This is a genomic window from Bradyrhizobium sp. S3.12.5 (assembly GCF_040548225.1).
Classification (GTDB): domain Bacteria; phylum Pseudomonadota; class Alphaproteobacteria; order Rhizobiales; family Xanthobacteraceae; genus Bradyrhizobium; species Bradyrhizobium cytisi.
Map to the genome: position 1 here is coordinate 1 of NZ_JBEPRF010000022.1, position 57,051 is coordinate 57,051.

Here is a 57,051-nt window from a genome sequence, read left to right on the forward strand (position 1 = left end):
ATCAGAGGCCTCTCAGCCAAATTAGGCCAAAAACCAGCGATCATCCGCTTCCGCTTCAGCATCGCAGCGTAACCGCGAGATTCTTGCCCAGCCTCGAAGCGTGCCCACCATCTTCATCGAGCCTCGAAACGTGGTGGGCACGGCGCTAGGGCGCCTTTGCCCACCCTACGACAGCTCGCGTTTAGCTAGCTTCTCCGCGCAAGAAGCCGCATGCCGCTCATCACATGATCGCCAACGTTGAATTCTCAACGTGCGAGACATCAGTGGTATGAGCGACAAGGCCGTCATCACCTGCGCGCTGAACGGCGTGCTCACCGACCCCAAGCAGCACAACGTGCCCGTGACGCCCGAGCAGATGGCGCGCGAGGCCAAGGCTGCGTTCGATGCCGGCGCGTCCATCATGCACATCCATTTGCGCCAGCAGGCGCCGGACAAGGGGCATCTGCCGTCCTGGGAAGTGAGCGTAAGCAAAGAGATCCAGCAGGCGATCCGAGAAGCCTGTCCCGGCGTCATCATCAACCACACCTCGGGCGTCTCGGGGCCGAACTACTCCGGCGCGCTGAATTGTATCCGCGAGACCAAGCCGGAAATCGCCGCCTGCAACGCCGGCTCGCTGAATTATCTGAAGGTGAAGGCCGACAATACCTGGGCCTGGCCGCCGATGATGTTCGACAACGCGGTCGAGAAGGTGAAGGACTATCTCGACGTCATGAACGCGGTCGGCACCATCCCCGAGTTCGAATGTTTTGACGTCGGCATCGTCCGTTGTGTCGGCATGTACCATCAGGTCGGCATGTACAAGGGCCCGCTCGAGTATAACTTTGTGATGGGCGTCGCCTCGGGGATGCCTTCGGATCCCGATCTGCTGCCGATCCTGATCAAGCTGAAGCGGCCCGAAGCGCATTTTCAGGTCACGGCGATCGGCCGCGAGGAGATCTGGCCGCTGCACCAACGCTGCGCCGAGCTCGGCGGACATCTGCGCACTGGCCTGGAGGACGCCTTCTATCTCGCCGACGGCAAGAAGGTGACGTCGAACGGACAGCTGATCGAGGCCATCGCCGCCTGCGCCCGCCGTGCTGGCCGCGAGCTCGCAAGCCCCGCCGAGGCGCGGAAGATCTTTGGAACGAATCGCTAGCTATCGCCTCACCCGTCACAGCGAGCGCAGCGAAGCAATCCAGAATCCTTCCGCGGTGACAGTCTGGATTGCTTCGCTTCGCTCGCAATGACGAGCAGGAAACTGTCATGTCCATTCTCGAAAACACCATTTCCCCCGGCAGCGCCGCCTACCACGTCAACCGTGACGGCATGCTCGCGCTGATCGACCGCATGCGCGCGCTGGAGGAGCGCACGCGCGCGGCATCCGCCGCGGCAAAGGACCGCTTCCACAAGCGCGGCCAGCTGCTGCCGCGCGAGCGCGTCGCGCTGGTGCTCGATCCCGGTGCGCCCTTCATCGAGCTGTCGACGCTCGCCGGCTACATGTTCGACGTGCCGGATGTGAACAAGAGCGTGCCCGGCGGGGGCGTCATCTCCGGCATCGGCTTCGTCTCGGGCATCCGCTGCATGGTCAGCGCCAACGACGCCGGCATCGACGCCGGCGCGCTGCAGCCCTACGGCCTCGACAAGACGCTCCGGGTGCAGGAGCTCGCGCTGGAGAACAAGCTGCCTTACGTGCAGCTCGTCGAGAGCGCCGGCGCCAACCTGCTGCGCTATCGCGTCGAGGACTTTGTCCGCGGCGGCAACATCTTTCGCAATCTCGCACGGCTGTCGGCGGCAGGCCTTCCAGTTGTCACCGTCACGCACGGTTCATCCACCGCCGGCGGCGCTTACCAGACCGGTTTGTCCGACTATATCGTCATGGTCCGTGGCCGCACCCGCGCGTTCCTTGCGGGGCCGCCGCTGCTGAAGGCCGCGACCGGCGAGATCGCGACCGAGGAAGAGCTCGGCGGCGCCGAGATGCACACGCAAATCTCCGGTCTCGGCGACTATCTCGCGGAGGACGATCGCGATGCGCTGCGCATCGCGCGCGAGATCATGGCGGCGCTGGAATGGGAGCGGCCGGGCATGGCGGCTCCGCAATTCAAGCCGCCGCGCTACGATCAGGACGAGCTGCTCGGCATCATGCCGATGGACCACAAGCGCCCCGTCGACATGAAGCAGGTGATCGCGCGCATCGTCGATGATTCCGATTTCACCGAGATGGCGCCGAACTACGGTCCTGCCACCGTCTGCGGCCATGCCCGCATCGAGGGTCAGGCGATCGGCATCATCACCAACAACGGTCCGCTCGATCCCGCCGGCGCCAACAAGGCGACACATTTCATCCAGGCCTGCTGCCAGACCCGCACGCCCATCCTCTACCTCAACAACACCACCGGCTACATGGTCGGCAAGGCCTATGAAGAAGCCGGCATGATCAAGCACGGCTCCAAGATGATCCAGGCAGTGACCTCGGCGACGGTGCCGCAGATCACCATCTATTGCGGCGCCTCGTTCGGCGCCGGCAATTACGGCATGTGCGGGCGCGGCTTCCATCCGCGCTTCTGCTTCTCCTGGCCCAATGCCAAGACCGCAGTGATGGGCGGCGAGCAGGCCGCCGAGACCATGGCCATCGTGACGGAAGCCGCCGCCGCGCGCCGCGGCAAGCCGGTCGAGAAGGACAGGCTCGATGCGATGAAGGCGCAGATCGTCGGCGTGTTCGACGGCCAGATGGACGTGTTCTCGACCAGCGCCCGCGTGCTCGACGACGGTGTGATCGATCCGCGCGACACCCGCGCAGTGCTGTCCGAAGTGCTCGCGATCTGCCGCGAGGGCGATTCGCGCACGCCCCACCGCATGCAATTCTCGGTGGCCCGCCCATGAGGAACGGATCAGTGCAGCACCGGCCGTTCTTCAAGATCCTAGTCGCCAATCGCGGCGAGATCGCGCTGCGCGTGATGCGCAGCGCGCGGCAGCTCGGCCTCAGTGTCGTCGCCGTCTATTCGGATGCGGATCGCGATGCGCTTCATGTGCGGCAGGCCGATCAGGCGGTGCGGATCGGCGAAGCCCTGCCGGCGCAATCCTATCTCAACATTCCCGCGATCATCGCGGCGGCCAGGGTGAGCGGCGCGGATGCTGTGCATCCCGGCTACGGCTTCCTGGCCGAGAACGAGGAGTTTGCGCAGGCCTGCAAGGATGCCGGCCTCGTCTTTATCGGCCCGTCGCCGCAGGCGATCGCGGCCATGGGCAACAAGGCCGGCGCCAAGGAGATCATGAAGAAGGCCGGCGTTCCTATCGTTCCCGGCTATCAGGGTGCCGACCAGGGCGACGAGGCCATGCTCGCGGAAGCCAAAAAGACTGGCTTCCCCGTGATGATCAAGGCAGTTGCCGGTGGCGGCGGCCGCGGCATGCGGCTCGTGACCGACGCTGGATCCTTCGCCGATGCCCTGAGCAGCGCGCGGTCGGAAGCGAAGGCGGCGTTCGGCGATCCCACCGTCATTATCGAGCGCGCGATCCGCAATCCCCGGCACATCGAGATCCAGGTGTTCGGCGACAGTCATGGCAATGCCATCCATCTCGGCGAGCGCGACTGCTCGGTGCAGCGACGGCACCAGAAGCTGATCGAGGAGGCGCCATCGCCGGCGGTGACGCCGGAGTTGCGTGCGAGAATGGGTGAGGTCGCGGTCGCGGCCTTGAAGGCGTTGCGTTACGAGGGCGCGGGCACACTGGAATTCCTGCTCGATGAGCGCGGCGAGTTTTACTTCATGGAGATGAACACGCGGCTTCAGGTCGAGCATCCCGTGACCGAAGCGATCACCGGGCTCGATCTGGTGGAGCTGCAATTGCGCGTCGCGCGCGGCGAGCAGCTCACCGTGAAGCAGCAGGACATCAAGTTCGTAGGTCACGCCATCGAGGTGCGGCTCTGCTCGGAAGATGCCGCGCAGGATTTCATGCCGCAGTCCGGCCGCATGGCGCGCTGGCAGGTGCCTGATGGCATCCGTGTTGAGCATGCGCTGCAATCAGGCTCGGAGATCCCGCCGTTCTACGATTCCATGATCGCCAAGGTGATCAGCCACGGCGCCACGCGCGAGGAAGCGAGAGGGCGGCTGATCGTCGGCCTGGAGCAGCTCACGGCGCTTGGTGTGACCACCAATCAGGCGTTCCTGATGTCGTGTTTGCGCCATCCTGGGTTTACCAGGGGGGAGGCGACGACGGCATTCATTGGCACGCATCGCGAAGAGCTGCTCGCGCCGCGCGCGGACGCCGCATTCGATACGGCGCTGGCGGGCCTGCTGCTCTACGTTACAAATCCGCGCGCGCCGTCGGGGCGCAGCGGCCGGAGCTTGTCGGCAACGTTCCCGCTCCCGGCGAAAATCGAGATCGCGGGTCACGTGCTTGAGCTCGACGTCACGCGTGAGCGCGATGGCAGCTACACCGTCGCCACCGGCGGTCGCCAGGACAAGTTCGAGATCGAGCAACTCGATCCTGACACGATCCGCTTCCGCCACGATGGCGTGATGGACAGCGCAAAATTCCTGCGCGACGGCGATCGGCTCTACCTCCAGCACCGCGGCATCCCGCTCGCGGTGACCGATCTAACCCTCGCCGCGCCGAAGGCCGCAGCAAGCAATGGCGGCGACGGCAAAGTCCGCGCCGCGATGAACGGGCGCGTCGTCGCTGTTTTGGTCAAGCCGGGCGACCGCGTCACCGCGGGCCAGCCGGTGATGACGCTGGAGGCGATGAAGATGGAGCACGTCCACAAGGCTGGCATCGACGGCGTGGTTTCGGCGATCGACGTCGCCGAGGGTGAGCAGGTCACGACGGGCAGGATCGTGGCGGAGATCGGGGTGTAACGTTCTCGTGTCCCGGACGCGCGAAGCGCGAGCCGGGACCCATACCTCAGCGCGTTCCCGTGTGGCCCTGGGTCCCCGCTTTCGCGGGGACACGAGACCTAGGCACTTCGCCCCGTTCCCTCATTCAACAAGCACGCCACCTGATGCCCGTCGCCTGCGTCCATCAGCACCGGCCGCTCCGTTCTGCACCGCTCCATCGCAAACCGGCAGCGCGTGTGAAACGCGCAGCCGGGCGGCGGATTGACCGGGCTCGGCACGTCGCCGTCGACCAGCGGCGCGAGCTTCTTCGCCAGCGGATTGGCGACCGGCACGGAGGCGAGCAGGGCCTGTGTGTAGGGATGGCGCGGGTTGCGGAACAGTTCGTCCTTGCCGGCGATCTCGACGATGCGGCCGAGATACATCACCGCGACGCGGTGGCTGATATGGGCGACCACGGCGAGGTCGTGCGCGATGAAGAGATAGGAGAAGCCGTGTTGCTTTTGCAGGTCGATCAGCAGATTGATCACCTGCGCCTGGATTGAGACATCGAGCGCGGAGACAGGTTCGTCGCAGACTATCAGGCGCGGGTCCAGCGCGAGCGCCCGCGCGATGCAGATGCGCTGGCGCTGGCCGCCGGAGAATTGATGCGGAAAATTGCGCATCTGGTCGGGCCGCAGTCCCACCTGTTCGAACAGCCTTGCGACGCGCGCCTCTAGGGCCTTGCCGGTTGCGAGACGATGGACCGCGATCGGCTCGCCGACGATATCGCCCGCGGTCATGCGCGGGTTGAGCGAGGCGAACGGGTCCTGGAACACGATCTGCATCGAACGGCGATGCCGGCGCAGCGCCGTCTTGGACAGATGCGTGATGTCTTCACCGTCGAGGCGGATCTGTCCCGAGGTCGGCTCCACCAGCCGCAGCACGCTACGCGCCACCGTTGACTTGCCGCAGCCGGATTCGCCGACGAGGCCCAGCGTTTCGCCGGCATGAAGCGAAAACGAGATGCCGTCCACCGAGTGTACGGTGCCGACCTGCCGGCGCAGCACGCCGGCGCGCACCGGATAGTGCTTCTTGAGGTCGGTGACTTCGAGCAGTGCGCCGGTCATGCCACCTCCGCTACGTCAGCCGCGCGCCAGCACGCGGCGAGATGGCCGCCGCCCCAATCGGTCAGCGGTGGAGATTCGGCCTCGCAGCGCTTCACTGCAAGCTTGCAGCGCGGTGCGAAAGCGCAGCCTTTCGGCAGCCGCACCAGCGACGGCACGGTGCCGGGAATTTCGTTCAGCCGCTCCTGCGCGGCAACACCAGAGGCCGGCACCGCGGGGATCGAGGCCATCAGTCCGCGCGTGTAGGGATGTTTTGGCGCCGCGAACAGCGCCTCGACACTGGCTTCCTCGACCTTGCGGCCCGCATACATCACGATCACGCGCTGCGCGGTCTGTGCGACGACGCCGAGGTCATGCGTGATCAGCACGAGGCCGGTGCCGAGCTCCTTCTGCAGATCGAGGATCAGCGCCAGAATCTGTGCCTGGATGGTGACGTCGAGCGCGGTGGTCGGCTCGTCCGCGATCAGTAGCGCCGGCCGGCACGCCAGCGCCATCGCGATCATCGCGCGCTGGCGCATGCCACCGGAGAGCTGATGCGGATATTCGCGCGCGCGCCGCGCTGGCTCAGGGATGCGCACCAGCCGCAGCATCTCGACCGCGATGGTCTGCGCCTCCTTCGAGGATACGTTCCGGTGCAGCCGCACCGCTTCCACGATCTGGTCGCCGATCCGCATCACCGGATTGAGCGAGGTCATCGGCTCCTGGAAGATCATGGAGATGCGATTGCCCCGGATCTTGCGCATCCCGGCTTCGTTCAGCGCCAGCAGATCGGAGCCTTCGAGCGTGACGCTGCCGCCGACAATGCGCCCGGGCGGATCGGGCACCAGCCGCATCAGGGAGAGCGCGGTGACGCTCTTGCCGCAACCGGATTCGCCTACAATTGCGAGCGTCTCGCCACGGCTCACGGTGAAGGATACGTCGTCGACCGCCTTGAACAGGCCGGAGTTGGTGAAGAACACCGTCTTCAGGTTCTTCACCTCGAGCACGAGATTGGAGGTGTCAGTCATCAGCCGCGCTGCCGGGGATCGAGGATGTCGCGCAGGGCGTCGCCGAACAGATTGGCGCCGAACACGGCGAGGCTGATCGCGATACCCGGGAAGATCACCAGCCACGGCGCGGTGCGGACATATTCGGCGGCGGATTCCGACAGCATGCGGCCCCATGACGGATAAGGCTCGGGAATGCCGAGACCGAGGAAGGAGAGCGAGGCTTCGGTCAAAATGGTTGAGCCGAGCTGGGCGGTCGCGAGCACGATCAGCGGCGCCAGCGTGTTCGGTAGCACGTGGCGAAGCGCGATCCGCGCCTCGCTCATGCCGATCGATTTCGCTGCCTCCACGAACGGTTGCTCGCGCAGCGCCAGCGTGTTGGCGCGGGTGACGCGTGAGACGGTCGGGATCAGCGGAATGGCAATGGCGAGGATGACATTCGGCAGGGATGGGCCGAGTGCCGCCGTCATGATCAGGGCCAGAACCAGCAGCGGCAGCGCCTGCAAGATGTCGGAGACGCGCTGGAACACGAGATCGACCCAGCCGGAGAGATAGCCGGAGGTCAGACCGACGATCACGCCGATCGTGCCGCCGAGCGCGGTCGAGCCGATCCCGACCGCGAGTGAAATCCGCGCGCCATGGATGATGCGGCTGAACACGTCACGGCCGAAGGAATCCGTGCCCATCCAGTGGACGAGACTCGGGCGCATCAGCGCGTGGGCGGAATCGACGGTCAGGGGATCGTAGCGCGCGATGAAATCCGCGAAGATCGCGGTGAACACGAACACGATCATGATAATAAGGCCAGCCGCACCCAGCACGTGCCGCTGCGCCAGAAAGAACACACGTCGCCAGCCGACGGTCGCATGCGCGCCGGCCCGCCTCAATTCAACGTCAAAATCGATCGCGGCCAAGCTGGTCTCCTAATCCGTGTATCTGATACGCGGATCGAATACGGCGTAGAGCATGTCGACGATGAAATTCGCGCTCACCACCACGACGGCAATCAGCATCACGAGGTTCTGCACGATCGGATAATCCCGCCAGCGGATCGCCTCGACCAGGAAGCGGGCCACGCCCGGTATGTTGAACACCGTCTCCGTGACGATCAGGCCGCCGATCAGGAACGCCGCTTCGATGCCGATCACGGTGATGACGGGCAGAATCGCGTTCTTCAGCGCATGTCGGTAGTTCACCGCGGCATCGGAGGCGCCCTTGGCGCGGGCGGTGCGGATATAGTCCTGTCGCAGCACCTCCAGCATCGAGGATCGCGTGATGCGCATGGTCAACGCGGCGCTGCGGAAGCCAACGGCGGCCGCAGGCACCGCATAGGTCGCGAAAGCTTCGAGCCACGTGGCCGGATTGGGGTTGAAGATCGGGATCTGGCCGAACATCGCCACCGAGGCGGTGAGGATCAGCAGGCCGAGCCAGAACGAGGGCAGCGACAGTCCGCTCAAGCTCACCACACGTAGCGTGTAGTCGAGCCGAGTGCCTTGCTTGACCGCGCTGATGACGCCGAGCGGAATGCCGATCGAGGCCGAGAACAGCAGCGCGAGGCCAGCGAGCCGCGCGGTGATCGGAATCCGCGGCAGGATCTCCTGAAGCGCCGGCTTCTCCGAGACGTAGGAGTAACCGAAGTCGCCGCGCAGAAAACCGCTGATCCAGTGCCAATACTGTACGATCAGCGGCTGGTCGATGCCGAGCTCCTTCTCGAGATTGGCCTTGTCGGCGGGATCGACATAGCCGGCCGCCGCGAACAGGATGTCGACGATATTGCCGGGCACGATGCGCAACAGGAAGAAGATGACGACCGAGATCCCGAACAGGGTCACGAGCATCAGGAACAGGCGCCGCACCAGATAGGCAAACATCACCCGCCTCCGTCGAGCCTGCTAGTCGCTTGCCTGGCTTGCGCTACTTGTCCAACCACACGTCCTCATAGCGAAAACCGTTGTAGGAGCTGTTCGACATGATCGTGACCCCCTTCACATAAGGCTGCCAGCAGGTGCCGGCCCGCGCATGAAAGATGATGGGGCGGGCGACGTCCTCCTGCAGCTTCTTGTCGATCTCCCAGACCAGTTGCTTGCGTTTGTTAACGTCGGTCTCCTGCGACTGCAGGTCGAACAGCTTTTCGATCTCCTTGTTGCAGTAATTGGTATAATTTCGCTCGGAGCCGCAGGAATAGTTCTCGTAGAATGACTGGTCCGGATCGTCGACGGCGTTGCCGGTCAGATTGAGCCCGAGCATGTAATCCTTCCGCGCGACTTTCGGGAACCAGTTCGCGGTCTCCACCACGTCGAGCTCGCCGTCGATATAGATGCTCTTGAGTTGGTCGATCAGGATCACCGCGGGATCGCGATATTCCGCGAGATTGCGCGTCGAAACCTTCACCGCGAGATGCTTGTCGGGGCCGTAGCCCGCCTTCTGCATCAGCTTCTTCGCTTCATCGCGGTTCGCATTCACGTCCGGGCCATAGCCCGGAATGGTTTCAAGCCTGTCCTTGGGCATGCCCCAGATGCCTTGCGGCGGAGGCAGCATAGTGCCACCGATATCGGCCTGGCCTTCGAACAGGATGTTGACGAAGGCCTTGCGATCGAGTGCCAGCGCCATCGCGCGGCGGATGTCAATGTTGTCGAATGGCGGCGCGGTCGAATTGACGATGATGTTGGTCGAAACGTTGGTCGGTTCGACGACGCAAACTGCGTTCGGCGCCTGCGATTTGATATCCTTGAGGAGCGGGATGGTGATATGTGTCGGGAAGGTCATGTCGAACTTTCCGGCGACGAAGGCAAGAATCGCGGTCGAGCGGTTGGTGATGATCGTGTACTCGATGCCGTCGAGATACGGCAGTCCCTTCTTCCAGTAGTCCGGATTTCGAACAAGCTTGATCGATTCATTGGCCTTGAACTCGACGAATTTGAATGGCCCGGTCCCGATCGGATGGGTGCGCATCTCTGCCGGCGAGACATGGCAGGGATAGACCGGCGTGTAGCCGGAGGCGAGCATCGCCAATAGCGAGGGTTGCGGCCGCTTCAGGTCGAAGGACACCTCGAAATCGCCATTGGGCGTGACGTCGTTGACCTCGCTGTACCAGGTCTTCCGTGGATTTTGTCGAAGCTTCTGCTGCGATTTTCCCATGAGCAGATCGAAGGAGCATTTGACGTCAGCCGATGTGAATGGCTTGCCGTCATGCCACTTGACGCTCTGGCGCAGCTTGAACGTCAGCTTCTTGTAGTCGCCGCTCCACGTCCAACTCTCGGCCAGCTCCGGCCTGATGCTGTCAGGACTGTTCTGCGCCATGTGCTGGTCGTAGATGACAAGATTGTTGAACACTCCCATGAACGGCACATTGACCGAATAGGTCGCACCCTCAAGGATGGAGGCGTTCGCCGGGCTGTCGCGGTGGTACATCCGCAAAATGCCGCCCTGCTTGGGCTCGCCGGCGAAGCTCGCGGTCGAAAACGCCAGCAAACATAGCGCCGCCGTCGCGGCGAGCGCCCACACGCTCCGCATCCTCGGTCTCCCTGGACATCGGCCTTTTGTGGCCGTTTGTCAGGACGATAGCGACGCGCGCCGAGCGAGGCAACCGGCAAGGCCGCTTGCTCTCTTGGCAATTCGGATGACGAAAGGCCGCAGGGGTGTTTCTCTCACAAGGTGAGAAAGGTTCCTCCGCTCACATGATCCGTGACGTCTTGTTGCCCCAATACCGGTCCCGCAGCAGCCGCTTGTAGAGTTTCCCCGTCGGCAGGCGCGGCAACTCCTTCTCGAAATCGACTGACCGCGGCACCTTCTGCCGCGACAGCGACGCCGCGCAGAAGGCGATCAGCTCCTCGGCGAGCGCGTCATCCGGCATCACGCCCGGCATCGGCTGCACCACCGCCTTCACCTCCTCGCCGAGATCGGCATTGGGCACGCCGAAAACCGCGGCATCCGCGACCTTGGGGTGCGTGATCAGCAGATTCTCGCATTCTTGCGGATAGATGTTCACGCCGCCGGAGATGATCATGAAGGTGGCGCGGTCGGTGAGATAGAGGAAGCGATCCTCGTCGACATAGCCGACATCCCCGACCGTGCTCATGCTGCCGTCGGCCGAGCGCGCCTCCCTGGTCTTCTCCGGGTCGTTGAAATACTCAAACGGCGATCCCGTCTTGAACCAGACCTGGCCGGGCGTGCCGGTCGGGCACGGCTGCATGTTCTCGTCGAGAATGTGGAGGTCGCCGAGCAGCACCTTGCCGACGGTGCCGCGGTGGCTAAGCCACTCCTGGCTGTTGCAGGCGGTAAAGCCGAGGCCTTCGGTCGCGCCGTAATATTCGTGGATGATCGGCCCCCACCATTTGATGATGTCGTCCTTCACCAGCGCCGGGCAGGGCGCGGCGGCGTGGATCGCAATCTCGAGCGATGAGAGGTCGTAGCGGCCGCGTACGTCCTCCGGCAGCTTTAGCATCCGCGAGAACATCGTCGGCACCAGCTGGCTGTGGGTGATGCCCCATTGTTGCACGAGCTGGAGGTAACGCTCGGGGTCGAAATTCTCCATGATGACCACGGTGCCGCCCATGCGGATCGTCAGATTGACGGCAGCCTGCGGCGCCGAGTGATAGAGCGGCGCCGGCGACAGATAGACCATGCCCTCGCGGTAGTGCCAAAGTTTGGTGAGGAAGTCGAACAGCGTCAGATTGTGCTTTGGCGGCTCCTCGGGAAGCGGGCGAATAATGCCCTTGGGGCGACCCGTCGTGCCCGACGAATAGAGCATGGAGGTGCCGAGCCACTCATCCGCAATCGGCGTCTTCGGCAGATCGGCGGTGACATCCGCGAGCCCAACGATGCGGTCACTCTCGCCGGGGCCATCGGCGACGATGCAGAGCTTGATGTCGGGGCAGGCCTGGATTGCCTCCCGCGCGATGTCGAGCTTTGCAACGGACGTGATCAGGATCTTGGACTGGCTGTTGACGAGGAGATAGGCGAGCTCGCCAGGCGTCAGGAAGGAGTTGATGCAGGTGTAGTAAAGCCCGGACCGCTCGCCGGCGCCGCAGGCTTCGAGATAGCGGGAATTGTTCTCCATGAAGATCGAGTAGTGATCGAGCCGCCTCAAGCCATGCTTGCGAAGCAGATGCGCGAGGCGATTGCTACGTGCCTCCAGCTCGCGATAGGTGACGGCCTCGCCCGTCGCCGCCATGATGAAGGCGGGTTGCAGCGGGCGTAGACGGGCATGCTGACCTGGATACATCAGTCCTCCGGCTTGAAAATCATGCAGCGAGAAGCAGGATTTCGCGCACCTGCGCAGGGCTCTCGATCTTGCGCGGATTGCGCGGAATCCAGTTCGTGCGCATCGCCTGTTCGGCGATGGCATCGAAATGCTCGGGCGAGACGCGGACGTCGGCGAGGCTGCGCGGCATGCCGAGCGAGCGGATGAAGGCATCGAGCACGTCGGCGGCGTTGTGGCCGGGGAAGCCCATGGCGGCGGCGACGATCATCTGGCGTTCGGCATTGTCGCGCGCATTCCAGCGTATCACCGCCGGCAGCATAATGCAGGAGGTGTAGCCGTGCGGTACGTCGAAGGCGGCACCCAGGACATAACCGATGCCGTGGCTCGCCCCCATCGGCACGCCGGCGGCGAGTGCGCCCATCGACAGCCAGGTGCCGATCTGCGCATCCATGCGCGCGTCGAGATCGCTCGCGTCGGCCTTCACCCGCGGCAGCGCATCGGCGAGCATGGCGAGGCCCTTCACCGATTGCGCGTCGGCATAAGGGTGGGTCTCGCGCGAGCAGATTGCCTCGACGCAGTGATCGATGGCGCGGATGCCGGTCGAGAGAAACAACCATTCCGGCGTGTGCACGGTGATGGCGGGATCGAGGATTGTCGCGCGCGGCACGGCGAGCGGATGCCGCAGCATCTGCTTCACATGCGTGCTGCGGTCGGTGACGCCCGCGATCGACGAGAACTCGCCGCCGGCAATCGTGGTCGGCACGCTGATCTGGCGCACGGTCGGCGGCGTCATCTCCGGTGCGACGCCCTTGTGCACGCGGATACGCTCGATGCCGTCGATATCGTCGATGCCATTGGCGAGGCAAAGCTGCACCGCCTTGGCGCCATCGGTGATCGAGCCGCCGCCCACGGTGACGATCAGGTCCGCGCCGGCCTGGCGCGCCGCATTGGTGGCCGCGATCACCGCCTCGCGCGGCGTGTGTGCCGGCATCGCGTCGAACAGCCCGGCGCAGCGGGCGCCTAGCGCCTGGACGATTTTTGCGATCTCGTCGGTCTGCCGGTTCAGCGTGCCCGAGACCATCAGGAAGGCCCGACGCGTCCCCAGCCGGTCCATCTGCGCGACAACTGCCTCAGCCGCCGGATGGCCGAACACGACCTCCTCGATCGCGCCGTAAACGACACGTCCCTGATGCACGCCTGTCCTCCCCGGACAATTCCGTCTTGTTTTGTAAGGGTAATCTAGCCGAGCCCGCCGCGCCCGTCATGTGCGAAGACGCTGGCGCTTTTTCGTCTCCCTCTCCCCGTTCTTACGGGTTCAGGGCGGGGTGAGGGGCACTATCGGCCGGGCGGGAGACAGTCGGACGCGCGGAGGGTCCCCCTCACCCGGATCGCATCTTGCGATGCGCTCCGGCCTCTCCCCGCAAGCGGGAGAGGCGAAGAAAGATCGCCGCGCGCATCCATCGCGGTCCCTGTCAACCCGTCATCCGGCCAGGGCACCGTGCCGAGCATTGCCCGCGCTTTGGTCTTGAAGAGTTCATGATCGCCACCCATCTTGTGGCGCCCGCGGGTCAGCGAGTACCCTGCAATTTCCGCGGCTTTGATGCGAGGACCTGGGATGACTGGACCGGACGGAAGCGAGCAATCTGTCAAAACGCACGATTTCGTTCAGCCCCGGCCTTATGCCATAGCCGGCCTTCTCGCAACCGCGTTCGCGCTCAGCGGTTGCGGACAACCGGCCTCGCAAGCGGCCGCGCCGCCACCTCCGCCGGTGACGGTTTCCCAGCCGGTCAAGCGCACCGTTACCGATTGGGACGAGTACACCGGCCGGTTCGAGGCGGTCGAGGAGGTGCAGGTGCGCCCCCGCGTCGGCGGCTTCGTCAACTCCGTCGAGTTCCAGGACGGCGCGATCGTGCATCAGGGCGACCTGCTCTATGTGATCGACCCGCGCCCGTTCGAGGCGGTGGCCGAGCAGGCGGACGGCCAGCTCTCCGACGCCCGCGCCAAGGTGGAGCTCGCCAAGCGCGAGCTCGATCGCGGCCTGAACCTGGTCCAGACCAGCGCGGTGTCCGAGCAGGTCGTCGACCAGCGCCGCCAGGCCCTGCAGGCCGCGCACGCCGCCGAGACTCAGGCCGAGGGCGCGTTGAAGGCGGCCCGGCTTAACATCGAGTTCACCCATGTGACCGCGCCGCTCACCGGCCGCGTCAGCCGCCATCTCGTCAGCCCCGGCAATCTCGTGCAGGGCAGCGACACCGGCACGTCGACGCTCCTGACCTCGATCGTCTCGCTCGACCCGATCTACATCTATTTCGACATGGATGAGACGACCTTCATCAAATACAGCAGGCTCTGGTTCGAAGGCCGCCGTCCGAGCTCGCGCGACACCGCGAACCCGGTGCAGGTGACGCTGGCCGGTGAGACAAAACCGTCGCATGACGGCGCCATCAACTTCCTCGACAACCGCCTCGATGTCTCCACGGGCACGCTGCGCAGCCGCGCCGTGGTCAAGAACACCGATCTGTCGATCCTGCCCGGCCAGTTCGGCCGCGTCCGCCTGATCGGCAGCGCGCCCTATGAGGCGCTGCTGGTTCCCGACGTCGCGGTCGCGACCGACCAGTCGCGTAAGATCGTGTTCGTGGTGAAGCCCGACGACACCGTCGAGGCGCGGCCCGTGGTGCTGGGGCCGCTCGATGACGGCCTGCGCGTGATCCGCGAAGGGTTAAAGGCGGAGGACCGCGTCATCGTCAACGGCATCCAGCGCGCCCGCGTTGGCGCCAAGGTGGCCCCGTCTGCCGCTCAGGCGCCGGCCGGTGCCAAGGCTGGTGACAAGTCATGAATCTTGGCCGTCTCTCCATCAACCAGCCCATCCTGGCGATGGTGCTGTCGATCGTGCTCCTGATCGTCGGCGCGCTCGCCTACTCCACGCTGCCGGTCTCCGAATATCCGCAAGTGGTGCCGCCGACGGTCGTCGTCACCACGCAATATCCGGGCGCCTCGGCGCAAACCGTGTCCGACACGGTTGCCGCGCCGATCGAGCAGCAGATCAACGGCGTCGAGGACATGCTGTATCTCTACAGCCAGGCGACCTCGAACGGCCAGCTTACCATCACCGTGACCTTCAAGCTTGGCACCGATCTCGACAAGGCGCAGGTGCTGGTGCAGAACCGCGTCGCGATCGCGCAGCCGCAGCTGCCGGACGAGGTGCAGCGCAACGGCGTCGTCACCCGCAAGAACTCGCCCGACATTTTGATGGTCGTGTTCATGCTGTCGCCCGACGACACGTTCGACCAGCTCTACATCTCCAACTACGCGCTGCTCCAGGTCCGCGACCAGCTGCTGCGCATCGACGGTGTCGGCGACATCCAGATCTTTGGCGCACGCGACTATTCGATGCGGCTGTGGCTCGATCCTGATCGCATTGCCAATCTCGGCCTGACTTCGACCGAGGTGCTGGCCGCAATCCGTGCGCAGAACGTGCAGATCGCGGGCGGCCAGATCGCCGAGCCGCCGATCGCCGACCGCGCCTTTCAGCCCAACCTCGTTTTCACGGGACGGTTGAAGGACCAGAGGCAGTTCGAGGACATCTTGATCAAGGCCGGCTCCGACGGCCGCACGGTTCGGCTGCGCGACGTCGCCCGCATCGAGCTCGGCGCGCTGGCCTATTCCACCAACAGCTTCCTGCTGCGCAAATCCGCGGTCGCCATGCTGGTGACGCAGCGGCCGGGATCGAACGCGCTCGCGACGGCAAAAAACATCTCCGACACCATGACGAAGCTCAAGGAGAGCTTTCCGAAGGGGCTCGACTACAATATCGGCTACAATCCGACCGAGTTCATCGCGCAGTCCGTCCATGAGCTGATCAAGACCATCTACGAGGCCATGCTGCTCGTGGTGGTCGTCGTGCTGGTTTTCCTGCAAGGATGGCGGCCTGCGATCATCCCGATCATCGCCATACCGGTCTCGCTGGTCGGCACTTTTGCGGTGATGGCGGCGCTCGGCTTCTCCATCAACAATCTCACTCTGTTCGGGCTCGTGCTCGCTGTCGGCATTGTCGTCGACGACGCCATCGTCGTGGTCGAGAATGTCGAACGCCATCTTGAGCACGGTCTGAGCCGGCGCGATGCCGCGCTGAAGACGATGGAGGAGGTCGGCGGCGCGCTGGTCTCGATCGCACTGGTGCTCTGCGCGGTGTTCGTGCCGACGGCGTTCCTGGGCGGCATATCCGGGCAGTTCTTCCAGCAATTCGCTGTGACCATCGCGGTTGCGACCGCGATCTCCTGCTTCTGCTCGCTGACGCTGTCGCCGGCGCTGGCCTCGCAGATTTTGACGCCCCATGAGGAGAAGCGGCCCCCCGCCGCCTGGAATCTGATCGCGCGCGGCTGGAACGCCTTTACGGGAGCCTTCAACCGCGTGTTCGACCGGTTGGCACACGGCTACGCTGGCGTCGCCAATTTCGTGATCCGGCATTCGGTGGTGATGATCCTGATCTATGTCGTTCTGATCGGCAGCGCAGGATGGCTGATCGGGACCACGTCGCAGGGCTTCATCCCCGCGCAGGACCGCGGCTACGTCATCGTCTCCGTGCAATTGCCGGGCGCGGCGTCGCTGGCGCGGACCACCGAGATCGTGCGCGAGATCGAGCGGATCTCGCTGGATACGCCGGGCATCATCCGCGTTGCCGCCTTCGCCGGCTTCTCCGGCGCGACGCGCACGCAGGCCGGCAATGCGGCAGCGCTGTTTCCGGTGTTCGATGAGCCAGAGGCGCGCATCAAGAAAGGGCTGACGGCGAACGCCATCACGGCGGAGTTGCGCAAGCGTCTCGCCGCGATCCAGGGCGCGTTCATCATCGTCATTCCACCGCCGGCCGTGCCCGGCATCGGTACCGGCGGCGGCTTCACCATCCGCATCCAGGATCGCCAGGGTCGCGGGCCCGAGTTGCTGGCGTCAGCAACCGACGAACTCGTCGCCGCCGCGCGCAAATCGCCCTTGCTCCTAGGCCCCACGGTGTTCTCGCCGTTCTCGGCCAATACGCCGCAGCTGTTCGTCGACATCGACCGCACCAAGGCGCAGAAGCTCGGCGTGCCCATCGCCAACATCAACGACACGATCCAGACCTATTTCGGATCGACCTATGTCAACGACTTCAACCTGTTCGGCCGCACCTATCACGTCACCGCGCAGGCTGATTTCCCGTTCCGCAAAGAGCCTGCCGATCTCTCGCGCCTGCGCACGCGAAATGCCTCCGGCGACATGGTGATGCTCGGCAGCGTGGTCGACTTTAAAGACGTTTCGGGCCCCGACCGCGTCGCGCGCTACAATCTCTACGCGGCGTCCGAGCTGCAGGGCGAGCCGGCGCCGGGCACGAGCTCGACCACCGCGCTCAACGCCATCAAGAAGCTCGCCGACGATACCTTGCCGAGCGGCTTCAGCTTCGAATGGACGGATTTGTCCTATCAGCAGGTCACCGGCGGCAATGCCGGCCTCTACATCTTCCCGATCTGCGTGCTGTTCGTCTATCTCGTGCTCGCCGCGCAATATGGCAGCTGGACCTTGCCGTTTGCGGTGATCCTGATCGTGCCGATGTGCCTGCTCGCTGCCACCATCGGCGTGCGCATCATGGGCCAGGACGTCAACATCCTCACCCAGATCGGCTTCGTCGTGCTGGTGGGATTGGCGGCGAAAAATGCGATCCTGATCGTCGAGTTCGCACGCGATATCGAGCTCGAAGGCAAGCCGCGGCTGGAGGCGGTGATCGAAGCCTGCCGCCTGCGCCTGCGACCGATCCTGATGACGTCGTTCGCGTTCATCCTCGGCGTGCTGCCGCTGGTGATCTCGTCCGGTTCAGGCTCGGAGATGCGTCAGGCCGTCGGCGTCGCCGTCTTCTTCGGCATGATCGGCGTCACGCTGTTCGGGCTGCTGTTCACGCCGATCTTCTATGTGGTGGTGCGGAACCTGGCGGAAGGGCGGAACGACGGGAAGCCGAAGGTGGAGGCTGCGGGCTGACAAGTGCCGCTCGTTGCCAATGGCGTATCCACATTCTCGCCGTCGTCCCGGCGAAGGCCGGGACCCATAACCACAGGAATAGATTTGGCGAAGACTCGGAGTTATCAGCTTCGTGCCAAACTTCTCCCTGTGGCTATGGGTCCCGGATCTGCGCTCCGCTTCGCTGCGCTTGTCCGGGACGACAGTGCAGAATGTGGCACCCACCTCCATACTAACGACCTACGCAAAATCGATGGGCAGCGGCAGTCTTCTTCATTACACTCCGCGCGATTTCAAAATAGAACACTGCTGGGAGCTAACAGATGAAATCAGCACTTTTGGCTGCTGTCGCAGCGTCGGCTCTATTGCTGGCCGCGCCGGCCTCCGCGCAAGGCGTCAAGATCGGAATCCTTAACGACCAGTCTGGCGTCTACGCCGATTACGGCGGCAAGTACTCGGTCGAAGCAGCCAAGATGGCGATCGAGGATTTTGGTGGCGAGGTGCTCGGCCAGAAGATCGAGATGGTCACCGCCGATCACCAGAACAAGCCCGACCTCGCCACCTCCATCGCGCGGCGCTGGTACGACGTCGAGAACGTCGACATGATTACGGAGCTGACGACCTCCTCGGTCGCGCTCGCGATCCACGAGCTCTCGAAGGATAAGAAGAAGATCGACATCGTTGTGGGCGCCGCGACCTCGCGTCTCACCGGGGATGCCTGCCAGCCCTACGGCTTCCACTGGGCCTACGACACCCGCGCGCTCGCTGTCGGCACCGGCGGCGCGCTGACGAAAGCCGGCGGCGACACCTGGTTCTTCCTCACCGCGGACTACGCCTTCGGCTATGCGCTGGAGAAGGACACCAGCGAGATCGTCACTGCCAATGGCGGCAAGGTGGTCGGCTCGGTCCGCGTGCCGCTCAACTCCTCGGACTTCTCCTCCTTCCTGCTCCAGGCGCAGAGCTCGAAGGCGAAGATCGTTGGCCTTGCCAATGCCGGCCTCGACACCACCAATTCGATCAAGCAGGCGGCCGAGTTCGGCATCGTCTCCGGCGGCCAGAAGCTCGCCGGCCTCTTGATGACGATCAGCGAAGTCAACGGGCTCGGCTTGCAGGCGGCCCAGGGCCTCGTTCTCACCGAAGGCTTCTATTGGGATCATGACGACCAGACCCGCGCCTTCTCCGAACGCTTCTTCAAGCGCACCGGGAGGATGCCGAGCATGATCCACGCCGGCACCTATTCGGCGACGCTGAGCTATCTCAAGGCGGTGAAGGCCGCCGGCACCAAGGACACCGAAGCGGTCGCCAAGAAGCTGAAGGAGCTGCCGGTCGATGACGCCTTCGCCAAGGGCAAGGTGCTCGAGAACGGCCGCATGGTCCACGACATGTATCTGTTCGAGGTCAAGAAGCCGTCGGAATCGAAGAAGCCGTGGGACTACTACAAGGAGCTCGCCACCGTCCCCGGCGACAAGGCGTTCTTCACCGCCAAGGAGAGCGGCTGCCCGCTGACGAAGTGAGGGGGCTTGTGTCCCGGACGCGCTGCAACGCGTAGCGTTGCTGCGCAGAGCCGGGACCCATGCTTCTCCAGGTTTTGCAGCCGGATTGGGTCCCGGTTCAGCGGCGCAGCGTTACACGCTGCACCGCGCCCGGGACACGAGCGCGTGTGATGCCGCGCTTTCACGAGACCAACCTTAGCACCACCGCGCCCAGCGCCCCCGCCCACAGCGCGATGGCGGCGGTGCCCTGGATCGCAAAGCCCGGGCCGCGCTTGGCGGCGGCCTGCGAATAGCCGACGAAATAGACGATGCGGCCGATGATCCAGACCGCGCCGATGCCTGCCGCAATCGCGTCGCTGATATAGATCGCGAACAACCAGAGCGACGGCAGGAAAATCGGCATCCATTCCAGCGTGTTCATCTGGATACGGAAAGCGCGCTCGAAATCGGGATGGCCCGACATCGCCGGCACCTTGATGCCCGTCTTGGTGCGCGACCGCGAGACGTTCATGCAAGTGAAGAAGAAAAACAGGATCGCCAGCAGCGTGACGAGGGCGGTGAGGTGATACATCGCAAATCCTTTTGAACAAGTCGCGGTTCAATAGCCGGTCAGCTCGAGATAGCCAACACCGGCATGCGTGCCGGTAAAGCTGATCGGTCCCTCCCAATAGGAGAAGCCGGTCCCCATCCATGCTCGGGGATTGAGCGGCTTACAGGCAATCGAGAAGGATCGTGACGGGATCGCGATCTGCCACTCGACCGGCAGCTTGCGCCCCGCGACATCGACGGTCGCTTTCGGAGTCATCTGGATGTCGCCACCCGCAATCATCTGCGTGCGGCCGTCGGCACCGATCCAGTTGCCGAACGGATAATCCTTGCCGTCCTTCTGGCGCAGCCGGTACAGCATCAGCTTGTCGCCGGAGGAAAGATGCAGCGATAGCCAGTCCCAGCCGGTCTGGTCGGTGTCGAGCGGCTGGCTGCTCCATTCCCGGTCCATCCAGGCCTCGCCGGAGACATCGACCGGCTTGTCGTCGACGGTGAGGGTGCCGCGCGCACGGTAGAACGGCTGGCTGTAATAGTAGGATGCCTGTCCGCGTTCGGACTTGCGGCTATAGCCGCCGTCGCCCTGCAAGACGACCGGGCGATCCGCTTCAAGCGTGAGCGCGTAGCTGAAATCGGTGCCAGACGCCATCAGGCTCACTGGCGACAGGGTGCGATCGTCGGTGCGCTCGGATCCCTTCATCTCCCAATCGTCGATCCATGCTGTAAACGGCTTTGCCTCGACGCCGGCTTGACCGATGCCGCCGCGCGAAAACAGCTCGTTGAAGCGGTGCGTGTCGGCGTGCGTCACCGCGGCGTGCGCCATCCAGATCTGCTGATTGGCCCAGCCTTCGCCTTGCGGCCCCGGCTTTGCGGCCTGGCGAAACAGCGTCCATTGCAGCCCGCAAGCAGCGCCATTGCTGTCGACCAGATTCGCCGTCAGATACCACCACTCGATGCGAAACGCCGGATGTGGCCCGTGATCGGCGGGGAACGTGAAGATTTTTCCGGGCGTGACTTTCGCAAAGCCGTCGGCGCTCTCGCCGAGCCCGGCATAGCCTTGCGCGCCGGCGCGTCGCGCGAGGGCGAGCGTGGCGATGCCGCCGGCAAAGGCGCGCCGCGAGAGTTTGTCAGCGCTCATTGGCGAACACCTTGACGAGGCTTGCCGGCTGCATCCGCGCCAGCCGCAACACCGGCAGCAGTGCGGCCAGCAGCGAGGCGATCAGTGCGACCGTGACCAGCTCGACCAGTTGCAGCGGAAACACATGGAACGGCAGCCGCCAGCCGAATGCCTTCACATTCACGATCGCGATCAGGCACCACGCCACCAGGAGCCCGAGCGGCACGGCCAGCAGCGACGTGAACAGCGCAACCGACAGCGTCTTGGTCAGCTCGATCGCGGCGAGGCGCGGCCGGGTGATGCCGATCGCCCAGAGCGGCGCGAGCTGCGGCAGACGGGAGTTCGCCAGCGTCAGCAGGCTGGTCAGCAGCGCGATGCCGGCGACGCCGAGCGTGAAGGCATTCAGCGCCGACGTCACCGCAAAGGTGCGCTTGAAGATGCGGATCGATTCGGCCTTCACCGTCGCCTGGTCGGCCACGGCGCGGTCGTCGAGCGCGAACTGTTTCTGCAGTGCTGCGATCAAGCCGGGAATCCTGTCCCGCGGCACAATAAGCCCGATCCGCGTCTGCGGCGTTTGCGGAAACTGCCGGATCAGCGCCGCGACATTCACCGCGAGCTGTCCCTTGGGATTGCCGTAATCGGCATAGATGCCGACGATGTCGAGCTCCCAGGTCCCGCCCGGCGCCGGCACCTCGATGACATCGCCGACGCGGACGTTCAAGCGGCGGCTCAGCTGCTCGCTGATGAAGGCGGCATTGCCCGGCACCAGTTGCGTCCAGGCGCGCGGCGCGTTCTCCAGCAGCGGCCAGCGCTCGCGATAGAGCGCGTGATCGGGCAGGCCGAGCAGCTCCACCGGCTGTCCCTGAACCTGCGTCTCCGCGCGCCCGCCCGGCAGGATCGCCTGAACCTCGCTGCGGTCCTTCAGCCAGTTGCGGATCGCCGTGCCTTGCGCATTGTCGGCGGCGCTGATGTAGACGTCGGCGGCGAGCCGTCCATCGAGCCAGCCGACAAAGGTGCGGCTGAACGTCTCCACCATGGTGGATACCCCGACGTTGACGGCGAGCGCAAGCAGCAGCGCCATCAGCGCCAGCGACAATCCGGACAGCTGCTGCCGGCTGTCCGCCCAGAACCACAGCGCCAACGGCCCGCGCGCAGAATGCTGGCCGGCGAGCAGGAGTACCTCGAGGAAGGCCGGCAGGATCAGCGCCGCGCCGAACATCAAGGCTGCCAGCACGCCAAAGCCCGCGATCAGCGATTGCCCGTAATGAAGCAGCAACAGCGCGACCGCGAGCACGGCGCAGGCCGCAACGCTTTGCAGGATCAGCCAGCGCCGCTGCCGCTGCTGCCAGGCGTACGGCTGCGCGGTCGCCAGCACCGGCATCCTGACAGCCTTGATCAGGCTGGTCGCGGCCGCCACAAGCGCGCCCGCGACGCTGATGCCGATCCCGGCGAGCCACCATTCAGGCTTTAACGTGAGCTGCCCCGGAATTTGCGCGCCATAGAGCCCGCGCAGTGACGCCGCCACGTCGGGCAGCAGCGCGGCCGCGATGAAGTAGCCGCAGACGAGCCCGATCAGGCCGGCGACCAGCGCCAGCGCCACCAGCTCGACCACCAGCACCGTATTAACCAGCCGCGCCGAGGCGCCGCAGGCCCGCAAGGTCCGCAGCATCGGCAGCCGCTGCTCGAAGGCGAGGCCCACGGCCGAGTTGACGATGAAGAGGCCGACGAAGAACGACAGCAAGCCGAAGGCGGTGAGGTTGAGATGGAAGCTGTCGGTCAGCCGTTCCAGCTCGGTCTCCGCGGTCGGCTCGACCCGCTGCAATTGATCGCCGACGACGCTTGCGAGCTGCGCCGGCTTGCCCTTCGCCTCGCCGATCAGCAGGCGCGACAGCTGATCGGGTTTGTTCAGGAGCCGCTGCGCAACGCCGATGTCGACCACCAGCACGTCGGGCACGAGCTGCGGCTGCACGTGTAGTGGCGGCAGCTTTGCGCCGCTGCTGATCGAGGGCGTCGCGCCGTCTTGCTCGTGCAGATCGTTCAGCGTCTCCTGCGCGACCAGCGTCTGGCCGGGCGCGGCAACGAAACTGCTGAGATCCGCCGCCCCGAGGCGCGGCGCGTTGCCGACGTCAGCCGGCAGCGTCACCGGCTCGATGCCGAGCAGCCGCATCGCGCGTCCATTGATTTGAACCCGGCCTTCCAGCACCGGCGAAACCGGCCAGCCCGCGCGCCGGAGTTTTATGAACAGGTCTTGCGGGAAGGTCGCCGCGTTGGACGCGACCAGCGTGGCCGTGCGCACGCCGCCAAACGTCGCGGCCGCGCGGTCATAGGCGCTGCGGGCCTGCTGGTTGATCGCCTGCACGCCGCTCCACAACGCAGTCGCCGCGATCAGCCCGATCAGAAGCGTCGCAAACTGCATCCTGTGCCGACGCCAATGGCTGAGCAGCACCGCGAGCACCCACAGCGCGCGTCTCATGCGATCCGCCCCGCATGGAGGACGACGTGACGGTCGAGCGTGCCGGCCAGATGCAGGCTGTGCGTCACCATCAGGAAACCGCAGCCGGTGCGCGTGACGAGATCGCGCGTCAGCGCCAGCACGTCGTCGGCGGTGTCTTCATCCAGGTTGCCGGTCGGCTCATCCGCGAGCAGCAGCAGTGGTTTTGTCGCCAGGGCCCGGCCGATCGCAACCCGCTGCTGCTGGCCGCCCGACAATTGCTCGGGATAGCGCTTGAGCAGGCCGCCGAGGCCGAGCCGCTCGACCAGCTCCCTGGTCCAGGCGGCATCATGCCGGCCGGCGATGCGCGCCTGGAAGGCGAGATTGTCTGCGACCGAGAGACTCGGGATCAGATTGTACTGCTGAAAAACCAGGCCGACCTTGTCGCGCCGCAAGCCGGCGCGGCCGGCGTCCGACAACTTGGTGACCTCGGTGTCCTCCAGCCGGATCGAGCCGCCATCGGCGGCATCCAGCCCGGCGATCAGGTGCAGCAGCGTGCTCTTGCCGCTGCCGGATTCGCCGGTCAGCGCGACGCGCTCGCCGGCTTTCAGGTCGAGATCGACGCCACGCAGCACATGGACCGGCTCAGCGGCCGAGGCGAAGGTTTTGGAGAGGTTTCGGATGCTCAGCAAGATCAATGCGCCGGACGGAATTAGCTTAATGCTGCGTAGCACACTTGCCGTGGAAATGCCGGGGTTGCGTTGCCGTTCAAGCCGTTGTTAGCTCCAGCAACGGCCAAATCATAAAAGTGCCAAAAGAACATACGGGGAGAACGATGAGCGCTCAGGGAACGCCCATAGCGGCAAGCAAGACCACGGGGACGGCTGCGGAAACGCCAAAGGGCGCCTGGACGGTCACATTCCTCCTGTTTCTGTTCATGCTGGTGAACTTCGCCGACAAGATCGTCGTCGGCCTCGCCGGCGTTCCGATCATGACCGATTTGAAGCTCGAGCCGGAGCAGTTCGGCTTTCTCGGCTCGTCGTTCTTCTTCCTGTTCTCGATCTCGGCCATCGTGGTCGGCTTCATCGTCAACAAGGTGGCGACGCGCTGGGTGCTGCTGACGCTCGCCGTGATCTGGGCGCTGGCGCAGTTTCCGATGGTCGGCACCGTTTCCTTCACCACGCTCTTGATCTGCCGCATCGTGCTCGGCGCCGGCGAAGGTCCGGCGGCTTCGGTGGCGATGCACGCCATCTACAAATGGTTCCCCGACGAGAAGCGCACGCTGCCGACCGCGATCCTGACGCAGGGCTCGGCCTTCGGTGTCATCCTCGCCGTGCCGATGCTGAACTGGATCATTGTCAACCATTCCTGGCACTATGCCTTCGGCGCGCTCGGCGTCGTCGGCCTGATCTGGGTTTGCGCCTGGCTCACCTTCGGCAAGGAAGGTCCGCTCGAGAACACACAGGTCCTCGCGGCCACAGAGACGAAAATTCCCTACGTCCAGCTGCTCACCTCGCGCACTTTCATCGGCTGCGTGGCCGCGACCTTCGGCGCCTATTGGGCGCTGTCGCTGGGCCTCACCTGGTTCACGTCCTTCATCGTCAAGGGGCTTGGCTTCTCGCAATCGGACGCCGGCTGGATATCGATCCTGCCCTGGGTGTTCGGCGCCACCGTCGTCATCCTGACCGGCTGGATCTCGCAGGCGATGATGGCGCGCGGCTACACGACTCGTGTCTCCCGCGGCGTGCTCGGCTCGGTGCCGCTGATCATCGGCGGCCTGATCCTGGCGGTGATGCCGTACGCCCCGGGTGTGGGGCTGAAGATCGCGATGCTTGTGGTCGGCCCTGGGCTCTGCGGCGCGATCTACGTCGTCTGCCCGCCGATGCTCGGTGAATTCACCCCGGCCTCGCAGCGCGGCGCGATCCTCGCGATCTACGGCGCGCTCTACACGCTCTCGGGCATCATCGCGCCGAACGTGATGGGCACCGTGATCCAGCGCGCCGGCAGCATGGTCGACGGCTACATGACCGGCTTCACCATCAACGCCGTGATCATGGTCGGCTCCGGCCTGCTCGGCTTGCTCTTGCTCTGGCCGAACACGGAGCGCGCGAGGCTGACGCGCGGTGCGACTCCGCAGGCCGCTGAACCGAAGGGCGTGGTGTCGCTGACGTAAGGGGGCAGTTAGAAGCCCGCCAGAACAAGACCGTCGCCGGGACGACGACTGAATTCGTGGCGATAGCGCCCCTCAATTCGACGCAGCTTTCGCCTTCCGCTCCGTGAACGGCGACAGCACCACCGTTGCGACCATGAAGATCACCGACGCACCGAACACCCAGTGCGGCGCGCTCTGGTCCATGATCCAGCCGAACAGCAGCGGGCTGACGATCCCGCCGAGATTGAAGCCGGTGGAGACGATGCCGAAGGCGCGACCGGCAGCGCCGGGAGGCGCGGCGTTGCGCACCAGCATGTCCCGCGACGGCGCGATCACGCCGGAGAGGAAACCCGCGGACGCCATCGTGGCGGTCAAGGCCCATCCGGGCAGCGTGACCAGCGCGATCAGCAGCACGATGGCGGCATTTGCGGCAAAGCAGGCGGCGGCGACATAGCCGTGGCGCTCGGTGTGGTCGGCGAGGAAGCCGCCCGCGAGCACGCCCGCGGCGCTGGAGCCGAGGAACGCGGTCAGCGCGACATTGGCGATGGAATAAGTAGCGCCGTAGCCGCTCATCAGCGCCACCACGCCGAAATTGTTGATGCCGGCAACCGACAGGCTGAGCAGCATGAACAGCGCGGTCAGCGTGATCAGCGCCGGCGTGATGACGGCCTGCTTCGGCATGTTCGCGTTGCCCGGCCTGGTCTTGTGCGCGCCGGCATCGGGAATGTTCATGGCGACCAGCAGCAGCGCCACCAGCACGCCGATCGCACCCGAGGCGATGATGGCGCCTGTGCCGCCGGAGACGGTGACGAGCGCCGCGACGATCGCCGGCGCAACGGCGCCACCAAGATAGCCGGCAAAGGTGTGGATCGAGAAGGCGCGACCCATCCGCGCCTCGTCCATGTGCTCGGCCAGGATCGCGTAATCGGCGGGATGATAGACGCTGTTGGCGAGGCCAAGCAGCACGGCGCAGGCGATCAGCGAGGTGTAGCTCAGGTGCAGGCCGAGCAGGATCAGCGCGAGCCCGCCGAGCATCAGTCCGCCCAGCAGGATCTTGCGTGCGCCAAAATGGTCGACGAGATAGCCGGTCGGCGCCTGCGTCAGCCCGGAGACGACGGCCGATATGGTCAGCGCGAACCCGAGCTCGACATAGCCCACGCCGAGCTGGCTCTTGAGGAACGGGAACAGCATCGGCAGGACCAGCAGATGGAAATGGCTGATCCAATGCGCGATCGAGATCCCGGTCAGCGTGCGTAGCGCGCTGTCCGCCTTGCCTTGTTGCGGTGCGGCGAGAACGTCGACCATTGCAGTTCCGCTTCAGTCCCAGGAGGCGCGCAAACTATCGGGGACGGCGGTTATTTGTCCATGAACGCGGGCGCATGGCAGGTAGCGCGGGTGGGACGGCGGAAAGCGTGGTTAGGGCTCGCGCTCAATAATGGCTCCGAGCGACCTCACAACGGCTCGTCATCGTTGCCATAACGATCACGCTTCGGCGTGGCGATGTCGCCGTCTTCGTAATCGTCGTCGGTGTCACGTGGCGGCCGGGGCTTCTTCGCCTTGTCGTCGTCTGCAGTCTTCGTCTTCGGCGGTTCGCTCGGCTTGCCGGTCTTGGCCATGACTGATCCCGGATGGTGATGCGTCCTCCATCCTACCCGCAAACGCCTTGCGGTTCCTGAGTTATCTCAAGCCCGCGGCGATGAATGTCAGGCGTGCACCACCGGCCCGCCCGCCTTCTTCCAGGCATCGATGCCGCCGGCGATGTGGGCGGTGTTGGACAATCCGGCCTCCTTGGCGGCGGCAACTGCCATCGCCGAGCGCTCGCCGAAGGCGCAGAAGAACACGACGCGGCGACCCATGGCGGCCGCGACCTCGCGCAGCATGCCGCCGGGTTTGAGGCTTTCCTCGACGCTCGGATAGGGCGTGTGCAGCGCGCCTTCGATCATGCCGTGCTTCATCCGCTCATTGCTCTCGCGCAGATCCACCAGCAGAATATCGGGTCGGCGGAGCGAACGGATCGCCTCGGCGGCGCTGAGTGCACGGCCCTCTTTCTCCAGCTCTTCCTGATGCAGGCCGACCCGCATGTTGGCCGGCACCGCCACATCCATCATCTTCGGATTGGGCAGCTTCAGGTTCGCCATCAGCTCGATATATTCGTCGACCGAGCGCACCTGGAGCCGCGGATTGTAGCGCTTCTCCTCGCCGATGGTGGAGACGGTGTCGCCCTTGTAATCGTGTGCCGGGAACACCATCGTCTCGTCCGGCAGCTTCAAGAGGCGGTTGAAGATCGATTCGTACTGTGCGCGCGACGAGCCGTTCTGGAAATCAGTGCGGCCGGTGCCGCGGATCAACAGCGTATCGCCGGTGAAGACGCGGTCGCCCATCAGGTAGGAGTAGGAATCGTCGGTGTGGCCGGGCGTGTACATCACGTCGAGCGACAGGCCCTCGATCGTCACCTTGTCGCCGTCGGCGACCCGCATCGCCACCACGTCGGCCTTGGTCTGGTCGCCCATCACGGTCATGCAATGCGTGCGGTCGCGCAGCTCGCCGAGGCCGGTGACGTGATCGGCATGCAGATGGGTGTCGACCGCCTTGACCAGCTTGAGGTCGAGCTCGCGCAGCAGCTGGCAATAGCGGTCGACCTTCTCCAGCACGGGATCAAGGATCAGCGCCTCGCCGCCGGGGCGGCTGGCAAGGACGTAGCTGTAGGTGCCCGAAATGCTGTCGAAGAGCTGGCGAAAGATCATGGCAGGACCCGGCGTGGACTGGTTTCGAGGATTCTACTACATCCGGGAGCATAAAGAGAAGTAAGTCACTGCCGGAGCAAGAAAATTTAGAAAATTTTTATTGCGGGGTCAGCGGCCGGCGTTCCGGGCTCACCTGCTCGAGACGCCCCGCTGTCATCGCCCGCGAAGGCGGGCGATCCAGTATTCCAGAGACAGCGAAGCGGATGCAGAGAGGCTGCGGCGTACTGGATTCCCCGCCTCCGCGGGGAATGACAGTGAGTATGTCGCTGCCCCGTGCCACGGCCGAAGCCTCAGGGCCTCACCAACGTGTACCCATTCTCCGCCAGAAGCAGGATCTGCCCGACGCCCACCTGCACCGGCGTCGCCGCCGGAATGAACTCCGGCCGCTTGCCCGTCTCCCGCTCGATCGTGTCGACCGTGTTGAGGCAGATGTCGAACCGCACGCCCTGCGCGATCAGGCTCTCGACCTGCTTGCGGCGCTCGCTGCCGGACAGCAGCAAGTCGATGCCGGGACCGAAGGCGACGATCTCCACGGCGATCTTGTCGGGGTCGTAAGCCTTCAGCAGATTGTTGGCGACACTCAGCACCATGGCCTGCTTCTTCGCATCGCTATCTGAGAGCTGCAGCACGATCTTGTGCTCGGCGAACGGCTTGTCCTGGAGCGGCACCTGTTGCGCAGAAGCCAGCGTCGGCGCGACCAAGGAGAGCAGCGTCAGCAGCATTGCGCGAAAAATTTGCGACCGCATCATCCTCTATCCTGCAATGCCTGGATTGCCGTCGACGCCCTTCAGCGTGACGCCGGTGCCGAGCCGCTCCTGAAACATCCGGCCCGAGCGCAGATATTTGCCGACGACGTCCCACACCGGTGCGCCCTGCTGGCCATTGACCGAGGCCCAGCCTGCGACCTTGTAGTGCCTGACGGCGCTGAGCGCCTTGCCATTGGCGAGCTTGAGCTCGGCGATGCGGCTGCCGATCGCGTTGGTGGGGCTGCATGTGTAGCTGAGCCCACCGGCGCGCACCATGTCGCCGCCCTGCTGATAATAGGGATCGGCGTTGAAGAGATTGTCGCAGATATCTTCCAGCACGTCCTTGATCTGGGCGCCGGTCATCTCCTGCACATAGGTTTCGGGATAGGTGATCGCGGTCTCCGCGAGCACATCCTCCATGGTCAGCGGCTGGCCCGAGAGCGCGGTGACGCCCCAGCGGAAGCCCGGCGACAGCGCGATCTCGGCATCGAGCTCGGCGCGCAGCGCGGTGCAGATCAGCTCGTCGACGGAGCCGGCGAAATTGTCGCGGCGATAGAGCAGCCGGTCCGGCGTTGCGATCTTCTCCAACCAGTCGGCCACGAACGGCGCACGCAGCCGGCCGATCAGCTCGGCCATCGCCGGATCGGGCTTGAGCAGCTCGGAATAGACCGGCAGCAGATGATACTTGACGTCGCCGACCTTGCCCTTGTCGAGCGCGAGATCGAGCACGCCCAAAAACTTCCCGTTGGAGCCGGCATTGGTAACGAGCGTCGTACCGCCAGCGTTCTTCACGGCGATCGGTTGCGGCACGGCATCATGGGTGTGGCCGCCGAGGATGACGTCGATGCCGGTGACGCGGCTTGCGAGCTTGAGGTCGACGTCCATGCCGTTGTGCGACAGCAGGATCACCGCATCGACCTTGTCGCTGCCGCGCAAGCTGTCGACATGCTTCTGGAGCTCTTCCTCGCGAATGCCAAACGTCCAGTCCGGCGTGAAGCGCTTGGGATGCGCGATCGGCACGTAAGGAAAGGCCTGGCCGATGATCGCGACGCGATGACCGCCGATCTCCCTGATGATCGATGGCTTGAACACGCGCCCCGTCGCCTTGTCGAAGGCGGGGGCGTCGTTGAACGCGGCTTCCTCGGTCAGGAAGACGTTCTGCGCCAGGAACTCGCCCTTGAAGTGCTCGAGATTGTCACGCAGCACCTGCTCGCCATAGGTGAACTCCCAATGCCCGGTCATCGCCTCGATGCCCAGCAGATTGGCGACCTCGACCATGTCGCGGCCCTGCATGATGTTGGCGAGCCCGGTGCCCTGCCAGAGATCACCGCCGTCGACCAGCATGGTGCGCTTCTCGCCGGCATCGCCGCGCAGGCGGTCGATCAGCGTCTTCAGATGGGCGAAGCCGCCGAGCTTGCCGAAGCGGCCGGCGGACTTTTCGAATTCGACGCTAGTGAAGGCATAGGCGTCGGCGCTGTCGGGCCGGATGCCGAAGCGCTCCAGGAAAGCGTGACCGACCAGATGCGGCGGCCGTCCCGCCATCTCGCCGATGCCGATATTGACGCTGGGCTCGCGGAAATAGACCGGGTTGAGCTGCGCATGCGTGTCGGTGAGGTGCAGGATCCGCGCATTGCCGAACCGCTCGATGTCGTAAATGCTCGCGGTCTCGGCGCCGCGCGCCAGTCGCGGCAGGCCGAGCGAGGCAGCAATGCCAGCTGTGCCCTTCAGGAGATCGCGGCGGCGGATGGGCATCTAAATTTCTTCGCGCCTCTCAACGACAGTTCCACAGACGTTAGCCTAGCGGATTTCCATCGCCTTCCAGGCCTCTTTTTCAGACGTCGCCTGGAAGATGGATGCTTTCGCCAGCGCCTCGGCCTCCTTGGCTGCGGCGACGGCGCGGTCGAAATCGCCGCCATCTGCGGCCTTTTTCGCTGCCGCCAGCGTCGAGACGGTGGTGGTCCACTGGTTGCGCAATGCAGCCGCCTCCTTGGATGCGGTCTCCGCAGCAGCGTAGGCCGCCTTGTAGTCCGCTTCATTTGCCGCGCGCGCCATCGGCGCGAGGCTCAGGGCCAGCAACATGGCGACAGGAAGTGACCGCTTCATGGCCGCGCTCCTGGTCCCGAAATCGGCAGGCCGTTGGCGACGTAGGAGAGGAAGTATTCGACGTCGCGATATTCGTCCGCCTGCGGCTCCAGCGGAACCGCGCGAGTCTGGCTGTTGCAGGTGATGAAACGGCGGCTGGTTGTGCCCATGCCGCTCCATTCGGAGCGGTAGATCGGCAAGGCGTTCAAGATGCCGAGCGCCGGCGCCAGGATCTCGGCGCGGATGCGCTCGCCCGGGCTCTGCACGTGGCAGCTCGCGCAGGAGAAGTTCATCTGGCCGCGGCGGGTGTAGAAATAGCGCTTGCCGTTCTCGAACGCTTCGAGCGCGCGGGGATCGTCGGGAATCCTGATGTCCATCGGCTTGCCGCGCGAGGTGTAGGCCATGTACGCCGTGAGCGAGGCCATCTCGTCCTTGACGTAGGAGTAGGGCGCCTCGCCATTGGCCTCGCGGCAGCGGTTGAGCGCGAGCTCGAGCGTGACGACCTTGCCTTCCTTGGTGTCGAAATAAGGATAGTTCTGGCGAATGCCGATGCCGCCGTTCGGGAAGCAATCAGCATAGGTCTTGCCGTTCTTGAACGGTGTCGCAAACATCTCCTTGCCGGCGTCCAGTGCGAACTCGTAGGGCGGAAACTCTTCCTTCTCCTGCCATTGCCGCTTCATGTCCTCGTTCATGGAGTAAGGACCGTTGACGAAATCCTCGTGCTTCACATCAGGAAATTTCTGGAAGAAGAAATTCTGGAACGCCTTGGCATCCGCGACGGGATCGACCTTGTCGGCCGCAATCACGCGCGGAGAGGTGAGCGCTAACGCGACGAGCGCGGCGCTCAACGAGCCAAGCAGGAGGGAGGTGGCGGGTCTCATCACGCGATCTTCGCGGTGGTCTCGTCGGACCCACCCTTGTTGTCGGTCCAGGAGATCTTGAGGTCGTCGCCCTTCTTGGCGCCCTTGAAGCTGAACTTGACGTAGGGGTCCTTGGAGACCGCGGTGCCCCAATTGGCAACGAACACGTCCTTGCCGTTACACGCGAACTTCAGCTGCTGGATGTAGTGCGCGGGAATCAGCTCGCCCTTGGCGTCCTTCACCAGGCCGGTGTCCATGGGGTGCTGGATCAGTGTCTGCACCTCGGTGATGTCGCCGTTGGATGTTGCGCGGACGCGAATGCTGGATGTCATCTGGATTCTCCTAGCCGCCGCAGCCGCCGACGGTGACCTTCACTTCCTTGGTCGCGCTGTAGAGCTTGCCGTCGGCTTCCACGATCGCGGTCACGTTGCTGGTCTTGGCCATCTTCAGGCGGTTGGCGACAGCAGGCATCGTGCCCTCGGGAATCTTGTAGCTTGCTGCGAGCGCGTTCGGGTTCTCGGCGACAAAGAGCGAGATCGAGGTGACCTTGTCGAGCGTCGTCGTCACCGAGATCGGCACCACGCCGCCATTCTCGGCGATCTCGGGCGCATCGAGCATGACCTTGTCGGAGGGCTCGGCGGTCTTGCCGTAGAGTGCCTTGATGGCGTCGGCCTCGTTCTTCAGCTTGAACACCTCTTCCGGATATTTGTCGTTGGCCGCGGCGCGCACAGGCGCAAACGGCAGATTGCCGAGGCCGATCAGCGCGACCGAAGCAGCGCCCTGAAGGATCAGGCGCCGCGTCGGATGAGGGCCGGTATGTGCAGTCATCTCAGGTCTCCTGGGCCTGCCGTTACAGCGTCTGCAGGAAATCAACGATCGCGCTGATCTCCTGGTCGGTCAAAAGCCGGTTGCGGCCGAACGGCGGCATCATGGTCTGCGGATTGCGCTTGGTCTCGTCGAACAGGATCGCAACCAGCTCGTTGCGGTCGGGGTATTTTGCCTTGATGTCCTTCAGCTCGGGCCCGATGGTGCCTGGCAAGTCGCCGCCCTTGATGACGTGACAGGTCAGGCAATTGCCCTTGCCGCGGTCGAAGGCGAGCTTTTGGCCCTCGGCGATGGCGGACTGCGCCCACGCCGGGCGCGCGGCGAGGCCCGTGAGGACGACCATCGCGAGGAGCAGGGCGGGCTTGCGAGGAAAGGCGGTCAAGGCGTCGTTCCGAGGCTTATGATGTCTGCAAAAGATAATGTTCAAAAGCACAAAGGGCATGCCCTGACAATCAAGACTATGCAGGGCACAAAATGGCGTTAATATCTTCCGCATTGCAACTGAAGAGATAGATCGTTCATCAAGCCGGCTTCAACCGGCACGCGTTCGGGGCGTTTTGCCCCTGTTGCGTTTTGGTCTGCTTTTCTCGTTTTCCGGGGACATGAATTGGCTGAATATGTCGTTGAATTTGGCAGGGATGGTGGGCGGGTCGAATCCGACGGCCGTCTCGATGCGCCGGCGTTCCATCGCAATCACGAGCCGCTCTGGACAGCGCTCGGAAAGCATCTCATTGGGCGGTCGGGCGACGTGGTCGAGGTCGGCAGTGGAACCGGCCAGCACGTGGTCCATTTCGCCCGACACACGCCCGATCTGGTCTGGTGGCCGAGCGACCTCAACCAGCGCCATGTGAAGAGCATCGAGGCCTGGCGCGTGCATTCGGGGTTGAAGAACGTCCGCTCGCCGTTGCGGATCGATCTGTCCGATCCCGACTGGTGCCCGGAGATGAAGAGCGGGCAGGGGCCGAACAATCTTGCGGCCGTGTTCTGCGCCAATGTCATCCACATTGCGCCCTGGACGGTGGCCGAGGGCCTGTTCGCCGGTGCCGGCCGGTACTTGCGGTCTGACGGCCAGCTGATCCTCTACGGCCCGTTCAAGCGCGACGGCAAGCACACCGCACTCAGCAACGCCGTGTTCGATACGTCCTTGCGCGAAGGCAATCCCGACTGGGGCGTGCGCGATCTCGGCGATGTCGAGACGCTGGCGCGCGGTGCCGGCCTTCGTCTCGTCGATACCATCGACATGCCCGCGAACAATCTGACGCTGGTATTTGCGCGGGGTTAATTCGGGACGTCGTCATGCCCGGGCTTGTCCCGGGCATCCACGTTCTTTGCTCCGCAAGCTAAGACGTGGATGGCCGGGACAAGCCCGGCCATGACGATGTGGAAGCGTCAGCGCGCCAAACGCTAGCATTCATCCCGCCAACCAATCTTCTCCTTCAAGAACTGGAATCCGAGCACCTGGAAGCCGGCGCGCTCCTTGTTGTCCTTGCCGTAGCCGTGGCCGCCGGCGGCCGGCTCGTAGAACCAGGCCTCGTAACCCATCGCCTGCAGCTTCGCCGCCATCTTGCGCGCGTGGCCGGGATGGACGCGGTCGTCGCGTCGTGTCGTAGCGATCAGGATCGGCGGATAGGGCTGACCGGGTTTTGCATTGTGATAGGCGGAGTAGGTCTTCAGCCACTCCCATTCCTCGGGCTTGTCGGGATCGCCATATTCCGCGATCCAGCTCGCGCCCGCGAGCAGCTTGGTGTAGCGGCGCATGTCGATCAGCGGGATGGTGCAGAACAGCGCGCCGAAACGCTCGGGGTATCGCACCAGCATGTTGGTGATGAGGATGCCGCCGTTCGATCCGCCTTGCGCGGCGATGCGCTTTGGCTGCGTCACGCCGCGGCGGACGAGATCGGCGGCAACGGCTGCGAAATCATCATGCGACAGCCTCTTGCCGGCGAAACGGCCGGCATCGTGCCAGCGCGTGCCGAACTCGCCGCCGCCGCGCAGATTCGCCTGCACAACGGTGCCGCCGCGCTCCAGCCACAGCTTGCCGAGCGACGAATCGTAGTGCGGCTTCACCGCGAGACCGAAGCCGCCATAGGCGCTCATATAGACCGGCGCATCGCCGGTCTCGCCGGCCGGGCCGGTCTGCACATAGGGAATGCGCTCGCCGTCGACCGAGATCGCCTCGTGCTGCGTCACCACGAGGCCGTCGGCGTTGAACGTCTTCGGCGCCTGCTTCAGCACGGTCGGACTTTCGACGCCGCGCTCGATCAGCAAGAGCGACGGCGGCGTCAGCGGGTCCTGCACATTGGCGAGCAGGTCGCCATTGCTCTCGGACGAATGGCGATCGAGCGGCCAGACATCGACGACGCCGATCTCGGGAAGACCGCCGAGCGTCTCGCGGCTCCAGCCCGCGGCGGATGGCGTGCGGATCTCGAATCGCGGCTTCAGCTCGTCGAGGATCGACAGCACCAGCTTGCCCGCGGCCCAGAAAAAACCCTGTAGCGCTCGCCGCGGTCCGGGCTCGAACAGAGAAGTGAAGTCGCGGCTGCCGGCGAGGAACGATGAGAGCGAGATGCCGAGCAGGGCGTCGGCGGCATAGGTTCGTCCTTCGACCGACCAGTCCGTGCGCAGCTTCATCGCGAACCAGTCGCCATGCGCCTGCATCCAGATGCCGGTCGGCAGGTCGAGCTTCGTCGTGGTGCCGGCTTCGTCGCGCAGCCAGATGCCGTAATTGAAAAAGTCGATCTGGTCGATGATCCAGGCGCGCGGCTTCGCGCCGGTATCGTCCACGCTGCCGAAGATCCCCATATGATCGGCCGCGGTATCGAGGATGATCTGCGCTTGATCGACGCTCTCGCCACGCCGCCACAGGCGAACGGTCCTCGCATATCCGGAGCTCGTCACCATGTCATCGCCATAGGCGCTGGACAGCAGCAGCGTGTCCGGATCGACCCAATCGACGCCGCCCTTGGCTTGCGGCAGCGTAAAGCCGTCAGCAACAAAGCTCTTCGTATCCGCATCGAATTCCCGCAAGGTGACGGCGTCGCTGCCGCCGCGCGACAGGCTCAAGATGACCCGCGAGTGTCCCGGCTGCGAGCTGATCGAGCTCAGCAGCCAGTCCTCGCCTTCGCTCGCGGCGAGCTTGTCGATGTCCAGCACGATCTCCCACGCCGGATCGGGTTTGCGAAACTCCGCCAGCGTGGTCCGCCGCCACAGCCCGCGTGGGTTGGTGGCATCCTTCCAGACATTGTGCAGATGCGCCCCGCGCCGGCCGACATAGGGAATGTTGTCCGGACGATCGTAGATCGCCGCGAGCGCATCGCGGTCGCGTTCGAATGCCGCGCCGCCGAATCTGTCCAGCGTCAGGCGGTTCTGCCGTTCGACGAAATCGAGCGCGCGGGCGCCTTCGATCTCCTCCAGCCAGAGCCAGGGATCGTCGTCGGGAGCGCTGGGCGTAGGCCTGTTATCGACGGACATGAACGAAACTCCCTGAGATCGCGCGGCGGATAGGATTTGATCGCGCGCAAGCCGTCAAGAGCGCGGTCCGGTATGGTCCATCCGATTGCGTCAGAGGCATGGCCTGCGCCCGTTTGCGCCGGTTGCCCGCCCTTCCGCGCCCCGCCATAGTGCCGGGAATCACCAAGCCTTTTACTTACAAGCCTTTTACTTAAAGGACCCTGCGGGCGGAAATGCCGATGCTAGATGTGACTTCAGCCAATGAGATTGCCGATGACATCCGCGTGCGCGGCAATGTGGTGCGCCTCGCCGCAGCCCAAGCACTGACCGGCGCCAACTCGGCGGTGATCTTCGCCACCGGCTCGATCGTCGGCGCCACGCTCGCGCCTGACATGTCGCTCGCGACCGTGCCGCTGTCGATGTACGTGGTTGGGCTTGCGGCCGGCACGCTGCCGACCGGCGCGATCTCGCGCCGCTTCGGCCGCCGCTGGGCTTTTGTCATCGGCACCGGCCTTGGCACGCTCACCGGTGTCATCGGGTCGTTCGCGATCCTGCACGCCTCGTTCGCGCTGTTTTGTCTCGCGACCTTCCTCGGCGGCCTCTACGGCTCGGTGGCGCAATCCTATCGCTTCGCTGCCGCCGACGGTGCCAGCGCGGCCTACCGGCCCAGGGCGGTGTCGTGGGTGATGGCGGGTGGCGTGTTCGCCGGTGTGCTCGGTCCGCAGCTGGTGCAATGGACCATGGACATCTGGTCGCCCTATCTGTTCGCCTTCAGCTTCCTGGTGCAGGCGGCGGTCGCGCTGGTCGCGATGGGCATCGTCGCCGGCGTCGATATGCCGAAGCCGGCTCCGGCCGATCTGCACGGCGGCCGGCCGCTGCTCACCATCGTGACCCAGCCGCGCTTCATCGCGGCCGCACTGTGCGGCGTCATCTCCTATCCCATGATGAATCTGGTGATGACCTCGGCGCCGCTCGCCATGAAGATGTGTGGCCTCAGTCTATCCGATTCCAATTTCGGCATTCAATGGCACATCGTCGCGATGTACGGACCGAGCTTCTTCACCGGTGCGCTGATCGCCCGCTTCGGTGCACCCAGAATCGTCGCCGCCGGTTTGCTATTGGAAGCGGGCGCCGCCGGCATCGGTCTCTCCGGCGTCACCGCGATGCATTTCTGGGCGACGCTGATCGTGCTCGGCATCGGCTGGAATTTCTCCTTCATCGGTGCCTCCGCGCTGGTGCTGGAGACGCACCGCCCGCAGGAACGCAACAAGGTGCAGGCCTTCAACGATTTCCTGGTGTTCGGCATGATGGCGGTCGGCTCGTTCTCGTCGGGGCAGCTGCTCGCCAATTATGGCTGGTCGGCCGTGAACATGGTCGTGTTTCCGCCGGTTGTGCTTGGCCTCTCCGTGCTCTCTCTTGCGTCGTTCGCCCGCCGCCGCAGGGCGCGGTTGGCGGCCGCGATGGGCGAGTTCCCGGACGCGATCTGAGTTGGCAGGAGGCTGTCAGCAACGTTGACGCTTCGATCGCTGTCGAAGGGATTTTCGGGTACGAGTTATTAGTTGATGCGTCATGGCCGGGCTTGTCCCGGCCATCCACGTCTTGGACGCGCAGATCGAAGAACGTGGATGCCCGGGACGAGCCCGGGCATGACGGAGTAGGCAGCATGCTCGACAATCCTCAACACCCCGCGGCCGACGAATCCTCGCTCCGCTATGAAGGCTGGCGCATCGTCGCGGTCTGCTTCCTGCTTGCGACCTTCGGCTGGGGGCTCGGCTTCTACGGCCAGAGCGTTTATGTCGCCGAGCTGCAGCGCGCGCGGGGCTGGCCGGCCTCGCTGATCTCGTCGGGCACCACGTTCTTCTATCTGTTCGGTGCGTTGCTGGTCGTCTTCGTCGGTGAAGCCGTCCGGAAACATGGCCCCCGGATTTGCCTGATCGCCGGCACGGTGGCGATGGCGGCCGCTGCGGTCGCGATCGGCGCGGTGCGCGAGCCCTGGCAGCTCTATCTGGCGGATGCCGTGCTCGCCTTCGGCTGGGCCGGCACCAGTCTCGCCATGATCACCAACACGATCAGCCTGTGGTTCGATCAGAAGCGCGGCATGGCGATCAGCCTCGCCCTGAATGGCGCGAGCTTTGGCGGCATCGTCGGCGTGCCGCTGCTGGTGACGATGATCAGCCATATCGGCTTCGGAAACGCGATGTTCGCCACTTCCGGCGCCATGCTGGTGTTGCTGCTGCCGGTGATTTTGCTGGTCGTCGGCCGGCCGCCCGATCTCCATGGCTGGCAAGACGCTGCCAAGGCCAAGCCGCAATCATCGGCAGAGATCCGCTCGCGCGCGCTGCGCGATGTCGGCTTCCTCACGGTGACGATCGCCTTCGCGCTGGTGCTGTTCGCGCAGGTCGGCTTCATCGTGCACCTGATCTCGTTCCTCGATCCCGTGATTGGGCGCGAGCGTGCGGCCATGGCGGTCGCTGTGCTCACTGCGATGGCGGTGATCGGCCGTGTCCTGTTCTCGATGGTGATCGACCGCCTCAACCAGCGGCTGGCGTCGGCGCTGTCGTTCCTGAGCCAGGCCGCCGCGCTGTGCGTCGTGATCAATCTGCACAACGATTATATGCTGATCGCGGCCTGCGCGGTGTTCGGCTTCTCGGTCGGCAATCTCATCACGCTGCCGTCGCTGATCGTGCAGCAGGAGTTCGACTCCGCCTCGTTCGGCGTGCTGATCAGCCTCAACACCGCGATCAACCAGGTGACCTACGCGTTCGGCCCCGGCGTCGTCGGCATCCTGCGCGATTGGTCCGGCGGCTATTCGCTACCGTTCTATCTCTGCATCGCGCTGGAGCTGACGGCGGCCGCACTGATCATGGTGCGGGGGAGGCCGCGAGCAAGGCTTTCATAGAGGCGCGACGGCGCCTCAACAAACTCCGTCATTGCGAGGAGCCCTCGCGACGAAGCAATCCAGACTGCATCCGCGGAAAGATTCTGGATTGCTTCGCTCCGCTCGCAATGACGGGGTGAGAGCGGAGATCACCCCTCCCGCTGCTTCAGCAAGCCCTCGACATCCAGCCGCTTCGTGAACATCGCGAGCTTGCCATCCGGCCCGAACGGCCATTGCTCCCGCGGCTTGTCCCAATACAGCTCCACGCCATTCTCGTCGGGATCGCGCAGATACAGCGCCTCGGACACGCCGTGGTCGCTGGCGCCGTCCAGCGCAATGCCGGCCGAGAGCACGCGGTGCAGCGCGTCCGCCAGCGCCGGCCGCGTCGGATAGAGGATCGCGGTGTGAAACAGCCCGGTCGTGCCCCGCGGCGGTGGTGAGCCGCCCTTGCTCTCCCAGGTGTTGAGCCCGATGTGGTGGTGATAACCGCCGGCCGAGATGAAAGCCGCACTGGTCCCCATGCGCTGCATCAGCTCGAAGCCGAGCACGCCGCAATAGAAGCCGAGCGCGCGATCGAGATCGGCGACCTTGAGATGGACGTGGCCAATCCTGGTGCCGGCGGCGACGGCTTGGTTTTCCGACATGGTGGTGCTCCGTTGATGAACTCCACATAAGCCGAGCTTCGGGACAGCGCTACGGCCATATCCCGAAACCCAGTGTTTCCGGATGCGCAATTGCGCGTCCGGATACGAAGCTATGACAGCTCCAACACCTCGCCCTCGGGCAGCCCGAACTCAAACGTGTTCAGCGTCATCGACACCATCGTGTAATAGCCGCACAGCCCGATCACCTCGACCACGCCGCGTTCGCCGAGCAGCTGCACCGCCTTATCGTAGAGGCCCTTCTCGACGCCGTGGCCCTCATGCAGCGACTTCGCGAGATCGTAGATCATCCTGGCCTTGGGATCGTCGAACTCGGGCGTGCGTCGATCGCGGATCGCGTCGATGATTTCAGGATCCATACCACCGGCAAGCGCGAGGCCCTTATGCGCATACCATTCGTAATGCGCGGTCCAGTGCCGTGCCGTCACCAGGATCGCGATCTCCGAGAGCTTCGCCGGGAAGATCGTGTCGTAGCGCAGGACCTCGCCGAGCCGCGTGGCGTGACGGGCCATGTCCGGGCTGTTGAGCCAGGCCATCATCGGCGCAGGCGGCTTGCCGCGCTTGCCGGCAATCGACTCGTCATAGGTCTGCCGCTGGCTCTCGTTCATTTCGCCAGGCGAAAGAAGTTTCAGGCGCATTCGCGTTTCCTCTTTGTTTTCAAGCACCGCCGTGGCGCGACTATAGCGGACGACGGGCCGCGGAAGTGGTTGAATTCCGCAGTGCGATGGCCCAGAGTCGCGCCCAACAAGCCGATAGTGATTGATGGAAACGACCATGAGCGAAACAGAGACGGCTGATCTCGAACAATTCCGCAACGAGACGCGCGCCTGGCTCGAAGCCAGCTGCCCGCCGGAGATGCGCAAGCCCGCGACGTCGGACACCGACGTGTTTTGGGGCGGACGCAACGCAAAATTCTCGTCCGAGCCGCAACGCATCTGGTTCGAGCGCATGCGCGACAAGGGCTGGACCGTGCCTGACTGGCCGAAGGAGTATGGCGGCGGTGGCCTCAGTGCCGCCGAGCACAAGGTGCTGCGCACGGAGATGGGAAGAATCGGCGCCCGTCCGCCGCTGTCGAGTTTTGGCATCTGGATGCTCGGGCCGGCGCTGCTGAAGTACGGCAACGACGCGCAGAAGAAGGAGCATCTGCCCAAGATCGCGGCGGGCCTGATCCGCTGGTGCCAGGGCTATTCCGAGCCGAACGCGGGCTCCGATCTCGCCTCGCTCCAGACCCGCGCCGAGAGCGACGGCGACGATTTCGTCATCACGGGGTCGAAGATCTGGACCTCCTACGCCAACTACGCCGACTGGATCTTCTGCCTGGTGCGCACTGACTCGGCTGCAAAGAAGCACGACGGCATCAGCTTCATCCTGTTCGACATGACGTCGAAGGGCGTCACCACCAAGCCGATTCTCTTGATCTCCGGCTATTCGCCGTTCTGCGAGACTTTCTTCGACGGCGTCCGCGTGCCGAAGTCGCACGTGGTCGGCACCGTCAACCGCGGCTGGGACGTCGCAAAATATCTGCTCCAGCACGAGCGCGCGATGATCTCGGGCATGGGCGAGCGCGGCGTCGGCCGGCCGCTCGGGCAGATCGCGGCGGACTCCGTCGGGTCAGATGCGCAAGGCAAGCTCGACGATGCGATGCTGCGCGGCAAGATCGCCAGCTTCGACGTCGATGAAGCAGCCCTTGCGGCCTGTGCCGAACGTGCCGTCGATCTCGCCAAGGCCGGTCAGGCGCATCCGGCGTTCTCCTCGGCGATGAAATATTACGGCACCGAGCTCAACAAGCGCCGCTACGAGATCCTGATGTCGGCCGGCGGCGTCGACGCGCTGGAATGGGAGAGCGAGCGCTCGCGGCAAGGCGCCCGTCCGCGCGCCTGGCTGCGCACCAAGGCCAACTCGATCGAAGGCGGCACGACGGAGGTGATGCTCGGCATCGTCGCCAAGCGCATCCTGGATCTGCCGGGGGCGTGAGGCTTCTGTCATTCCGGGGCGCGCAACGCGCGAACCCGGAATCCATTCATCCACCAACTCCGTCGCCCAATGGATTCCGGGTCTGGCCCTCCGGGCCATCCCGGAATGACAGCGGCAAATAGATTTCGAATCGGAAACACGCACATGGCCCTCGTCCTCACCGAAGAACAATCAATGCTCCGCGATAGCGCGCGCGGGCTGATCAGCGACAAGGCGCCGGTGTCGCACCTGCGATCTCTGCGCGATTCCAAGGACCCCACCGGCTTCTCCAGGGAGCTGTGGCACTCCTTCGCCGAGATGGGTTTTGCCGGCTTGCTGGTGCCGGAAGAATTCGGCGGCAGTGGCCTCGGCTTCATGGAAGCCGGAATCGTCATGGAAGAGATCGGCCGCACCTTGATGCCGTCGCCCTTCCTCGCCACCAGCGTAGTCGCGGCCTCGGCGCTGAACCGCGGCGGCAATGCCGCGCAGAAGGCGGAGTTCCTGCCGAAGATTTCGAACGGCGCGCTGCTCGCGACGCTCGCGATCGACGAGGGCGCAAAGCATCGCCCGCTGCAGACCAACTTGCAGGCCGTGCGCGCCGGCAACGGCTTCAAGCTCTCTGGCGCCAAGGCGCTGGTCGTTGACGGCCACGTCGCCGATCTCTTCATCGTCGCCGCGCGCACCGCAGGCTCCGCCGGCGAGCGCGACGGCCTGACGCTGTTCCTGGTCAACCCCAAGGCCAGGGGCGTCGCGATCGAGCGCACCATCATGGTCGACGCGCATAATGCGGCGCGGATTGAACTCACCAATGTCGAGGTCAACGCCGACGGCGTGCTCGGCGAGGTCGATCAGGGCGCTGGCCTGCTCGATGGCGTGCTCGATATCGGCCGCGGCGCGGTCGCCGCCGAAATGGTGGGCCTCAGCGAAGAGGTCTTCAACCGCACCGTCGAGTATCTCAAGAACAGAAAGCAGTTCGGCAAGCTGATCGGCGAATTCCAGGCGCTGCAGCACCGCGCCGCCGAGCTCTATGTCGACATCGAGATCACGCGCGCCGCCACGATGAAGGCGCTTCAGGCGCTGGACGCGGACGTCGCCAAGGCCGCCTCGGCCGTCGCCGTGGCAAAAGCCCGCGCCGGCACCACCGCCACCCGCGCGGTGCAGGAAGGCGTGCAGATGCATGGCGGCATGGGCATGACCGACCAGTTCGACATCGGCTTCTTCATGAAGCGGGCACGCGTGTGCGAGGAGCTGTTCGGCGATGCGAACTACCACACCGAGCAGCTCGCGCGGGCGCGGGGGTATTGAGGGGCTGCTGGGACGCGAGCCTCGTACCTCACTCTCCGGTGTCGTCGCCCGGCTTGACCGGGCGAGCCAGTACGCCGTGGCCGCTCGATTGAAACACAATCGTCTCGGAATACTGGATCGCCCGGTCAAGCCGGGCGATGACAGTTGAGCAAGGAGAAAGCGCCCGCCCCAAACTCGTCATTGCGAGGAGCCCGCGACAAAATTGCGAAGCAATTTTGCGCTGGTGCGACGAAGCAATCCAGAATCTTTCCGCGGTGATAGTCTGGATTGCTTCGCTTCGCTCGCAATGACGAAGTGCCTTACCGCATCGGCGGCGCGTACTGCACGCCACCCGCGTTCCACAGCTGGTTCATGCCGCGCGGGATCTTCAGCTGCGACTTCTCGCCGATGTTGCGCTCATACATCTCGCCGTAATTGCCGACGCGGCGGATGATGCGCACGGCCCAGTCCTTGGTGAGGCCGAGCTGCTCGCCGTAATTGCCTTCGGTCCCGACCAGCCGCATCACTTCCGGCTTCTTCGACTTCAAGGCCTCGTCGATGTTCTCCGAGGTGACGCCGAGCTCCTCCGCGTTGATCATCGCGTAGAGCGTCCACTTCACGATCATCATCCAGTCGTCGTCGCGCTGGCGCACCACGGGGGCGAGCGGCTCCTTGGAGATCATGTCGGGCAGGATCATGTGATCGCCGGGCTTGGCCATGTTCAGCCGCAGCGCGTAGAGCTGCGAGACATCGGCGGTCAGCGTGTCGCACTTGCCGGTGTCGTAGGCTTTCACCACGTCTTCCAGCTTGTCGAACTTCACCAGCTCGTACTTCATGTTGTTGGCACGGAAATAGTCGGCGAGGTTGAGCAGCGTGGTGGTGCCTGATTGCACGCAGACCTTGCTGTCGGCGAGGTCCAGCGACGTCTCCTTGCCGCGCGAGCGCGGCACCATGAAACCCTCGCCGTCGTAGTAGGCGACCGCAGGGAAATAGAGATCGTAGTCGAGCTCACGCGACATGCTCCAGGTCGAGTTGCGCGAGAGGATGTCGACTTTCCGGCTCTGCAATTCCTTGAAGCGCTCGCTGGCATCGAGCGGCACGAACCTGGCCTTGCCCGGATCGTCGAAGACCGCGGCCGCCACTGCGCGGCAGAAATCGACGTCAAAACCAGTCCAGTTGCCCTTGTCGTCGGGGATCGAGAAGCCCGGCAGGCCCTTGTTGACGCCGCACAGCACCTCGCCGCGGCGCACGGTGCGCTTCAGCGTGCGGGTGTCGTAGAATTCGTAGGTGATGGCCAAGGCGGCGACCAGCACGGCAACCGCAAGCCCGATCAGCAGGCCGCCTCGAAATGTGCGCATCATGTTGCTCTCTCGAATTAATCGGGAAAAGGAATTCTGGAAGAGGCGGGATACTTAGAGCTCAGGCTTCTGCCGGATGACCACCTTGGTGCCAACAGGGACGCGATCGTAGAGGTCGGCGACGTCATTGTTGACGAGACGGAAGCAGCCCGAGGATACTTTGGTGCCGATCGTATCGGGACGGTTGGTGCCGTGGATGCGGTAGACGGTGGTGCCCAGATACATGGCGCGGGCGCCGAGCGGATTGCCGGGGCCGCCGGCCATGAAGCGCGGCAGATAGGGCTGGCGCTGGATCATCTCCGACGGCGGCGTCCAGTCCGGCCACTCCTTCTTGTTGGTGATGTTCACCAGCCCCTGCCACTGAAAGCCGTCGCGGCCGACGCCGATGCCATAGCGGATCGCGCGCCCGCCGGGCTGCACCAGATAGAGGTGGCGCTCCGTGGTCGAGATGATGATGGTGCCCGGCGCTTCGGTCGTGCGGTAGTACACGACCTGCTTCTGCCATTCCGGGTCGAGCTCGTAGCTGTCGTCGGCGACCAGGCCGGGCTCGTCGCCGCGGTCGGGCTGCTGGGCGAAGGCGTGCTGCGCCGACAGGATCAGGCCGATCGCAGCCACAAGCGCCCCGGTCAGGCGACGAAAATCCGACATTTCAAGCTCTCCCCGCTGCCACAGCGCAAATCGTCACGAACCATCTGAACTCAGGGGCAGCTTCGTGGCAAGTTCAAGGCGCGCCCAGCTGGTATGTCACGAGAATGCTTTGGTTTTTTGACGAGGCCCGGCAATGCCATGAACGGGGGATGGCGCGAAAAGCAGTGGCCACGGTTTCGCCTGTCGGTTGAGGCGTCCTAGATCTGACTGGCCGCTGGCCCAATCCCGAGCCGCCGGACGATTTCGGCGCCGACGGCGCGGGCCTCGTTGCGCGAGCCGATGCGGGGGCTGCGGAACCGTCGTCCGGACTGCAATCGGATCGCCACGATGCAGTGCTCGTCCTCGGACCGGCCGCGGCGCTCGATCGTGATCGCTTTCACGTCCTGCCCTTCGATATGGTCGGCGCGCATCTCGCCATTGCCCCAGAGGCGCTCGACGCGGATATCGCCCGCACGAATGATCCAGAAGGCGCCGGTCACGAGATTGGCGAACCTGTAGACCGCGAACGCTGCGATCACGCCGAGCGGCAGCGGCATGATGTCGATCAGATTGGGCGGCAAGCCGCGCCAGAGCCTGTAGGCATAGGGTGCGGCACTCAGCGCGACGACGATCAGGGCCGCGATCCGGATGTCTCTCTGCGAAAACGGCTCGACGGGGTCGCCAAGACGCATCTCGGGATTGCTGGCATCGAGCGGATTGACGGGGGCTTCGACGTCGGGAACGTCGAATTGAGCGGCGATCCGGGCCACGGTGTCACGCACATGCGTGACATCGGAGAGGGGCGGGGACGTCAGGCGCTCGCCCGAGACCAGCGTGAAGGCCAGCTGGAAGCGGGCTTTTGCGGTTTTGCTGCCGGGAACCTGTAATCCGAGGATGTCGTCTTTCGTGACGATCCTGGTCTGGAGCTTCCCGAACGGTCGCTGCCGTCCGATCAGGATCTCATTCGGCGTGATGATCCAGACCACCGCCGGGGTAAGCATCACGGTGCCGACGAACGTGGCGCCCGCCAGCAGCGCGACCACGGAGATGATCACTTCGAGGATGTCGTGCGTGAACAGCCCTGGCGTGAAACACAGCGCAACGGCCGCCGCAGAGCCGGCCACGACCAGCCGCTGCGCGATCGAGGAGCCTTCGCGAAGGCGGATGTCGTTGCTGGTGTTCGGGTCGTCCATTGCGGCGGCTGATGTCGGGGCCGCGAAACTCCACGGACGAGTCCGTGGAGTCAAGCGGCAACGCAACGCTGCCGCGGGCGGCGTCAGCTGCTGGCATTCAGCAATTTTGCCACGGTGCGGTCGATCTCGTCATAGCGGCCTTCGCCTTCGTGCTGGAACACGATCTTGCCGCTCTGGTCGATGATATATTGCGCCGGCCAGTATTGGTTGCGGTAGGCGTTCCAGGTCTTGGAATCATTGTCCTGCGCCACCGGATAATTGATGCCGTGGCGCTTCAGCGCGGCCTCGACGTTGGACGCCGAACGCTCGAACGGGAATTCGGGTGTGTGCACGCCGACCACGACCAGGCCCTTGTCTTTGTACTTGGCGTAGAGGTCGGTGACGTGCGGCAGGGTGTTGACGCAGTTGACGCAGCCATAGGTCCAGAAGTCGACCAGCACGACCTTGCCGCGCAGATCGGCGATGCTGAGCGGCTTCGAGTTGAACCAGTTGCTGATGCCGGCGAAGTCGGGCGCGGTCGCCGGCTGGCTGGCGGCCGCGACCTTGACCGGCGGTGCGGGCGCGGCCTCGCCGCAGATGCCGGGAATGACGGCGCCGGTGACGGCGAAGCCGATCAGCGCGGCCGAGACGGCGAGCAATTTGAAAGTCATGGAAGCGTCCTCCGGTGAAGATGAGAGATGATCACAGGCCGATCTGGCCGGTGGGGTAGAAGCCGGTGAGCCACGCCACGATCAGCGTGTCGTATTGGAAGTAGGCGGCGAGCGCGAAGGCGATCACGACCACGCCAAAGCCCTGCTGCAGCCGCGGCGAGATGCGCGCAAGGCTGCGCACGCGCGTGGTCGCGGCCTGTCCGCCATAGGCGATCGCCAGCATCGGGATCGCCGCACCGATCGCGTAGGCAATGAGCAGCGTGCCGGCCCAGGCCAGATTCCTCGAGGTCGCGACCAGCGTCAGGATCGAGCCGAGCACGGGGCCGGCGCAGGGCGTCCAGACCAGGCCCAGCGTTGTCCCGAGCACGAGGCCGCCGAGCGCGCCCTCGCGCTGCGCGCCGCCGCCAGCGCCGAGATCGAGCCAGCCATTGAGCCGGATCGACAGCCATTCGAACGGCGCCGGCCACAGCATCAGCAGGCCGAAGCCGAGCAGCAGGACCGAAGCCCCCTCGCGCAGCACATTCGGATCGAAATCGAATGCCTGCGTCAGCGCGCCGAGCAGCAGCGCGACCGCGGAGAAGGAGACGACGAAGCCGAGCGCGATCATCGCGGGGCGCAGATGCGAGGAGCGCCCGATCGAGGCGCCGAGCAGGATCGGCAACATCGGCAGCGTGCAGGGAGCCGCAATGGTGAGGATGCCGGCGAGGATGGCGAAGAGGAGGTCGAGCATGGGGCACTCGTGATGGAGGTCACGAGGGCAGTTCGGGATGGAGGCCGGGATCGTTACGCGGTGTCACGCGCTCGTGACGGAGCGATGTCCCGGCGCCCCCAAATAAAAACGACCCGGAGGGGGGCATCCCGTCCAGGTCGTTGGAGGTCTTGGGAGGTTTAACGAAACCGTATGCGATCTTTATAGGGACGAAGTTTTTCCGCCTGATGTTGTGGTTTGTTTCATTTGTTTCGTCGGCGGTAACGCTTCCGTGTCCCGGGACGGGGCCGGAAATCCGGTCCTATCCCATTGAAATCCTTGACCTCAGGCGGCGAAACGGTCGACGCCGCAAGTCTTAAGCAGATCGGCGAGCTGCTTTCGGGCGTAGAACATCCGGGTCTTCACCGTGCTCTGCGGGATGCCGATGATCTGCCCGACCTCCTCCACCGACTTCTCATGGTAGTAGACGAGGGTGATGATCTCGCGATGCGCGGGTGACAGCTTTTGCACGCAGGCGCGCAGGATGGCGCTGGTGTCGCTGCGGTCGAGCGAGGTCTCGGGCGTGTCGCAATTGTCAGGGATCTGGCGCACATCTTCCTGATCGATGTCCTCGAAGCGGCGCTGGCGCAGTGCGGTCAGCGCCTTGAAGCGGGCGATCGAGAGCAGCCAGGTCGAGACCTGCGAGCGGCCCTGGAATTGTCCGGCGGTGCGCCACACGTCCAGGAACACCTGGCTGACCAGGTCTTCCGCCGTGGTCGCGTCGCGCACGATGCGCAGGATGAAGCGGTAAACCCGCACGTTATGACGGCAATAAAGGATGTGCATGGACGTCCGGTTGCCGTCGGCAATGCTCTCGAGGAGCATGTCGTCCGAGGTCGCCTGAGCGGCAATGATGCTCTGGCTGGCTTGGGCGTTGATGGCGATGACGTTCGGCATTGACTTGGCTCCCCGGTGCGCCGCAACCGAGCGGCGTTTCCTTGGACCAAAGTGTTAATGAGCCAACGTTTCGGGACGTCTGCACGAAAAGCGGAAAATGGTTTCGTGCGCCGCCAAATTGTTTCGTCGGTTCAATCGCGACGAAACATTCAGGGCAAAAAAGCGTGGAATTTCAATGTGTGGAAAATACGGTACCGCGGAATTGGACTGGGAGGAACGAGTTTCGAAGCTTCGCGTTTGCGGGCGCCACACCTACCGCTGTCGTCCCGGACAAGCGTCAGCGCAGATCCTGGACGACGCCGTGGATGGTGCGTGGTGTCTACGCCTTCTCGCCGGCGGGCGAGAACAGATAGCCGCCGCCGCGGATGGTGCGGATCACGGCGGGTTTTGTCGGGTCGGGCTCGATCTTGCGGCGGATGCGCATGATGCGGAGATCGACGGCGCGGTCGAAAGCTTCGGCGTCGCGCGCATTGGCCAATTCCAGCAGGCGCTCGCGCGACAGCACGCGCTTCGGGTTGGCCGCGAACACCTTGAGCAGCCCGAACTCGGACGCGGTCAGCGGATGCTCGTTGCCTTCGTCGTCGCGCAGGGCCTGGGCTTCGAGGTCGAGCCATTTGGTGCCGAAGCGCACCAATTGATCCTTGTCCGATTTCGCGGGCGCCGCGCCGGCGCTAGCGGCTTTCGCCGGCGTGCTCCGCCGCAGCACCGAGCGGATGCGTGCCATCAGCTCGCGCAGCTCGCAGGGTTTTGCGACGTAATCGTCGGCGCCGAGCTCGAGGCCGACGACGCGGTCGATCGGGCTCGCGGTTGCGGTCAACATGATGACCGGCACGTTGATGCGGCTCTTGAGGTCGCGGATGATCGAGAGGCCGTCTTCCTCGGGCATGTTGAGGTCGAGCACGACGAGGTCGGGCATGCTGCCGTCGATCGCGGTGCGCAAGCTCTTGCCGCCGTCGCACAGCGTCACGGTGAAGCCGTGCATCTTGAGGTAATCGCCGACCATCTCCCGGGCCGGGGCCTCGTCGTCGACGATCATGATGTGCTGGCTTTGTGTCATGTCACTCAGATCTCGGTATTCAGAATCTCGGTACTCAAATTACGGTGTCTCGGTCGCAGGCAGGGTGATGGTGAAGGTCGAGCCCTTGCCCGGGCCGTCGCTGTTGGCGGTTACCTCGCCGCCATGCATGTCGATAATACGCTTGACGATGGACAACCCAAGCCCCGTCGAGCTCTCACCTGCGGTCGGTTTTGCCGATAGCCGCTGGAACCGGCCGAACAGGCGGCCGAGATCCTCCGGCGACAGGCCGGCGCCCTCGTCGCTGACGCGGATGATGGTGTCGTTGGCCTCATGGGTGACTGCGACGGCGATCTTGCCGGCGATCGGCGAATATTTGATGGCGTTGCTGATGAGATTATCGATCGCCTCGCGGATGCGATCGGTGTCGCACATGGTGACGATGTTGACCGGCGCGGTGACGTGGATGGCCTGCTGCTTGTTGACGGCGAGCGGCTGGTTGGCCTCGGCGACCTCCTTCACCAGTGCCGCGACGTCGACCGGCTCGCGGCGGATGGTGATGTCGAAGGCATCCGCCATCGCATCCGAGATCAGGTGATCGACCATTGAGGTCAGCCGCTTGGTTGCATCGCGGATGTGATCGACCTGGGCGCCCACGCCGCTCGCGGACGCGCCGGTCGAGATCAGCTCCTTCAGCATCTCGGTGCGGCCGAGGATGACGCCGAGCGGGTTCTTCAGATCGTGCGCGACGGTGCCCAGAATCTCGTTCTTGAAGCCGTTGGCGCGTTGCAGCCGCAGCCATTGCGCCGAGAGCCGGCGGTTGGCCTGCATCAGCGCGCGGGTGCGCTGGGCGACGCGGTCCTCCAGCTGCGTATTGGCGTCCTGGAGCTGCTGATAGAGGATGACGTTGTCGAACGCGATCGAGAGCCGACTGGAGAAGATCTCGACCAGCGAGCGGTCGGTCTCGGACAGGTCACGCTCGGCCTGCAGCAGCACCACGACCTCGCGGCCAGATCCGGTGCGTAGATAAATCACGCTGCGGTGGTCGGCGAATTCGTTCTTGCGGCGCTGGAACGCAGCCTCGACCATCTCACGCAAATCAGGGTCGAGCGCCTTCGACGTCGTGGTGCCGATGAAGCGGCTGTAGCAGCCGCTGCCGGCGAGCACCGAGAGCTCGGGATCGACGCCGCCATTGTCGCGCAAGACCAGTATACCGGCGCAGTCGACATTGAGCAGCGAGGCGAGCTGGGTCAGCACGCCCTCGGCGAGCCGCTGCATCGACTTGAAGTCGTACAGCGTCGAGGCGGCATCGATGATGATCTCGAGCCCGCGCCTTGTCTGCACCATGCGCTCGAGCTGCTGGTAGGAGCGCAGCGCCGCGGTCAGCGAGGTGAACAGCTTGTCGGCGGTGAGCTCGGTCTTGGCCTTGTAGTCGTTGATGTCGTACTGCACGATCACGCGCCGCTCCGGCGCCTGGCCGGGCTGTCCGGTGCGCAGGATGATGCGCACGGTCTCGTTCTTGAGCTCGCTGCGGATGTATTCGACTAGCTCGAGGCCGGCGACGTCGGTCTCCATGATGACGTCGAGCAGCACCGCGGCGATGTCGTTGTGCTCCGCCATCAGCTTGCGGCCTTCCGCCGCGGAATGGGCGGAGAGGATCTCGAGGCCCTGGCCGTTCAAGCTGTAGTCCGAGAGAGCAAAACGCGTGCCGTCATGCACGGCCGGATCGTCGTCGATGACGGCGATCTTCCATTTCCGGGCGTCCATATCCTCCGACGCGGTGCCGGTGTCGTCGATCAGGTGGAGGACATCGTCCTGTTCGGCCATTGCGAAGTCCCGTCACTTTCTGTGCCTTGCGCGCCGCCCTTGGCGATCCGCGGCATGATAATCCGAAAAGTAGTGCCTTGTCCCAGCTTGGATTCCAGCATCATCCGCCCGCCCAGCTGCTGGGTGACGAGGTTATAGACGATATGAAGCCCGAGTCCCGTGCCACCTTCATTGCGCCGGGTGGTAAAGAATGGGTCAAAGGCCTGGCGCTGCACGTCGGGGGTCATGCCGGCCCCGTCATCGGCGAAGATGATCTCGATATCGTCGGTGGCGCGCGGCCGCGCCGAGATGGTGATGGTGCCGGCGCGCCCGTCCGCGAAGGCGTGGTTGGCGGCGTTGAGGAACAGGTTGGTCAGGATCTGGCCATAGGAGCCGGGATAGCCGTCGAGCAGCAGCCCCTCGGGCACGTCGACCAGCAGCGTGATCGGCGAGCGCTTCAGCACGGGGCGCAGGCTCGCGATGATCTGGTCGGTGGCTTCGCTGAGTGAGAACTGACGCCGCTCGGCATGGGAGCGGTCGACCGCGACCTGCTTGAACGACTGGATCAGCTCGCCGGCGCGGGTGAGATTGGCGACCAGCTGCTGCGAGGCGTCGCGCGAGGACTGCACGAATTCTTCCAGCTGCGAGCGGCGCAGGCCGCCGTCGCCCCTGAGCTGGGCCTCGAAGATCTCGCTGCGCCTCGCAAAACTCGAGGCCACCGTCAGGCTGATGCCGATGGGGTTGTTGACCTCATGCGCGACGCCGGCGACGAGGCTGCCGAGCGCTGCGAGCCGCTCGGCGTCGATCAGGTTCTGCTGCGCGGCGTTGAGCTCGAGCAGCGCGCTCTCCGCCTTTTCCTTCGATGCCCGCAGCTCGTCCTCGGTCTCGCGCTTGGCGATCGCATTCTCGCGGAACACCTCCACCGCGCGCGCCATCGCGCCGACCTCGTCTCGCGCGCGCGTGCCTTGCACCTCGCGGCCGAGATCGCCGAGTGTGATCGCGCGCATCGACGCCATGATCTGCTGCAGCGGCAACCGGATCGACAGCGCGATCAAGACGCCGGCGCTAAGGATGATGCCGAGGAAGATCACCGCGATCGACAGCACCCGCCGCGAGATGTTCGCCAGCGTGCGGTCAAACGTCTCCTGCGCCTTCTGCTCGCGCCGGCGCATCTTTGTCGAAAGATCGTCGATGGCGCCGATCGCCTCGGCCTGGCTGGCGTCGATCGTGTTGCGCAGGAGCTCGGTGCGGCTCGTGAGCTGCTCGGACAGCTTTGCAAAACCCTCGCGCAGCGCCGTGGTGCGGGCGCCGAGCTTCTGCAGCGCCATGCGCTGCAGATCGTTGTCGGCGAGATCGATCATGACCGGAATGGTCTTCTCGATCGTCTCGGTGTTACGGCGCGCATCGTCGGCGGCACCCGGCGACAGCGACAGATAATAGGAGTTGGCCGCGACCAGCATCGCCGTGAAGGCCTCGCGCGACTTGCCGAGCGAGGGCCAGATCAGTGCGTCGCGATGGCCGGTGGCGCCCTCGATGATGGAGTAGAGGCCCGCCATGTCCTTGGCCGGGCCCTGCACCTGCTCCTCGTAGGTCCTGGCGATGGTCGCCTGCACGCTGCGCAGCTCGCCAAAGCCGTTGAGGAAGCGGTCGGTGGTGCGCTCCAGCTCCTCGACCGAGCCCGACAGCATCGGATCCTTGGCGGCGCGGTCGGTCAGCGTGCCGAGCACGGCCTCGCGCAGCAGCAGGATCTCGGCGAACAGGTCCGGGCTCGGCTGGTTGATGTAGCGGTGGATCAGGTTCTGCAGGCGCCCGGTCTCGCTTTCGAGCAGCGCCAGGACCCGGTCGGATTCGCGCACCTGGCGGACGTCGTCCCAGGCCGAGCCCAGCACCTGCGCGCCGTTCCAGATCATCGCCACCAGCACGATCACCACGGCGGAGTTCAGCGCCGCGATCGACAGGATGCGCCAGCGGATCGGCACCGCCCGCAGCGCGCCGACGAGCCGCGCACGCATCCGCCCGATCGGACCGGACGGCCGCTCTGCGAGCTCGCTATGTCCGGGCGCGGCCAGTCGTGTCACTCCACCTTGCGAATGCGTTCGATCAGCGCGGCCGCGGCGGGATTCTGCGCGGCCTTGGCGTAGATCGGCGCCATCGCGTCCTCGAACGGCTTGCGGTCGATGTCCTTGATCACGATGATGCCGGCGGCCTCCGCCTTGCGCTGCGACTGCTCCTCGAGGTCGCGCCACTTCTCGCGCATGAACTGGCTGGAGCGTTGCGCGGCCTCCCTGAAGATGGTCTGGTCGTCGGCCGACAGGCTGCGCCAGGCCTTGAGCGAGATCACCAGCACCTCCGGGCTCATCGTGTGCCCGGTCAGGGTATAGTAGCCGGCATATTTGTAATGGTCTGTCGTCACGAAGGATGGCCAGTTGTTTTCGGCGCCGTCGATCAGATGGGTTGCGAGCCCCGTGAGCACCTGCCCATAGGGCAATTCGACCGGCTCGGCGCCGAGCGAGCGGATCATCTCGCTCATCAACTCCGACTGCTGCACCCGGATCCGCAATCCCTTGAGATCGGTGATGCTCTTCAGCGGGCGGACGGCATTGTAGATCGAGCGTGCCCCGGAATCGTAGAAGGCTAGCCCGACGAAGCCGTAGGGCTCGAAGCTGCCCAAGATCTCATTGCCGATCGGCCCGTCCAGCACCTTCTGCATGTGCTCGATGGACCGGAACAGGAACGGCATGGCGAGCACGTTCATCGCCGGGACGAAATTGCCGATCAGGGCCACGTTGGTCCGGTTGAGGTCGATCGCGCCGGCGCGGGTCTGCTCGATCGTCTCCTTCTCCTCGCCGAGCTGGCGGGAGTGAAACACCTTGATCTCGTGCCGCCCGCCGGTGCGCTCGGCGATCAGCACGCCCATGTAGCGCAGCGCCTGGACGGTCGGGTAGTCCTCGGTCTGGGTGTCGGCGGCGCGGAATTCGCGCGCAGCAGCGTCCGTGGCGCAGATGGCGAGCAGAAGCGCGACGAAGATCACCCCGGCCCGCGAGAGTTCGGCACGGTTCAGCACTGGCACACTCAACCCCTCGGAGATGGAGTCTATGGCAGGACCAAAAGGTTCAATGCAATCTAGCAGATGGTCGAGGGAAGGCCATCCCGAGCCGCTCCCCCCGGCGCGATTGTGCGGCGCGACCGGCCTTTATTCCTGGTTGAAACCGCAGGTACCGCGCCTTAAGCAGGGTACGCTCGCCTTTTGCCGCTTGATCCGGGAAGCGCCATCGTGACTTCAGCATTGCGCCTTTTGCAGGTCGCCGCCGCCACCTTGGCCCTCGCCTTGAGCTGCGAGGCGCGCGCCGCCACCGACATCGCGTGGTGGCACGCCATGTCGGGCGAGCTCGGCAAGCAGCTCGAAAAGCTCGCCTCCGATTTCAACGCCTCGCAGTCCGACTATCGCGTCGTGCCCGCTTACAAGGGCAATTACACCGAGACGGTGACGGCCGCGATCTTCGCTTTCCGCTCGCGCAGCCAGCCCGCGATCGTCCAGGTTAACGAAGTTGCAACGGCAACCATGACCGCGGCCAAGGGCGCGATCTATCCGGTGTACAGCATGATGCGCGACATGGGCGAGCCGTTCTCGCTCAACGACTATCTTCCGGCGGTCTCCGGTTATTACACCGACGCCGCCGGCAATCTGCTGTCGTTCCCGTTCAACTCGTCGACACCGATCCTCTACTACAACAAGACCATGTTCCGCGACGCCGGCCTCGATCCCGAGACGCCGCCGAAGACATGGCCCGAGCTCGGCGCCGCTGCAAAGCGGCTGCGCGATCGCGGCGCCGTCTGCGGCTTCACCACGTCCTGGCCGTCCTGGATCCATGTCGAGAATTTTTCGGCGTTCCACAATCTGCCGCTGGCCACGCGCGCGAACGGTTTTGCCGGTCTCGATGCGGAATTGACCATCAACAATCCGGTCGTGGTCAAGCACATCGCCCAGCTCGCCGAGTGGCAGAAGACAAAGTTGTTCGACTATAGCGGCCGCGGCCAGTCGGCCGAGCCGCGCTTCCAGAACGGCGAATGCGGCATCTTCATCGGCTCTTCGGCGACGCGCGCCGACATCAAGGCGAATTCGAAGTTCGAGATCGGTTACGGCATGATGCCGTACTGGCCCGACGTGAAAGGCGCGCCGCAGAATTCCATCATCGGCGGCGCCACGCTGTGGGTGCTGCGCGACCGGCCGCGCGACGAATACAAGGGCGTGGCGCGGTTCTTCGCCTATCTGTCGCAGCCCGGCGTGCAGGCCGCCTGGCATCAGAACACCGGCTACCTGCCGATCACCCGTGCCGCCTTCGAGCTGACGCGCGCGCAAGGATTCTACGAGCGCAATCCGGGCTCGGCGATCTCGTTCGAGGAGATCACGCTGCATCCGCCGACCGAGAATTCGAAAGGCATAAGGCTCGGCTCCTTCAACCTGATCCGCGGCACGATCGAGGAGGAGCTTGAGCACGCCTTCGCCGGCCAGAAGAGCGCGCAGGCCGCGCTGGACGCCGCCGTCGAGCGCGGCAACAAGCTGCTGCGCCAGTTCGAGCGCGCCAGCCCGGATAGGTAGCGGCGGGATGGAAGCTTGCCGATTGGAGCGCGAGACCCTCCACGTCGTCATGGCCGGGCTTGTCCCGGCCATCCACGCCTGCCCCCCAGCACGAAAAGCGTGGATGCCCGGGACAAGCCCGGGCACGACGAACTCGAGTGCACAAAGGCGCGATGTCGATGACACTACCCCACTTCGCTGATGCGGTGAGCTTCCGCGCCTTTCGCTCCGCTTCCTCGCAATGGCTGCCGATCGTGCTCGATATCGCGCGCGGCCACGGCATCGACACCAGCTCGCCGCATGTATTTTCGACCGGCACCAATCTCGTGGTCGGGCTTGGCGAGAAGCTGATCCTGAAAATCTTCCCGCCGCTGCTGCGCGCGCAATTCGTCTCCGAGCGCGGCTCGCTGATGCAGCTTGCCGGCCGGCTTCATCTGCCGATTCCGGAGATCGTCGCCGAGGGTGAGCGTGACGGCTGGCCGTATCTCATCATCACGCACCTCGCCGGCACGCTCGGGTCGGATGTCTGGCCACAACTGCCGGAAGCGCAGAAGGAGCGCGTGCTGCGCCAGATCGGCGAGACCATTGCCGCCGTGCAGCGCGTCCCGCTCGGCCCGCTCGCGCAAATCGAGCCGCGCTGGGACGCATTCATCCGCGCGCAGATGCAGGGGTGCCGTAACAGGCACACGCATCTCGGCCTCGCGCCAAAATTCCTGGCCGGCCTCGACGATCTCCTGCACGACGCGGCAACGCTGATTCCGGTCGACGCGCCGCCGGTGATCCTGATCGGCGAATACATTCCGGAAAATTTTCTGCTCGCCTGCCACGACGGCGACTGGTCGCTCGCCGGCCTGTTCGACTTTGGCGACGTGAAGGCTG

At 64.7% G+C, this 57,051-nt stretch carries 48 protein-coding genes (1 of these 48 only partly in view); 14 read left to right on the forward strand and 34 right to left on the reverse strand.

The window, feature by feature from the left end:
- Positions 1 to 268: 268 nt before the first annotated feature.
- The 3 genes from ABIC09_RS28060 (at position 269) to ABIC09_RS28070 (ending at position 4,829) form a co-directional block, all read left to right on the forward strand.
- A complete protein-coding gene (locus tag ABIC09_RS28060; RefSeq protein ID WP_354031443.1) occupies positions 269 to 1,135 on the forward strand; it encodes a beta-keto acid cleavage family enzyme in 867 nt (288 codons plus the stop codon).
- Positions 1,136 to 1,242: 107 nt separating this feature from the next.
- Positions 1,243 to 2,859: an acyl-CoA carboxylase subunit beta gene (locus ABIC09_RS28065; protein ID WP_354111269.1), complete on the forward strand. Its 1,617-nt coding sequence runs from the start codon at positions 1,243 to 1,245 to the stop codon at positions 2,857 to 2,859.
- Positions 2,856 to 4,829 (forward strand): acetyl/propionyl/methylcrotonyl-CoA carboxylase subunit alpha, encoded by a 1,974-nt coding sequence (locus ABIC09_RS28070; protein WP_354111270.1) that lies wholly within the window; start codon positions 2,856 to 2,858, stop codon positions 4,827 to 4,829. Before ABIC09_RS28065 ends, ABIC09_RS28070 begins: the two co-directional genes overlap by 4 nt.
- A gap of 98 nt (positions 4,830 to 4,927) precedes the next feature.
- Here the strand turns inward: ABIC09_RS28070 and ABIC09_RS28075 are convergent, their stop codons facing one another.
- From ABIC09_RS28075 to ABIC09_RS28105, 7 genes are all read right to left on the reverse strand, one after another.
- Positions 4,928 to 5,914, reverse strand: coding sequence for an ABC transporter ATP-binding protein (locus tag ABIC09_RS28075; RefSeq protein WP_354111271.1), 987 nt, complete (start codon positions 5,912 to 5,914; stop codon positions 4,928 to 4,930).
- On the reverse strand, positions 5,911 to 6,918 hold the full coding sequence (locus ABIC09_RS28080) for an ABC transporter ATP-binding protein (protein ID WP_354111272.1): 1,008 nt from the start codon (positions 6,916 to 6,918) through the stop codon (positions 5,911 to 5,913). The genes ABIC09_RS28075 and ABIC09_RS28080 overlap by 4 nt, the downstream gene beginning before the upstream one ends.
- Positions 6,918 to 7,811 (reverse strand): ABC transporter permease, encoded by an 894-nt coding sequence (locus ABIC09_RS28085; RefSeq protein ID WP_354031448.1) that lies wholly within the window; start codon positions 7,809 to 7,811, stop codon positions 6,918 to 6,920. The genes ABIC09_RS28080 and ABIC09_RS28085 overlap by 1 nt, the downstream gene beginning before the upstream one ends.
- A 9-nt stretch (positions 7,812 to 7,820) precedes the next feature.
- Complete coding sequence (locus tag ABIC09_RS28090; RefSeq protein ID WP_354031449.1) at positions 7,821 to 8,768, reverse strand: ABC transporter permease; 948 nt, start codon at positions 8,766 to 8,768, stop codon at positions 7,821 to 7,823.
- 43 nt (positions 8,769 to 8,811) lie between these two features.
- Positions 8,812 to 10,410 carry an ABC transporter substrate-binding protein gene (locus ABIC09_RS28095; RefSeq protein WP_354084297.1) on the reverse strand — a complete coding sequence of 533 codons (1,599 nt, stop codon included), beginning with the start codon at positions 10,408 to 10,410 and terminating at the stop codon, positions 8,812 to 8,814.
- A 160-nt stretch (positions 10,411 to 10,570) separates the two neighbouring features.
- Positions 10,571 to 12,121 carry an AMP-binding protein gene (locus tag ABIC09_RS28100; protein ID WP_354111273.1) on the reverse strand — a complete coding sequence of 517 codons (1,551 nt, stop codon included), beginning with the start codon at positions 12,119 to 12,121 and terminating at the stop codon, positions 10,571 to 10,573.
- 19 nt (positions 12,122 to 12,140) lie between these two features.
- Complete coding sequence (locus ABIC09_RS28105) at positions 12,141 to 13,295, reverse strand: iron-containing alcohol dehydrogenase (protein ID WP_354111274.1); 1,155 nt, start codon at positions 13,293 to 13,295, stop codon at positions 12,141 to 12,143.
- A 420-nt stretch (positions 13,296 to 13,715) separates the two neighbouring features.
- Between ABIC09_RS28105 and ABIC09_RS28110 the strand changes: the two genes are divergently transcribed.
- The 3 genes from ABIC09_RS28110 (at position 13,716) to ABIC09_RS28120 (ending at position 19,593) form a co-directional block, all read left to right on the forward strand.
- Entirely contained in the window at positions 13,716 to 14,933 is a 1,218-nt protein-coding gene (locus tag ABIC09_RS28110; RefSeq protein ID WP_354111275.1) for an efflux RND transporter periplasmic adaptor subunit, read from the forward strand.
- The gene (locus ABIC09_RS28115) at positions 14,930 to 18,100 is read left to right on the forward strand and encodes an efflux RND transporter permease subunit (RefSeq protein ID WP_354111276.1); all 3,171 of its coding nucleotides are present in this window, start codon (positions 14,930 to 14,932) and stop codon (positions 18,098 to 18,100) included. The genes ABIC09_RS28110 and ABIC09_RS28115 overlap by 4 nt, the downstream gene beginning before the upstream one ends.
- 302 nt (positions 18,101 to 18,402) lie before the next feature.
- Entirely contained in the window at positions 18,403 to 19,593 is a 1,191-nt protein-coding gene (locus tag ABIC09_RS28120) for an ABC transporter substrate-binding protein (protein WP_354111277.1), read from the forward strand.
- Positions 19,594 to 19,753: 160 nt separating this feature from the next.
- Here the strand turns inward: ABIC09_RS28120 and ABIC09_RS28125 are convergent, their stop codons facing one another.
- From ABIC09_RS28125 to ABIC09_RS28140, 4 genes are read right to left on the reverse strand one after another with little or no spacing between them, the layout of a single operon-like run.
- Positions 19,754 to 20,143 carry an MAPEG family protein gene (locus ABIC09_RS28125; RefSeq protein ID WP_148751048.1) on the reverse strand — a complete coding sequence of 130 codons (390 nt, stop codon included), beginning with the start codon at positions 20,141 to 20,143 and terminating at the stop codon, positions 19,754 to 19,756.
- Between the two features lie 27 nt (positions 20,144 to 20,170).
- On the reverse strand, positions 20,171 to 21,253 hold the full coding sequence (locus tag ABIC09_RS28130; protein WP_354111278.1) for a lipocalin-like domain-containing protein: 1,083 nt from the start codon (positions 21,251 to 21,253) through the stop codon (positions 20,171 to 20,173).
- Positions 21,243 to 23,705: an FtsX-like permease family protein gene (locus ABIC09_RS28135; RefSeq protein WP_354111279.1), complete on the reverse strand. Its 2,463-nt coding sequence runs from the start codon at positions 23,703 to 23,705 to the stop codon at positions 21,243 to 21,245. Before ABIC09_RS28135 ends, ABIC09_RS28130 begins: the two co-directional genes overlap by 11 nt.
- Positions 23,702 to 24,355, reverse strand: a complete 654-nt coding sequence (locus ABIC09_RS28140) for an ABC transporter ATP-binding protein (RefSeq protein ID WP_148751045.1) — start codon at positions 24,353 to 24,355, stop codon at positions 23,702 to 23,704. The genes ABIC09_RS28135 and ABIC09_RS28140 overlap by 4 nt, the downstream gene beginning before the upstream one ends.
- Before the next feature lie 143 nt (positions 24,356 to 24,498).
- Between ABIC09_RS28140 and ABIC09_RS28145 the strand changes: the two genes are divergently transcribed.
- Positions 24,499 to 25,836 carry an MFS transporter gene (locus ABIC09_RS28145; RefSeq protein ID WP_354111280.1) on the forward strand — a complete coding sequence of 446 codons (1,338 nt, stop codon included), beginning with the start codon at positions 24,499 to 24,501 and terminating at the stop codon, positions 25,834 to 25,836.
- A gap of 72 nt (positions 25,837 to 25,908) precedes the next feature.
- On the opposite strand, the gene ABIC09_RS28150 is transcribed toward ABIC09_RS28145, so the two are convergent.
- The 10 genes from ABIC09_RS28150 to soxX all read right to left on the reverse strand — a co-directional run bounded on the left by ABIC09_RS28150 (position 25,909) and on the right by soxX (position 33,454).
- Positions 25,909 to 27,120 carry an MFS transporter gene (locus tag ABIC09_RS28150; RefSeq protein WP_354111281.1) on the reverse strand — a complete coding sequence of 404 codons (1,212 nt, stop codon included), beginning with the start codon at positions 27,118 to 27,120 and terminating at the stop codon, positions 25,909 to 25,911.
- Between the two features lie 146 nt (positions 27,121 to 27,266).
- Complete coding sequence (locus tag ABIC09_RS28155; protein WP_354111282.1) at positions 27,267 to 27,431, reverse strand: hypothetical protein; 165 nt, start codon at positions 27,429 to 27,431, stop codon at positions 27,267 to 27,269.
- 87 nt (positions 27,432 to 27,518) lie between these two features.
- Positions 27,519 to 28,559 carry an MBL fold metallo-hydrolase gene (locus tag ABIC09_RS28160; protein ID WP_148751041.1) on the reverse strand — a complete coding sequence of 347 codons (1,041 nt, stop codon included), beginning with the start codon at positions 28,557 to 28,559 and terminating at the stop codon, positions 27,519 to 27,521.
- Positions 28,560 to 28,849: 290 nt separating this feature from the next.
- Positions 28,850 to 29,308 carry a DsrE family protein gene (locus ABIC09_RS28165; RefSeq protein WP_354111283.1) on the reverse strand — a complete coding sequence of 153 codons (459 nt, stop codon included), beginning with the start codon at positions 29,306 to 29,308 and terminating at the stop codon, positions 28,850 to 28,852.
- 3 nt (positions 29,309 to 29,311) lie between these two features.
- Complete coding sequence (soxB, locus tag ABIC09_RS28170) at positions 29,312 to 31,057, reverse strand: thiosulfohydrolase SoxB (RefSeq protein WP_354111284.1); 1,746 nt, start codon at positions 31,055 to 31,057, stop codon at positions 29,312 to 29,314.
- Positions 31,058 to 31,102: 45 nt separating this feature from the next.
- A complete protein-coding gene (locus tag ABIC09_RS28175; RefSeq protein WP_354111285.1) occupies positions 31,103 to 31,408 on the reverse strand; it encodes a hypothetical protein in 306 nt (101 codons plus the stop codon).
- Positions 31,405 to 32,268 carry a sulfur oxidation c-type cytochrome SoxA gene (gene soxA, locus ABIC09_RS28180; protein ID WP_354111286.1) on the reverse strand — a complete coding sequence of 288 codons (864 nt, stop codon included), beginning with the start codon at positions 32,266 to 32,268 and terminating at the stop codon, positions 31,405 to 31,407. The genes ABIC09_RS28175 and soxA overlap by 4 nt, the downstream gene beginning before the upstream one ends.
- Complete coding sequence (gene soxZ / locus ABIC09_RS28185; protein WP_148751036.1) at positions 32,268 to 32,579, reverse strand: thiosulfate oxidation carrier complex protein SoxZ; 312 nt, start codon at positions 32,577 to 32,579, stop codon at positions 32,268 to 32,270. Before soxZ ends, soxA begins: the two co-directional genes overlap by 1 nt.
- Before the next feature lie 10 nt (positions 32,580 to 32,589).
- On the reverse strand, positions 32,590 to 33,075 hold the full coding sequence (gene soxY, locus ABIC09_RS28190; protein WP_354111287.1) for a thiosulfate oxidation carrier protein SoxY: 486 nt from the start codon (positions 33,073 to 33,075) through the stop codon (positions 32,590 to 32,592).
- 22 nt (positions 33,076 to 33,097) lie between these two features.
- Positions 33,098 to 33,454, reverse strand: a complete 357-nt coding sequence (gene soxX / locus ABIC09_RS28195) for a sulfur oxidation c-type cytochrome SoxX (RefSeq protein WP_354111288.1) — start codon at positions 33,452 to 33,454, stop codon at positions 33,098 to 33,100.
- Positions 33,455 to 33,679: 225 nt separating this feature from the next.
- On the opposite strand from soxX, the gene ABIC09_RS28200 reads away from it, so the two are divergent.
- On the forward strand, positions 33,680 to 34,354 hold the full coding sequence (locus ABIC09_RS28200) for a DUF938 domain-containing protein (protein WP_354031465.1): 675 nt from the start codon (positions 33,680 to 33,682) through the stop codon (positions 34,352 to 34,354).
- A gap of 122 nt (positions 34,355 to 34,476) precedes the next feature.
- Here ABIC09_RS28200 and ABIC09_RS28205 read toward each other — a convergent pair whose 3' ends face one another.
- Positions 34,477 to 36,543, reverse strand: coding sequence for a prolyl oligopeptidase family serine peptidase (locus ABIC09_RS28205; RefSeq protein WP_354111289.1), 2,067 nt, complete (start codon positions 36,541 to 36,543; stop codon positions 34,477 to 34,479).
- A 218-nt stretch (positions 36,544 to 36,761) separates the two neighbouring features.
- Between ABIC09_RS28205 and ABIC09_RS28210 the strand changes: the two genes are divergently transcribed.
- Complete coding sequence (locus tag ABIC09_RS28210; protein ID WP_354111290.1) at positions 36,762 to 38,009, forward strand: MFS transporter; 1,248 nt, start codon at positions 36,762 to 36,764, stop codon at positions 38,007 to 38,009.
- Between the two features lie 176 nt (positions 38,010 to 38,185).
- Positions 38,186 to 39,421 carry an MFS transporter gene (locus ABIC09_RS28215; RefSeq protein ID WP_354111291.1) on the forward strand — a complete coding sequence of 412 codons (1,236 nt, stop codon included), beginning with the start codon at positions 38,186 to 38,188 and terminating at the stop codon, positions 39,419 to 39,421.
- A 128-nt stretch (positions 39,422 to 39,549) separates the two neighbouring features.
- On the opposite strand, the gene ABIC09_RS28220 is transcribed toward ABIC09_RS28215, so the two are convergent.
- Complete coding sequence (locus tag ABIC09_RS28220) at positions 39,550 to 40,044, reverse strand: VOC family protein (protein ID WP_148751029.1); 495 nt, start codon at positions 40,042 to 40,044, stop codon at positions 39,550 to 39,552.
- Between the two features lie 110 nt (positions 40,045 to 40,154).
- Positions 40,155 to 40,700 carry a carboxymuconolactone decarboxylase family protein gene (locus ABIC09_RS28225; protein ID WP_148751028.1) on the reverse strand — a complete coding sequence of 182 codons (546 nt, stop codon included), beginning with the start codon at positions 40,698 to 40,700 and terminating at the stop codon, positions 40,155 to 40,157.
- A gap of 136 nt (positions 40,701 to 40,836) precedes the next feature.
- Between ABIC09_RS28225 and ABIC09_RS28230 the strand changes: the two genes are divergently transcribed.
- Together ABIC09_RS28230 and ABIC09_RS28235 are read left to right on the forward strand one after the other, a co-directional pair.
- On the forward strand, positions 40,837 to 42,036 hold the full coding sequence (locus tag ABIC09_RS28230) for an acyl-CoA dehydrogenase family protein (RefSeq protein WP_187434814.1): 1,200 nt from the start codon (positions 40,837 to 40,839) through the stop codon (positions 42,034 to 42,036).
- Between the two features lie 144 nt (positions 42,037 to 42,180).
- Complete coding sequence (locus tag ABIC09_RS28235; RefSeq protein WP_354111292.1) at positions 42,181 to 43,320, forward strand: acyl-CoA dehydrogenase family protein; 1,140 nt, start codon at positions 42,181 to 42,183, stop codon at positions 43,318 to 43,320.
- A gap of 299 nt (positions 43,321 to 43,619) precedes the next feature.
- Here the strand turns inward: ABIC09_RS28235 and ABIC09_RS28240 are convergent, their stop codons facing one another.
- From ABIC09_RS28240 to ABIC09_RS28285, 10 genes are all read right to left on the reverse strand, one after another.
- Positions 43,620 to 44,657, reverse strand: coding sequence for an amino acid ABC transporter substrate-binding protein (locus ABIC09_RS28240; RefSeq protein ID WP_354084317.1), 1,038 nt, complete (start codon positions 44,655 to 44,657; stop codon positions 43,620 to 43,622).
- Positions 44,658 to 44,711: 54 nt separating this feature from the next.
- Complete coding sequence (locus ABIC09_RS28245) at positions 44,712 to 45,305, reverse strand: L,D-transpeptidase (RefSeq protein WP_354111293.1); 594 nt, start codon at positions 45,303 to 45,305, stop codon at positions 44,712 to 44,714.
- A 197-nt stretch (positions 45,306 to 45,502) separates the two neighbouring features.
- Positions 45,503 to 46,477, reverse strand: a complete 975-nt coding sequence (locus ABIC09_RS28250) for a hypothetical protein (protein ID WP_354111294.1) — start codon at positions 46,475 to 46,477, stop codon at positions 45,503 to 45,505.
- Positions 46,478 to 46,560: 83 nt separating this feature from the next.
- A complete protein-coding gene (locus tag ABIC09_RS28255) occupies positions 46,561 to 47,127 on the reverse strand; it encodes a thioredoxin family protein (protein ID WP_354111295.1) in 567 nt (188 codons plus the stop codon).
- A 31-nt stretch (positions 47,128 to 47,158) separates the two neighbouring features.
- Complete coding sequence (locus tag ABIC09_RS28260; RefSeq protein ID WP_354111296.1) at positions 47,159 to 47,857, reverse strand: cytochrome c biogenesis CcdA family protein; 699 nt, start codon at positions 47,855 to 47,857, stop codon at positions 47,159 to 47,161.
- A gap of 303 nt (positions 47,858 to 48,160) precedes the next feature.
- Positions 48,161 to 48,772 carry a sigma-70 family RNA polymerase sigma factor gene (locus ABIC09_RS28265; RefSeq protein WP_148751021.1) on the reverse strand — a complete coding sequence of 204 codons (612 nt, stop codon included), beginning with the start codon at positions 48,770 to 48,772 and terminating at the stop codon, positions 48,161 to 48,163.
- 319 nt (positions 48,773 to 49,091) lie between these two features.
- Positions 49,092 to 49,829: a response regulator gene (locus ABIC09_RS28270; RefSeq protein ID WP_148751020.1), complete on the reverse strand. Its 738-nt coding sequence runs from the start codon at positions 49,827 to 49,829 to the stop codon at positions 49,092 to 49,094.
- A gap of 39 nt (positions 49,830 to 49,868) precedes the next feature.
- The gene (locus tag ABIC09_RS28275) at positions 49,869 to 51,614 is read right to left on the reverse strand and encodes an ATP-binding response regulator (protein WP_148751019.1); all 1,746 of its coding nucleotides are present in this window, start codon (positions 51,612 to 51,614) and stop codon (positions 49,869 to 49,871) included.
- Entirely contained in the window at positions 51,584 to 53,605 is a 2,022-nt protein-coding gene (locus tag ABIC09_RS28280) for a sensor histidine kinase (protein ID WP_187434821.1), read from the reverse strand. Before ABIC09_RS28280 ends, ABIC09_RS28275 begins: the two co-directional genes overlap by 31 nt.
- A gap of 62 nt (positions 53,606 to 53,667) precedes the next feature.
- Positions 53,668 to 54,663: a TRAP transporter substrate-binding protein gene (locus ABIC09_RS28285; RefSeq protein ID WP_354111297.1), complete on the reverse strand. Its 996-nt coding sequence runs from the start codon at positions 54,661 to 54,663 to the stop codon at positions 53,668 to 53,670.
- A 204-nt stretch (positions 54,664 to 54,867) separates the two neighbouring features.
- Here ABIC09_RS28285 and ugpB point away from each other — a divergent pair, with 204 nt between their 5' ends.
- Both ugpB and ABIC09_RS28295 read left to right on the forward strand, forming a co-directional pair.
- Positions 54,868 to 56,193, forward strand: coding sequence for a sn-glycerol-3-phosphate ABC transporter substrate-binding protein UgpB (gene ugpB, locus ABIC09_RS28290; protein WP_354111298.1), 1,326 nt, complete (start codon positions 54,868 to 54,870; stop codon positions 56,191 to 56,193).
- Between the two features lie 158 nt (positions 56,194 to 56,351).
- Positions 56,352 to 57,051, forward strand: the 5' portion of a protein-coding gene (locus ABIC09_RS28295) for an aminoglycoside phosphotransferase family protein (protein ID WP_502917707.1). It continues 242 nt past the right edge of the window; 700 of the gene's 942 nt are visible here — the first part of the coding sequence; it begins with the start codon at positions 56,352 to 56,354; its stop codon lies off the right edge, out of view.

Excerpts from the sequence above, each read along its gene's own strand:
- ABIC09_RS28060 (WP_354031443.1), top strand. The coding sequence starts at position 269 with ATGAGCGACAAGGCCGTCATCACCTGCGCGCTGAACGGCGTGCTCACC.
- ABIC09_RS28065 (WP_354111269.1), top strand. The coding sequence starts at position 1,243 with ATGTCCATTCTCGAAAACACCATTTCCCCCGGCAGCGCCGCCTACCAC.
- ABIC09_RS28070 (WP_354111270.1), top strand. The coding sequence starts at position 2,856 with ATGAGGAACGGATCAGTGCAGCACCGGCCGTTCTTCAAGATCCTAGTC.
- ABIC09_RS28075 (WP_354111271.1), bottom strand. The coding sequence starts at position 5,914 with ATGACCGGCGCACTGCTCGAAGTCACCGACCTCAAGAAGCACTATCCG.
- ABIC09_RS28080 (WP_354111272.1), bottom strand. The coding sequence starts at position 6,918 with ATGACTGACACCTCCAATCTCGTGCTCGAGGTGAAGAACCTGAAGACG.
- ABIC09_RS28090 (WP_354031449.1), bottom strand. The coding sequence starts at position 8,768 with ATGTTTGCCTATCTGGTGCGGCGCCTGTTCCTGATGCTCGTGACCCTG.
- ABIC09_RS28095 (WP_354084297.1), bottom strand. The coding sequence starts at position 10,410 with ATGCGGAGCGTGTGGGCGCTCGCCGCGACGGCGGCGCTATGTTTGCTG.
- ABIC09_RS28100 (WP_354111273.1), bottom strand. The coding sequence starts at position 12,121 with ATGTATCCAGGTCAGCATGCCCGTCTACGCCCGCTGCAACCCGCCTTC.
- ABIC09_RS28110 (WP_354111275.1), top strand. The coding sequence starts at position 13,716 with ATGACTGGACCGGACGGAAGCGAGCAATCTGTCAAAACGCACGATTTC.
- ABIC09_RS28115 (WP_354111276.1), top strand. The coding sequence starts at position 14,930 with ATGAATCTTGGCCGTCTCTCCATCAACCAGCCCATCCTGGCGATGGTG.
- ABIC09_RS28120 (WP_354111277.1), top strand. The coding sequence starts at position 18,403 with ATGAAATCAGCACTTTTGGCTGCTGTCGCAGCGTCGGCTCTATTGCTG.
- ABIC09_RS28125 (WP_148751048.1), bottom strand. The coding sequence starts at position 20,143 with ATGTATCACCTCACCGCCCTCGTCACGCTGCTGGCGATCCTGTTTTTC.
- ABIC09_RS28130 (WP_354111278.1), bottom strand. The coding sequence starts at position 21,253 with ATGAGCGCTGACAAACTCTCGCGGCGCGCCTTTGCCGGCGGCATCGCC.
- ABIC09_RS28135 (WP_354111279.1), bottom strand. The coding sequence starts at position 23,705 with ATGAGACGCGCGCTGTGGGTGCTCGCGGTGCTGCTCAGCCATTGGCGT.
- ABIC09_RS28145 (WP_354111280.1), top strand. The coding sequence starts at position 24,499 with ATGAGCGCTCAGGGAACGCCCATAGCGGCAAGCAAGACCACGGGGACG.
- ABIC09_RS28150 (WP_354111281.1), bottom strand. The coding sequence starts at position 27,120 with ATGGTCGACGTTCTCGCCGCACCGCAACAAGGCAAGGCGGACAGCGCG.
- ABIC09_RS28155 (WP_354111282.1), bottom strand. The coding sequence starts at position 27,431 with ATGGCCAAGACCGGCAAGCCGAGCGAACCGCCGAAGACGAAGACTGCA.
- ABIC09_RS28160 (WP_148751041.1), bottom strand. The coding sequence starts at position 28,559 with ATGATCTTTCGCCAGCTCTTCGACAGCATTTCGGGCACCTACAGCTAC.
- ABIC09_RS28165 (WP_354111283.1), bottom strand. The coding sequence starts at position 29,308 with ATGATGCGGTCGCAAATTTTTCGCGCAATGCTGCTGACGCTGCTCTCC.
- soxB (WP_354111284.1), bottom strand. The coding sequence starts at position 31,057 with ATGCCCATCCGCCGCCGCGATCTCCTGAAGGGCACAGCTGGCATTGCT.
- ABIC09_RS28175 (WP_354111285.1), bottom strand. The coding sequence starts at position 31,408 with ATGAAGCGGTCACTTCCTGTCGCCATGTTGCTGGCCCTGAGCCTCGCG.
- soxA (WP_354111286.1), bottom strand. The coding sequence starts at position 32,268 with ATGAGACCCGCCACCTCCCTCCTGCTTGGCTCGTTGAGCGCCGCGCTC.
- soxZ (WP_148751036.1), bottom strand. The coding sequence starts at position 32,579 with ATGACATCCAGCATTCGCGTCCGCGCAACATCCAACGGCGACATCACC.
- soxY (WP_354111287.1), bottom strand. The coding sequence starts at position 33,075 with ATGACTGCACATACCGGCCCTCATCCGACGCGGCGCCTGATCCTTCAG.
- ABIC09_RS28205 (WP_354111289.1), bottom strand. The coding sequence starts at position 36,543 with ATGTCCGTCGATAACAGGCCTACGCCCAGCGCTCCCGACGACGATCCC.
- ABIC09_RS28210 (WP_354111290.1), top strand. The coding sequence starts at position 36,762 with ATGCTAGATGTGACTTCAGCCAATGAGATTGCCGATGACATCCGCGTG.
- ABIC09_RS28215 (WP_354111291.1), top strand. The coding sequence starts at position 38,186 with ATGCTCGACAATCCTCAACACCCCGCGGCCGACGAATCCTCGCTCCGC.
- ABIC09_RS28220 (WP_148751029.1), bottom strand. The coding sequence starts at position 40,044 with ATGTCGGAAAACCAAGCCGTCGCCGCCGGCACCAGGATTGGCCACGTC.
- ABIC09_RS28225 (WP_148751028.1), bottom strand. The coding sequence starts at position 40,700 with ATGCGCCTGAAACTTCTTTCGCCTGGCGAAATGAACGAGAGCCAGCGG.
- ABIC09_RS28230 (WP_187434814.1), top strand. The coding sequence starts at position 40,837 with ATGAGCGAAACAGAGACGGCTGATCTCGAACAATTCCGCAACGAGACG.
- ABIC09_RS28235 (WP_354111292.1), top strand. The coding sequence starts at position 42,181 with ATGGCCCTCGTCCTCACCGAAGAACAATCAATGCTCCGCGATAGCGCG.
- ABIC09_RS28240 (WP_354084317.1), bottom strand. The coding sequence starts at position 44,657 with ATGCGCACATTTCGAGGCGGCCTGCTGATCGGGCTTGCGGTTGCCGTG.
- ABIC09_RS28245 (WP_354111293.1), bottom strand. The coding sequence starts at position 45,305 with ATGTCGGATTTTCGTCGCCTGACCGGGGCGCTTGTGGCTGCGATCGGC.
- ABIC09_RS28250 (WP_354111294.1), bottom strand. The coding sequence starts at position 46,477 with ATGGACGACCCGAACACCAGCAACGACATCCGCCTTCGCGAAGGCTCC.
- ABIC09_RS28255 (WP_354111295.1), bottom strand. The coding sequence starts at position 47,127 with ATGACTTTCAAATTGCTCGCCGTCTCGGCCGCGCTGATCGGCTTCGCC.
- ABIC09_RS28260 (WP_354111296.1), bottom strand. The coding sequence starts at position 47,857 with ATGCTCGACCTCCTCTTCGCCATCCTCGCCGGCATCCTCACCATTGCG.
- ABIC09_RS28265 (WP_148751021.1), bottom strand. The coding sequence starts at position 48,772 with ATGCCGAACGTCATCGCCATCAACGCCCAAGCCAGCCAGAGCATCATT.
- ABIC09_RS28270 (WP_148751020.1), bottom strand. The coding sequence starts at position 49,829 with ATGACACAAAGCCAGCACATCATGATCGTCGACGACGAGGCCCCGGCC.
- ABIC09_RS28275 (WP_148751019.1), bottom strand. The coding sequence starts at position 51,614 with ATGGCCGAACAGGACGATGTCCTCCACCTGATCGACGACACCGGCACC.
- ABIC09_RS28280 (WP_187434821.1), bottom strand. The coding sequence starts at position 53,605 with ATGCGTGCGCGGCTCGTCGGCGCGCTGCGGGCGGTGCCGATCCGCTGG.